51 protein-coding genes and 1 pseudogene (2 of these 52 running past the window's edge) are annotated in these 56,663 nt (G+C 69.3%); 21 read left to right on the top strand and 31 right to left on the bottom strand.

What is annotated here, in order from left to right; genetic code table 11:
- Together ACQEU1_RS13155 and ACQEU1_RS13150 are read right to left on the bottom strand one after the other, a co-directional pair.
- Positions 1–1,253, bottom strand: the 5' portion of a protein-coding gene (locus tag ACQEU1_RS13155; RefSeq protein WP_433200016.1) for an O-antigen ligase family protein. It extends 76 nt beyond the left edge of the window; 1,253 of the gene's 1,329 nt are visible here — the first part of the coding sequence; its start codon is at positions 1,251–1,253; its stop codon lies off the left edge, out of view.
- Complete coding sequence (locus ACQEU1_RS13150) at positions 1,232–2,098, bottom strand: hypothetical protein (protein WP_433200013.1); 867 nt, start codon at positions 2,096–2,098, stop codon at positions 1,232–1,234. Before ACQEU1_RS13150 ends, ACQEU1_RS13155 begins: the two co-directional genes overlap by 22 nt.
- A gap of 137 nt (positions 2,099–2,235) precedes the next feature.
- Between ACQEU1_RS13150 and ACQEU1_RS13145 the strand changes: the two genes are divergently transcribed.
- Entirely contained in the window at positions 2,236–3,201 is a 966-nt protein-coding gene (locus ACQEU1_RS13145) for a hypothetical protein (protein ID WP_433200010.1), read from the top strand.
- 16 nt (positions 3,202–3,217) lie between these two features.
- Here the strand turns inward: ACQEU1_RS13145 and ACQEU1_RS13140 are convergent, their stop codons facing one another.
- From ACQEU1_RS13140 to ACQEU1_RS13130, 3 genes are read right to left on the bottom strand one after another with little or no spacing between them, the layout of a single operon-like run.
- Positions 3,218–4,411, bottom strand: coding sequence for a rhamnosyltransferase WsaF family glycosyltransferase (locus ACQEU1_RS13140; RefSeq protein WP_433200007.1), 1,194 nt, complete (start codon positions 4,409–4,411; stop codon positions 3,218–3,220).
- Entirely contained in the window at positions 4,408–5,859 is a 1,452-nt protein-coding gene (locus tag ACQEU1_RS13135) for a lipopolysaccharide biosynthesis protein (RefSeq protein WP_433200004.1), read from the bottom strand. Before ACQEU1_RS13135 ends, ACQEU1_RS13140 begins: the two co-directional genes overlap by 4 nt.
- Entirely contained in the window at positions 5,856–6,881 is a 1,026-nt protein-coding gene (locus ACQEU1_RS13130) for a glycosyltransferase (RefSeq protein WP_433200001.1), read from the bottom strand. The genes ACQEU1_RS13135 and ACQEU1_RS13130 overlap by 4 nt, the downstream gene beginning before the upstream one ends.
- Before the next feature lie 109 nt (positions 6,882–6,990).
- Between ACQEU1_RS13130 and ACQEU1_RS13125 the strand changes: the two genes are divergently transcribed.
- A complete protein-coding gene (locus ACQEU1_RS13125) occupies positions 6,991–7,836 on the top strand; it encodes a glycosyltransferase (RefSeq protein ID WP_433199998.1) in 846 nt (281 codons plus the stop codon).
- 47 nt (positions 7,837–7,883) lie between these two features.
- On the opposite strand, the gene ACQEU1_RS13120 is transcribed toward ACQEU1_RS13125, so the two are convergent.
- From ACQEU1_RS13120 to ACQEU1_RS13110, 3 genes are read right to left on the bottom strand one after another with little or no spacing between them, the layout of a single operon-like run.
- On the bottom strand, positions 7,884–9,098 hold the full coding sequence (locus ACQEU1_RS13120) for an MFS transporter (RefSeq protein ID WP_433199995.1): 1,215 nt from the start codon (positions 9,096–9,098) through the stop codon (positions 7,884–7,886).
- 6 nt (positions 9,099–9,104) lie between these two features.
- Entirely contained in the window at positions 9,105–10,928 is a 1,824-nt protein-coding gene (gene asnB / locus ACQEU1_RS13115; RefSeq protein ID WP_433199992.1) for an asparagine synthase (glutamine-hydrolyzing), read from the bottom strand.
- A 1-nt stretch (position 10,929) separates the two neighbouring features.
- The gene (locus ACQEU1_RS13110; protein ID WP_433199989.1) at positions 10,930–12,909 is read right to left on the bottom strand and encodes a glycosyltransferase; all 1,980 of its coding nucleotides are present in this window, start codon (positions 12,907–12,909) and stop codon (positions 10,930–10,932) included.
- Positions 12,910–13,040: 131 nt separating this feature from the next.
- Here ACQEU1_RS13110 and ACQEU1_RS13105 point away from each other — a divergent pair, with 131 nt between their 5' ends.
- Both ACQEU1_RS13105 and ACQEU1_RS13100 read left to right on the top strand, forming a co-directional pair.
- On the top strand, positions 13,041–14,372 hold the full coding sequence (locus tag ACQEU1_RS13105) for a glycosyltransferase family 4 protein (protein WP_433199986.1): 1,332 nt from the start codon (positions 13,041–13,043) through the stop codon (positions 14,370–14,372).
- Positions 14,372–15,667, top strand: coding sequence for a UDP-glucose dehydrogenase family protein (locus ACQEU1_RS13100; RefSeq protein ID WP_433199983.1), 1,296 nt, complete (start codon positions 14,372–14,374; stop codon positions 15,665–15,667). Before ACQEU1_RS13105 ends, ACQEU1_RS13100 begins: the two co-directional genes overlap by 1 nt.
- 229 nt (positions 15,668–15,896) lie before the next feature.
- Here the strand turns inward: ACQEU1_RS13100 and ACQEU1_RS13095 are convergent, their stop codons facing one another.
- Together ACQEU1_RS13095 and ACQEU1_RS13090 are read right to left on the bottom strand one after the other, a co-directional pair.
- Positions 15,897–16,307 carry a hypothetical protein gene (locus tag ACQEU1_RS13095; protein WP_433199980.1) on the bottom strand — a complete coding sequence of 137 codons (411 nt, stop codon included), beginning with the start codon at positions 16,305–16,307 and terminating at the stop codon, positions 15,897–15,899.
- Positions 16,304–17,032, bottom strand: coding sequence for a PIG-L deacetylase family protein (locus ACQEU1_RS13090; RefSeq protein ID WP_433199977.1), 729 nt, complete (start codon positions 17,030–17,032; stop codon positions 16,304–16,306). The genes ACQEU1_RS13095 and ACQEU1_RS13090 overlap by 4 nt, the downstream gene beginning before the upstream one ends.
- 35 nt (positions 17,033–17,067) lie before the next feature.
- Between ACQEU1_RS13090 and ACQEU1_RS13085 the strand changes: the two genes are divergently transcribed.
- Both ACQEU1_RS13085 and ACQEU1_RS13080 read left to right on the top strand, forming a co-directional pair.
- Positions 17,068–17,583, top strand: a complete 516-nt coding sequence (locus ACQEU1_RS13085) for an SLATT domain-containing protein (RefSeq protein ID WP_433199974.1) — start codon at positions 17,068–17,070, stop codon at positions 17,581–17,583.
- Between the two features lie 530 nt (positions 17,584–18,113).
- A complete protein-coding gene (locus ACQEU1_RS13080; protein WP_433199971.1) occupies positions 18,114–18,932 on the top strand; it encodes an SCO6745 family protein in 819 nt (272 codons plus the stop codon).
- Positions 18,933–18,980: 48 nt separating this feature from the next.
- On the opposite strand, the gene ACQEU1_RS13075 is transcribed toward ACQEU1_RS13080, so the two are convergent.
- The 3 genes from ACQEU1_RS13075 to ACQEU1_RS13065 form a co-directional block, all read right to left on the bottom strand.
- Positions 18,981–20,084: a hypothetical protein gene (locus tag ACQEU1_RS13075; protein WP_433199968.1), complete on the bottom strand. Its 1,104-nt coding sequence runs from the start codon at positions 20,082–20,084 to the stop codon at positions 18,981–18,983.
- Between the two features lie 271 nt (positions 20,085–20,355).
- Positions 20,356–21,129: an enoyl-CoA hydratase/isomerase family protein gene (locus ACQEU1_RS13070; RefSeq protein ID WP_433199965.1), complete on the bottom strand. Its 774-nt coding sequence runs from the start codon at positions 21,127–21,129 to the stop codon at positions 20,356–20,358.
- Positions 21,126–22,082, bottom strand: coding sequence for a magnesium transporter CorA family protein (locus ACQEU1_RS13065; protein ID WP_433199962.1), 957 nt, complete (start codon positions 22,080–22,082; stop codon positions 21,126–21,128). The genes ACQEU1_RS13070 and ACQEU1_RS13065 overlap by 4 nt, the downstream gene beginning before the upstream one ends.
- 69 nt (positions 22,083–22,151) lie before the next feature.
- Between ACQEU1_RS13065 and ACQEU1_RS13060 the strand changes: the two genes are divergently transcribed.
- Entirely contained in the window at positions 22,152–23,477 is a 1,326-nt protein-coding gene (locus tag ACQEU1_RS13060) for a serine/threonine-protein kinase (protein WP_433199959.1), read from the top strand.
- Here the strand turns inward: ACQEU1_RS13060 and ACQEU1_RS13055 are convergent.
- Positions 23,462–24,307, bottom strand: a complete 846-nt coding sequence (locus ACQEU1_RS13055) for a hypothetical protein (RefSeq protein ID WP_433199956.1) — start codon at positions 24,305–24,307, stop codon at positions 23,462–23,464. The two genes, ACQEU1_RS13060 and ACQEU1_RS13055, sit on opposite strands and share 16 nt — an antisense overlap.
- Complete coding sequence (locus ACQEU1_RS13050) at positions 24,300–24,791, bottom strand: RNA polymerase sigma factor (RefSeq protein ID WP_433199953.1); 492 nt, start codon at positions 24,789–24,791, stop codon at positions 24,300–24,302. The genes ACQEU1_RS13055 and ACQEU1_RS13050 overlap by 8 nt, the downstream gene beginning before the upstream one ends.
- Before the next feature lie 79 nt (positions 24,792–24,870).
- Between ACQEU1_RS13050 and ACQEU1_RS13045 the strand changes: the two genes are divergently transcribed.
- From ACQEU1_RS13045 to ACQEU1_RS13035, 3 genes are all read left to right on the top strand, one after another.
- Entirely contained in the window at positions 24,871–25,353 is a 483-nt protein-coding gene (locus ACQEU1_RS13045) for a GNAT family N-acetyltransferase (RefSeq protein ID WP_433199950.1), read from the top strand.
- Between the two features lie 37 nt (positions 25,354–25,390).
- A complete protein-coding gene (locus ACQEU1_RS13040) occupies positions 25,391–26,683 on the top strand; it encodes a YncE family protein (protein ID WP_433199947.1) in 1,293 nt (430 codons plus the stop codon).
- Between the two features lie 121 nt (positions 26,684–26,804).
- The gene (locus tag ACQEU1_RS13035) at positions 26,805–29,309 is read left to right on the top strand and encodes a glycoside hydrolase family 97 catalytic domain-containing protein (protein WP_433199944.1); all 2,505 of its coding nucleotides are present in this window, start codon (positions 26,805–26,807) and stop codon (positions 29,307–29,309) included.
- On the opposite strand, the gene ACQEU1_RS13030 is transcribed toward ACQEU1_RS13035, so the two are convergent.
- Entirely contained in the window at positions 29,306–29,494 is a 189-nt protein-coding gene (locus ACQEU1_RS13030; protein WP_382443273.1) for an MbtH family NRPS accessory protein, read from the bottom strand. The two genes, ACQEU1_RS13035 and ACQEU1_RS13030, sit on opposite strands and share 4 nt — an antisense overlap.
- A gap of 111 nt (positions 29,495–29,605) precedes the next feature.
- Here ACQEU1_RS13030 and idi point away from each other — a divergent pair, with 111 nt between their 5' ends.
- Positions 29,606–30,205 (top strand): isopentenyl-diphosphate Delta-isomerase, encoded by a 600-nt coding sequence (idi, locus tag ACQEU1_RS13025; protein ID WP_433211473.1) that lies wholly within the window; start codon positions 29,606–29,608, stop codon positions 30,203–30,205.
- Here idi and ACQEU1_RS13020 read toward each other — a convergent pair.
- Positions 30,171–30,722, bottom strand: a complete 552-nt coding sequence (locus ACQEU1_RS13020; RefSeq protein ID WP_433211470.1) for a LysE/ArgO family amino acid transporter — start codon at positions 30,720–30,722, stop codon at positions 30,171–30,173. The two genes, idi and ACQEU1_RS13020, sit on opposite strands and share 35 nt — an antisense overlap.
- Positions 30,723–30,821: 99 nt before the next feature.
- On the opposite strand from ACQEU1_RS13020, the gene ACQEU1_RS13015 reads away from it, so the two are divergent.
- The 6 genes from ACQEU1_RS13015 to ACQEU1_RS12990 all read left to right on the top strand — a co-directional run bounded on the left by ACQEU1_RS13015 (position 30,822) and on the right by ACQEU1_RS12990 (position 34,476).
- On the top strand, positions 30,822–31,679 hold the full coding sequence (locus tag ACQEU1_RS13015; protein ID WP_433211467.1) for a LysR family transcriptional regulator ArgP: 858 nt from the start codon (positions 30,822–30,824) through the stop codon (positions 31,677–31,679).
- 17 nt (positions 31,680–31,696) lie between these two features.
- The gene (locus ACQEU1_RS13010) at positions 31,697–32,437 is read left to right on the top strand and encodes an SDR family NAD(P)-dependent oxidoreductase (RefSeq protein WP_433199940.1); all 741 of its coding nucleotides are present in this window, start codon (positions 31,697–31,699) and stop codon (positions 32,435–32,437) included.
- An 80-nt stretch (positions 32,438–32,517) separates the two neighbouring features.
- Positions 32,518–33,225 carry a DUF998 domain-containing protein gene (locus ACQEU1_RS13005; protein WP_433199937.1) on the top strand — a complete coding sequence of 236 codons (708 nt, stop codon included), beginning with the start codon at positions 32,518–32,520 and terminating at the stop codon, positions 33,223–33,225.
- Entirely contained in the window at positions 33,150–33,560 is a 411-nt protein-coding gene (locus ACQEU1_RS13000) for a hypothetical protein (RefSeq protein ID WP_433199934.1), read from the top strand. Before ACQEU1_RS13005 ends, ACQEU1_RS13000 begins: the two co-directional genes overlap by 76 nt.
- A complete protein-coding gene (locus ACQEU1_RS12995; RefSeq protein WP_433199931.1) occupies positions 33,560–34,126 on the top strand; it encodes a TIGR03086 family metal-binding protein in 567 nt (188 codons plus the stop codon). Before ACQEU1_RS13000 ends, ACQEU1_RS12995 begins: the two co-directional genes overlap by 1 nt.
- 20 nt (positions 34,127–34,146) lie before the next feature.
- A complete protein-coding gene (locus ACQEU1_RS12990; RefSeq protein ID WP_433199928.1) occupies positions 34,147–34,476 on the top strand; it encodes a hypothetical protein in 330 nt (109 codons plus the stop codon).
- Here ACQEU1_RS12990 and ACQEU1_RS12985 read toward each other — a convergent pair.
- The 4 genes from ACQEU1_RS12985 to ACQEU1_RS12970 are packed head-to-tail and all read right to left on the bottom strand — an operon-like array spanning position 34,469 to position 38,499.
- Complete coding sequence (locus ACQEU1_RS12985) at positions 34,469–35,167, bottom strand: class I SAM-dependent DNA methyltransferase (protein ID WP_433199925.1); 699 nt, start codon at positions 35,165–35,167, stop codon at positions 34,469–34,471. The two genes, ACQEU1_RS12990 and ACQEU1_RS12985, sit on opposite strands and share 8 nt — an antisense overlap.
- Positions 35,160–35,828 (bottom strand): DUF3800 domain-containing protein, encoded by a 669-nt coding sequence (locus ACQEU1_RS12980; RefSeq protein ID WP_433199922.1) that lies wholly within the window; start codon positions 35,826–35,828, stop codon positions 35,160–35,162. Before ACQEU1_RS12980 ends, ACQEU1_RS12985 begins: the two co-directional genes overlap by 8 nt.
- Positions 35,828–37,441, bottom strand: a complete 1,614-nt coding sequence (locus ACQEU1_RS12975) for a vWA domain-containing protein (RefSeq protein ID WP_433199919.1) — start codon at positions 37,439–37,441, stop codon at positions 35,828–35,830. Before ACQEU1_RS12975 ends, ACQEU1_RS12980 begins: the two co-directional genes overlap by 1 nt.
- Positions 37,438–38,499 (bottom strand): AAA family ATPase, encoded by a 1,062-nt coding sequence (locus tag ACQEU1_RS12970; protein WP_433199916.1) that lies wholly within the window; start codon positions 38,497–38,499, stop codon positions 37,438–37,440. The genes ACQEU1_RS12975 and ACQEU1_RS12970 overlap by 4 nt, the downstream gene beginning before the upstream one ends.
- A gap of 157 nt (positions 38,500–38,656) precedes the next feature.
- On the opposite strand from ACQEU1_RS12970, the gene ACQEU1_RS12965 reads away from it, so the two are divergent.
- Positions 38,657–40,636, top strand: a complete 1,980-nt coding sequence (locus ACQEU1_RS12965) for a cellulase family glycosylhydrolase (RefSeq protein WP_433199913.1) — start codon at positions 38,657–38,659, stop codon at positions 40,634–40,636.
- A gap of 704 nt (positions 40,637–41,340) precedes the next feature.
- Here ACQEU1_RS12965 and ACQEU1_RS12960 read toward each other — a convergent pair.
- The 3 genes from ACQEU1_RS12960 to ACQEU1_RS12950 all read right to left on the bottom strand — a co-directional run bounded on the left by ACQEU1_RS12960 (position 41,341) and on the right by ACQEU1_RS12950 (position 44,387).
- Positions 41,341–42,819: a glutamate--cysteine ligase gene (locus ACQEU1_RS12960; protein WP_433199910.1), complete on the bottom strand. Its 1,479-nt coding sequence runs from the start codon at positions 42,817–42,819 to the stop codon at positions 41,341–41,343.
- Positions 42,820–42,922: 103 nt separating this feature from the next.
- Entirely contained in the window at positions 42,923–43,567 is a 645-nt protein-coding gene (locus ACQEU1_RS12955; RefSeq protein ID WP_433199907.1) for a 4'-phosphopantetheinyl transferase family protein, read from the bottom strand.
- A gap of 1 nt (position 43,568) precedes the next feature.
- On the bottom strand, positions 43,569–44,387 hold the full coding sequence (locus ACQEU1_RS12950; RefSeq protein WP_433199904.1) for a metallophosphoesterase family protein: 819 nt from the start codon (positions 44,385–44,387) through the stop codon (positions 43,569–43,571).
- Between the two features lie 752 nt (positions 44,388–45,139).
- Here ACQEU1_RS12950 and ACQEU1_RS12945 point away from each other — a divergent pair.
- Positions 45,140–45,496, top strand: a pseudogene (locus tag ACQEU1_RS12945) (transposase); the annotation flags it as partial.
- Between the two features lie 879 nt (positions 45,497–46,375).
- On the opposite strand, the gene ACQEU1_RS12940 reads toward ACQEU1_RS12945, so the two are convergent.
- The 5 genes from ACQEU1_RS12940 to ACQEU1_RS12920 form a co-directional block, all read right to left on the bottom strand.
- On the bottom strand, positions 46,376–47,551 hold the full coding sequence (locus ACQEU1_RS12940; protein ID WP_433199901.1) for a sensor histidine kinase: 1,176 nt from the start codon (positions 47,549–47,551) through the stop codon (positions 46,376–46,378).
- 14 nt (positions 47,552–47,565) lie between these two features.
- Positions 47,566–49,308 (bottom strand): cation acetate symporter, encoded by a 1,743-nt coding sequence (locus tag ACQEU1_RS12935; RefSeq protein ID WP_433199898.1) that lies wholly within the window; start codon positions 49,306–49,308, stop codon positions 47,566–47,568.
- Complete coding sequence (locus ACQEU1_RS12930) at positions 49,305–49,706, bottom strand: hypothetical protein (protein WP_433199895.1); 402 nt, start codon at positions 49,704–49,706, stop codon at positions 49,305–49,307. Before ACQEU1_RS12930 ends, ACQEU1_RS12935 begins: the two co-directional genes overlap by 4 nt.
- Entirely contained in the window at positions 49,703–50,620 is a 918-nt protein-coding gene (locus ACQEU1_RS12925; protein ID WP_433199892.1) for a LytR/AlgR family response regulator transcription factor, read from the bottom strand. The genes ACQEU1_RS12930 and ACQEU1_RS12925 overlap by 4 nt, the downstream gene beginning before the upstream one ends.
- A gap of 363 nt (positions 50,621–50,983) precedes the next feature.
- Positions 50,984–51,271: a hypothetical protein gene (locus ACQEU1_RS12920; RefSeq protein WP_433199889.1), complete on the bottom strand. Its 288-nt coding sequence runs from the start codon at positions 51,269–51,271 to the stop codon at positions 50,984–50,986.
- Between the two features lie 337 nt (positions 51,272–51,608).
- Here ACQEU1_RS12920 and ACQEU1_RS12915 point away from each other — a divergent pair, with 337 nt between their 5' ends.
- Entirely contained in the window at positions 51,609–52,310 is a 702-nt protein-coding gene (locus ACQEU1_RS12915) for a hypothetical protein (RefSeq protein ID WP_433199886.1), read from the top strand.
- Here the strand turns inward: ACQEU1_RS12915 and ACQEU1_RS12910 are convergent.
- Both ACQEU1_RS12910 and ACQEU1_RS12905 read right to left on the bottom strand, forming a co-directional pair.
- Positions 52,288–54,777 (bottom strand): DEAD/DEAH box helicase, encoded by a 2,490-nt coding sequence (locus ACQEU1_RS12910; protein ID WP_433199883.1) that lies wholly within the window; start codon positions 54,775–54,777, stop codon positions 52,288–52,290. The genes ACQEU1_RS12915 and ACQEU1_RS12910 overlap by 23 nt on opposite strands.
- A gap of 10 nt (positions 54,778–54,787) precedes the next feature.
- Positions 54,788–56,122, bottom strand: coding sequence for a glutamine synthetase family protein (locus tag ACQEU1_RS12905; RefSeq protein WP_433199880.1), 1,335 nt, complete (start codon positions 56,120–56,122; stop codon positions 54,788–54,790).
- Between the two features lie 305 nt (positions 56,123–56,427).
- Between ACQEU1_RS12905 and ACQEU1_RS12900 the strand changes: the two genes are divergently transcribed.
- Positions 56,428–56,663: the 5' portion of a MarR family winged helix-turn-helix transcriptional regulator gene (locus tag ACQEU1_RS12900; RefSeq protein WP_030474059.1), read on the top strand. 340 nt of this gene lie beyond the right edge of the window; only the first 236 of its 576 coding nucleotides appear in the window; the start codon lies at positions 56,428–56,430; its stop codon lies off the right edge, out of view.

Raw genomic sequence — 56,663 nt, 5'->3', positions numbered from 1 at the left:
ACACCTATCAGCATGAACGTCATGCCCGTAGCGACACTGAACGCGAGCTCGTCGAACGTCGCCGCCCCCAGCGCGGACGTCAGCAGCGACGCCACCAGGCACATGGCGATGCCGCGGATGTCCTCGTCGCGGGAGAGGGCGCGTGCCCTCAAAGCAGCGAAGATGCCGCCCAGGAACAGCAGTACGAAGGCGATCAGGCCCAGGTAGCCGTTCTCGATCATCGTCAGCAGGTACTGGTTGTCGAGGATCGTGTACTTCGACGGCAGGAACGTGCCGAAGCCTCTGCCCAGCCACGGGTGTTTGGCGATCTCCAGCCACGCGCCGTCGTAGTCCTTGGTGCGGCCCTGGAACGACGGGTCGTCCTCGATGTTCGAGAACATCGACGTGACCGTGCCGAACAGGCCCGGCACGACGACCGAGGCGCCGCCGAGGAACACCGCGCCGACGCCCAGCAGCGGCAGGCCTCGTTCGCGGGGGAGCAGGATCGCCATCACGATGCCCGTGATCACCAGGCCGAGGATGGCGGTGCGGGACAGCGACAGGATCGACATCAGGGCCAGCAGCGACAACGCGAGCCACCAGCGGCCTACCGGTTCGCCCTTGTCCTTCGCGCGGAAGACCATGTGCGCGGCGAACGGCACGCCGAGGACGCAGACCAGGCCGAACTCGATCGGGTGGTTCACCGTGCCGGCCGGTCTGAAGAAGATGGAGCGCGACTCCAGCGCCGAGTAGCCGTTGTCCTGCACGCGCAGGCCCGGCAGCGTGATGTACGAGGCGAGGTCGAGGCCCAGGCCGAACTGGAACAGGCCCACGAACGCGCTGACCGTCAGGCACGCCACCATGACCCGCAGGGCGCGGCTCAGGCGCTCGCCGTTGCGGACGCCGTCGCAGATGAACACCGCCAGCGCCGACATCGACACGATTCTGATCAGCGCCGAGTCCGACACCGACAGCTCGTCGATCGGCAGGTAGCGCCGCGTCGCGAGCGCGTACGTCATCAGGTGGAGGATCACGTAGATCGCGAGGATCGTGCGGACGGCGTTGCGGCCCTTGGCCATGCCGAGGTGGTCGACCAGGTGCGCGGCGAACCACACGACCATGAGGCACATCGCCATGAACAACGCCGGGGGCAGCGTGATCGGGACGAACGCGATCGTGAACCTGGCCGGGACGACCAGCAGCGCCACCATGTAGAAGATGAGGAGGGTGGCGCCGTCGGCTCGCTGGGCGGTCAGTCGTCTTTCGTCGGCCATGCCGGGTCAGGTTTGGGAGCGGCGATGATGACGGTCTTCTGGTGCGCGTTCGGCACGCCCTGCGGAACGGGACGTTGCGGGGGGCCGCCGTTGCCGTTGCTCTGGGGCTGGGGACGGACCGGGGCGACGGGGGCCGGCGTGGTGTCCTTCTCGGACGGTGCCGGGCCGGTGTCGTCCTTGCTGTCCTTCCCGTCCTTGTCCTTGCCTTCCTTGCGGCGCTTCGACTTCAGCATGATCGAGTCGGCGGCGAACGTCGAGGCGAGCGTCAGCAGGAGCAGCACGACCGTGGCCGCGCCGACGTAGCGGACCTTGCCGCCGATCTTGGCCGAGGCCGTCGTCGGCTTCACCAGGACCTGCGCGGTGATGAACGTCTGCTCGGGTGCGCTCAGCGCCTTCTGCTGCGCCGCGAGCTCTGCGACGGTCTTGTCGAGCACCTTGCCGACGAGCGCCTCCGCCGACTCGGCCGAGTCGGACTCGGTCGTGATGAACAGCAGCGGGCCGCCGACCGGGCCGGTGTTGGCGGTGTAGACGGACGTGGAGCCCTTGCCCGCCAGCTCTTCCGCGGTCTTCGGGTCGCCCAGGATCTGGGTGAGGATCTGCGCGGTGGTCGTGAGGCTGCCGTCGAACTGCAGCAGCGGGTTGACCTTGACGACGTCCTCTGGCTTGGTGTTGGCCGTGTAGCGGCCGCCCGCCGCGGGGGAGGTGAGGACCAGCACGCCGCTCGACTCGTACCGCGTGGGCACGGTGATGTAGACGTACAGCGCGAGGATCCCCGTGAGCAGCACTGCGGGCAGGGCGATGTACCACCGCCGCCGCAGCACTCGTACGGTTCCCCAGAAGTCCATCAAAATCCCCGATCCGCGGCTCGGTCTTGCGAACGCAATGTCCGTAGGGTATCGCCTGCTTTGAAAATCGGGGTGAGCTGCCAACTGTTACAGGCCGTAGCTGACGAGCGATGAAGGAAGGGAATCCAGGAGGCAGCATGCGTGCAGGACGTCTGACCGTGACCGTCGCGGCCATTCTCGTGGTCATCGGTGGCACAACGGCTTACGTCGTGACAGCGGCCACCGACGCGAAGCAGCCGGCGGGCGCCGAACAGGTGTCGCAGGCCAGGACCGGCGATCTTCTCTTCGTCGATCTCGCGGGTGGCCAGAACCGGGTCGAGAAGCTCGCCGACAGCGGCTCCCGCACCCCGACGGAGCTGGTCTGCCAGCGGTTTTACGCCGCCGGTGGCACGAGCGTGTGCCTCAAGCTCTCCGGTCCGGGACCGACCTACTCGGCCGAGGTGAGCCGCGACGGCAAGGTCGTGAAGACCGTCGGGCTGCCGGGCATCCCGAGCCGGGCGAAGGTCTCGCAGTCCGGGAACGTGGTGTCGTGGACCAGTTTCGTCACGGGCGACTCGTACTCGGTCCCCGGAGGCTTTTCCACCCGAACGGGATTTTACGACCTGCGCACCGGCGAGACGGCCGAGTCGCTGGAGCACTTCGCCGCCACTGTGGAGGGTGCTCCGCTCACGGCCAGTGACGCCAACTACTGGGGTCTGACCGTCGGTGCGGACGACAGGACCTTCTACGCCACCCTGGCGAGTGGTGGGTTCACCTGGTTGGTGAAGGGCGATCTCACGACGAAGTCCGTGACGTCGTTGCGCCGTGACGCGGAATGCCCGTCGCTGTCGCCGGACGGCACGAAGGTCGCCTACAAGAAGCGCATCGGCCGTCTCGGGCCGTGGGACCTCGCGGTGCTCGACCTCGCCACCAACGAGGAGAAGCGCCTGCCCGGCACCGCGGGCATCGACGACCAGACCACGTGGCTGAACGAGAACGAGGTCGCGTTCGCCGCCGTGCCGAAGGACGCCAAGCTGCCCGCGGTTCACGTCGCGCCCGCGGACGGGTCGCAGCCCGCGCGGGTGCTGATCCCCGAGGCGACGTCGCCTTCGCCCGTCATGTGAGGAACGTCCGCGCGCGTCACGTGGCGAGTTCGCGGCGGAGCACCTTCTCGAGCTCATGGCCTGCCGCATCCCAGGAACGTCCCTCCACACTGGACGCGGCCGCGCGTGCGGTCGCGTCGAAGTCCGGCGTTGTGACCACTTCGGACAAAGCACGCGCCAGTGAGTGCGGGGTGGGTGCCGCGTACCGGACGTGGTCGTTGTCCAGGACCACGCGGTTGAAGTGCGCGTCGTTCACGACGGGGATGCAGCCCGCCGCGAGCATCTCGTGCGGCACGAGGGACACGTTGGTCATCGACAGCGACAACCCGGCGAAGCAGCGGTTGTAGATGGCGTTGAGGTCGTCCGGCGTGACCAGGCCGTGGTCGACGAACTGCGGGCCGAGGTCGCCGATCTTCTCGCCGTAGACGTGGATCTTGAGATCGGGGTGCTTCGCCGCGAAGACCTCCAACGCCAGCACACCGAGCTCGTACGCCCGGCGCGGGGCCTTCTTGCGGGCGTAGAAGACGATGCCGTCACGCTTCTCGCCGCCGAGCTTGTACCTGTCGGCGTCGCAACCGAAGTCGAAGTGGTCGGCGGGCATGCCGTGCTCGTCGCGGACCTTGTCGGCGAGGAACCGCCCGGCCGTGAAGCCGTGCATGCCCATCCGGTAGGTGTTCTCCGCCAGCGCGTACAGGCCGCCCTGCGGGTAGAACCACGGTTCGTAGTCCTGCACGAGGTAGAACCTCTTGCCGGCGCACGGGTCGTTGAACGCCGGGTACGCGGTGATCCACGCCGTGGCGAACACCGCGTGGGCGTCCGCCATGCCGTCCGTGACGTCGCGGATGCGGCCCTTGAAGAACGGGAACGCGGCGCGGATGCCGGGTTCGAGGTCGGCGACGGTGTTGCCGAACGTGTCGTACAGGTAGAGGTCGCAGCGGTGCCCCAGGTCCTCGAGGTGCCGGATGAGCCGGAACATCGTGGTGTGGCCGCCGGACCCCTTGGACGGGGGAGTGGTGACCCAGTTGACCGTGAGCTTGCCGTCCTGCGGGATCGGCGGGATGACGACCGGCTTGCGCTGCTCGACGTCCGCCGCGCGCACGTCCTCCAGCCGGACGGGCAGGTCCTCGCCCTCGACCCCGAGCCGGCGCGACGCGGCCGTGAGCAACCGGGCGCCGAGCTGTTTCGCGCCCTGCTCGCGGACGATCTTCGTGACCTGCCTCAGCCGTCTCACGCGCCTGCCCTCTTCTTCAGCACCGCAATGACCTCATGCCGCATCGGGAACACGACGACCGCGTACGCGAGGCACGCCGCCGCCCCGCCGACGAGGATCTGCAACAACTGGCTGTCGATCACGTTCCTGATCGCCAGCACCACCGCGACCATGAGCACACCGCCGAGGAACGGCCGCAGCAGCCGGACGCCGAGCGCCCCCGCCCTGATGCCGTACGGCTTGAACGTGATCAGGTACGCGGGCGTGATGATCAGCACCGCCACGACGACGTGCGCCGCCGCCACGCCCCGGATGCCGTCGAGGTGCGCGCCCAGCGCCAGCAACGGCACGAGCGCCCCGAGCCACACCAGGTGGATCACCAGGATCGCCTTGGACCGCCCGGCGGACGCGAGGAAGTCGTACCCGAGCTCCAAAGCGACCCTGACCGCTCCCAGTAGCACCAGCAACGCCAGCGCGGCCGCGGCGGGCGCCCACCGTTCGCCGTACACCACGCGGATCAGCGGATCGGCCAACGCCGCCAGCAACACGCACGCCGGCACCGTGACGAGAGCCAGCAGCCCGAGTGCGCGCCCGAACGCCTTCTGGAACAGCTCGGGGTCCTCGCGCACCTTGGAGAACGCGGCCAGCGACACGCTGCGCACCGGGGCGCTGAACGCCGCCACCGGCCAGCTCGCGAGGTTGAACGCCAGCAGGTAGAAGCCGAGCGGCACCGTTCCCAGGACGGCGCCGACCACGATGTAGTCGACGTTCATCACGCCGAAGATCAGCAGGCTCGACCCGGCGAGCGGCAGGCCGAACGCGAGGAGTTCCTTGGCCTGCGCGGAGTTCCAGCCGGGCCGGAACCGGTCCTTGGTGAGCCAGAACATGATGACGGCCGCGGAGAGGTTCTGCGCGATCCGCTGCCACGCGAGGCTCCACGCCCCGAAACCCATCAGCGCCAGCACGACGGCCACCGCCGTGCCGCAGACGAACGCGGCGGTGTCGGCGTAGAACTTGTGGTCCTGCCGGAAGTTGCGCTGCATCATCGCGCCCGGCACCGCCGTCGCGCCCGCGATCACGAGCGCCACGGACATGAGCTGGATGACGCCGGTCGCCTCGGGGGCGTCCATGGCGCCGGAGAACCAGGGTGCGCCGACCACGCAGATCAACGCGAGAAGACCGCCCGAAGCGAGGGACAGCGTCGTGACGGTCGGGGCCATCTCGTCGATGGGGCCGTTGTGGCGGACGAGGGCCGCGCTGACGCCCAGTTCGGAGACGCTGAGGACGATGTTGAGGACGACCAGCGCGACCGCGAAGACGCCGAACTGCTCGGGGGCGATCAGGCGGGCCAGCAGGATGCTGATGCCGACCGCGGCGAGACGTTGCAGCAGCGAGTTGATCGCGCTCCAGCGGATGGCCGACGAGACGCGGCCTTCGAGCTGACCCTTGTCCTGCTCGACCGTGCTCACCGCTCGCCCCGCCACTTCCACTTTTGCGTGCCGATCCACAGCTTCGCCCTCTTCACCGCGTGCGGGGCGAGGAAGAGCTGAGTCCTGCTCAGGAACTCCGGGCTGAACTTCTTGCGCCGCTGCAGAGCCCTGTACTCGGGCAGCGTCTCCAGCTCCGGGTAGGTCTCGCGGGCGAAGTCCAGCAGCTCCTGCTCGGTGCCGTCGAGCTGGTTGCGGTCGTGCAGCCGCACCGCGCGCCACAACGCGTCCGCGGCGATCGCCTTGCGCGCCATCGAGCGCAGCCGGCCGGGCAGCCCGGGGTTCTCCGCGAGCACCAGGTCGAACACGTCGCGGCGCTGCTCCAGGTCGGCGAACACGGACTTGAACGTCGTGCGCATCATCGAGTTCTCGTGCACCCGGTAGTACGCGCCGGGCTTGCCGGACACGTACCCGATGTCCGACACGGCCGCGATCCGCAGCCACATCTCCAGGTCGCCCGCGTGGGGGAGGTCGGCGCGGTAGCCGCCCACTTTCTGCTGGACCTTGGTGCGCACCACGACCTCGGGCGAGGAGATCACGTTGCGGCTGCTGCGGAAGCGGTTCTCGATCCAGTCCTCGCCGCGCCACACCTTGGACGTGACCGGCAGCTGGGTGATCTTCGGCAACGCGTCGTGGTCGCTGTAGTAGACGACCCGGCCGTAGACCATGCCCACCGAGGGGTTCTGCTCGAAGACGGCGGCGGCGCGCTGCAACGCTCCCGGCGCCAGCAGGTCGTCCGCGGACAGCAGGACCGTGTAGTCGGCGGTCGCCCAGTCCAGCAGGCCCTCGTTGTAGGTGGCGATGTGCCCCTTGTTCACCTCGTGCCGGTAGCCCTCGACGCGCTTGTCGGCGGCCATCAGCTCGGCCATCACCTCGGGCGTGTTGTCCGAGGACGTGTCGTCGATCACCAGCACCCGCACGTCCACGCCTGGCTGGTCCAGGACGCTGCGGACGCACGTCGGCAGGAAGTGGGCGTAGTTGTAACAGGGGATCACGACGTCCACTGTGGGAAGCGTTGGCACAACCTAGCTATCGGTATCCCCGCGCATTCGTTAGCGCCGCAACGTTTTGGGTCCGGCACACGATGTACGGGTGACCGGAGTAAGGGGAGTCATGGCCGACCACGTCATCCTGACGCGCTTCAACCTGCCGTCAAAGGGCGCCGAAAGTTACGTCCGGGCAAAGGAAGGATGGCTGACCGAACGCGTTGCGCTGTTCGAGCGCTACTGCCTGCCATCGGTGCTCGCGCAGACGGACAAACGGACGCGGTGGCTCATCTACTTCGACCCCGAATCACCGCAATGGCTCAAGGACAAAATCGCCTCCCACGGTGACGCGTACACGCCCGTTTACCGTCCGGAAGTGTCGCGGGAAGAGCTCAGATCGGACATCCGGTCGCTTTTCGGTCAGGTCGGCGAGGAACTCATCACCACCAACCTCGACAACGACGACGGCCTCGCGGTCGACTTCGTGGAACGCCTCTGCGCCGCCCCGCGCCCGACCACGACCGCGGCGTACTACCTGGTCAACGGCCTGATCAAGTCGCCGGGCGGCCTCTACCACCGGGTCGACCGGCACAACGCGTTCGTCAGCGTCCGCGAGTCCTGGGACGAGCCGGTGACCTGCTGGGCGCACTGGCACAACCACATGCACCTGCACTTCCCGGTGGTCGAGCTCGAGGGCGCGCCCGGCTGGCTGCAGGTCGTGCACGGCGGCAACGTGTCGAACCGCACACGCGGCCGGCTCGTCTCGCCCGAGCCGTACAGGACCTCGTTCGGCGACTCGCTCGACGACGTCCAGGCGCCCAGGACGCTCGCCGTCGCGCAGGACCGGCTGGTCGACCAGCCGATCCGGTTCGTGCGCGACTCGGGCCGCGTGGCCGCGAAGAACGCGGCCATGAAGGTCCTCGGCAAGGGCGGCTTCGAGAAGATCAAGCAGAAGCTGGCGTCTCGCGGTTGAGGCCTCCGCTCTCGCTCACGAGCGCTTTCTCGTGAGCGAGAGCGGACTCACTTCTGTTCTTGAATCAACGCAGCAGCGATCAGCGTCACGGTGAGTGCGCACAGCGCCACCGTGACGCTGAGTGAAAAGTTCGAGAACTGCAGAAGAAGTCCAAAAGCGACGGACGAAACGAGACGCCCGAGCGCCTGGCCCGTCTGCACGACCGAGAGCCCCGAGGCGCGCAACGACTCCGGCGCCGACTCGCTCACCTTGGCCGACAGCACGCCGTCCGTCGCCGCGTAGAACAGCCCGTGCAGCAGCAGTGCGACGATCGCCACACCCATCCCGCCCTCGGGGATGAACAGCAGCGCGTACACGCCCAGCAGCAGCCCGTGCCCGGCGAGGAACATCCGCCAGCGCCCTGCGCGGTCCGCGAGCTTCCCGAGCGGCGCGGCGGCCGCGAGGAAGACGACCGCCGTGCCGAGCGGGAGCAGGGGCAGGTAGCTCAGCGAGATGTTCGTGGCCTTCTGCACCAGCACGTAGACGAACGCGTCCGACACCGTCGCGAGCCCCAGCAGGCCGGCCGAGATCGTGGTCCGCCGGAACGCCCGGTCGGTCAGCAGGTCGAGGCCCGCGCGGAACGACGGCCGCGGCCCCTTCGGCTTCCTGTCCGCCGGCGTGTCCCGCACGAACGCGATCAGCACGATCAGCCCGATGACCGCGAACGCCGCCGACACCGCGAAGATCGGCCCCGGCACCGTCCCGATCTGGAAGAGCAGCACGAACGTGATCAGCGGCCCGACCAGCGCGCCGAACGTGTCCATCGTGCGGTGCACGCCGAACGCCGCCCCGAGCCGGTCCTCCGGCGTGGCCAGCGAGATCATCGCGTCGCGCGGCGCCGTCCGGATGCCCTTGCCCGCCCGGTCCGCCGCCATCAGCGCGCCGATCCCGAACGGCGAGGCGCCGACCAGCGGGAAGAACACCTTGGTGACGGCCGACAGCCCGTAGCCGGCGGCCGCGACGGCCTTCGGCTTGCGGAACTTGTCCGAGATGCCGCCTCCGACCAGCCGCAGCACGGCCGTGGCGCCGGTGTAGATGCCGTCCAACAGGCCGAACTGCGCGTAGCCCAGGTTCAGCGTGAACAGCAGGTACACCGGCAGGAACGCGGTGATCATCTCGGCGGAGACGTCGGTCAGCAGGCTGACCGTGCCGAGCGCGAACACCGTGCCGGGCAACCGCTTGCGGAAGTCCGTCTTGGACGGTCGGGAGGACGCGACGTACATGGGCACCTACCAGCTGAGCGTTTGGTGCCACACCTCAAGGGACAGCAGCGTCCAGATGCGCGGCTGCTCGTTGCGGTCACCCGAGTCGTGGTCGTCGAGCAGCGATCGCACCGCGGCCCGGTCGAAGGTCTTGCCCACGAACGACGTGGGCCCGGTGAGCAGGTCGTAGGCCATGTCCCGCAGGCCGTCGCGGAACCAGGCGTCGAGCGGCACCTTGAAGCCGGACTTCGGCCGGTCGACGATGTCGGCCGGCAGGTGCTGGCGCGCGACCTCCTTCACGACCCACTTGGTCGTGCCGCCGCGCACCTTCACGTTGCTGGGCAGCGAGAACGCCAGCTCCGCGACCCGGTGGTCGAGGAACGGCGGGCGCAGCTCCAGCGACGCGGCCATCGACATGCGGTCGCCGCGCTCGAGCAGGTTGTCGGCGAGCCAGGTGTGCGAGTCGGCGTAGAGCATGCGCCGCAACGCGTCCCCGCGGCCGTTCTCGTACGGCGCGAGCACCGAGCGGGTCGCCGGGCCGCCGAGCAGCGCCGCCCGTTCGGCCACCGTGAACGGGGCGAACCAGCCGCGCATGCGTTCGGCGTAGGACGGCTCGGCGATGGCCCGCAGCGCGATGCCCAGCCGTGCCTTGGACGCCGGCAGCGCCTTCTCGATGCGCTTCAACGCCGCGGACGGCGCGAACCCGGCGAGGCGGGTGGCCTGGGCGAAGCGGTACTTGGGGTAGCCGCCGAACAGCTCGTCGCTGCCCTCGCCGGACAGCACGACCTTGACGTCGCGGCGCGCCAGTTCGGCGAGGCGGAACACGGCCACGTCGGCGGGTTCGGACAGCGGCGCGTCGCGGTGCCAGGAGAGCTTCGCCCAGCTGTCGCGGAAGTCGTCGGCCGTCACGATCACGTTGTGGTGGTTGCTGCCGACGAGCTTCGCGACCTTCTCGGCGTGGTGGATCTCGTCCACGCGCGGGTCGCCGAAGCCCGCGGAGAACGTGTGCAGCTCCGCGTCACCCCGTTCCCGCGCCACCAGAGCCGTGATGAGCGACGAGTCGACCCCGCCGGACAGGTAGGCGCCGACCGGCACGTCCGCGACCAGAGCGTCGCGCACAGAGGCCGTCAGGGCCTCGTCCACGAGCCGCACGGCCTCCTCGGGCGTGACGGACCGGATCTCCGACTCGCGCGGCAGCTCCCAGTACGGCGCGGTGCGCACCTCGCCCACGGTCGTGACGACCAGGTGGTGGCCCTGCGGCACCTTCCGCACGCCCCGGACCAGCGTGTGCGGAGCAGGCACGGAGCGGTGCGCCAGGTAGTCGTGCAACGACTCGTGGTCGACCTCGGCCGCGCCGATCGCGGGCAGCAGCGCCTTGATCTCGGACGCGAACGCGAACATCTTCGCGTCGGCGTAGTAGTAGAGCGGCAGGATGCCGAGCCGGTCGCGGAAGAGGTGCGTCTCGTTCGTCTTCGAGTCGTGGACCGCGTAGGCGAACTGGCCGCGCAGCTTCTCGACGGCTTGGGGCCCGTGCTGCTCGAAGAGCGCCAGCAGGACCTCGGTGTCGCCGTTCGTGCGGAACGGGTAGCTGAGCTCCTCGCGCAGCTGCCGGTAGTTCAGGATCTCGCCGTTGAACGCGATCTGCGTCGTGCCGGACGCGCCCGCCATCGGCTGCGGCGACCCGGCCAGGTCGATGATCGACAGCCGGGTGTGCGCGAAGCCGACCGAGCCCTCGCTCCAGAAGCCGCTGTCGTCGGGGCCGCGGTGGTGCAGCCGCTTCGCCATCTCGGCGAGCACCTCGCGCGAGACGGGCTTGCCGTCGAACCGTCTGATTCCTGCGATGCCGCACATGTCAGCGGTCCTCCGCGATCTGCATGAGCTCACGGGCCCGGGAGTCCCACGACGACGTGAGCACGGCCGCGCGGCGTTCGGCCGGGGTCTTCAGGCCGCCGTCCTTGAGCGTGAGGCGGATCTGGTCGATGAAGTCGGCCTCGCCCTTGGCGATCCGGATGACGTCGCCGTACCGCTCGACCTCGGGGAAGTCCGTCGACACGACGGCCAGGCCCAGGGCCAGGTACTCCTTCATCTTGATCGGGTTGGCGTGCTTGATCCAGTCGTTGTCGAGCCACGGCATCAGCGCCACGTCGAACCCGCTGCCGTAGCCCGGGATCGTGTCGTAGCTGCGGAAGTCGAGCCAGTGCACGTTGGGGTACTTCTCGTAGCGCTCCATCGAGCAGGTGGCGTCGCCGATCAGCACGACCGACGCCTCGGGGAACTCCTGCGCGACCTTCTCGATCAGGTCGAAGTCGACGAGGTAGTCGTCGAGGCTGCCGAAGAACCCGATGCGCGGGCCGGGGACGCTCGCGATGTCCGCCGGCAGCTCGGTGCGGCGGGTGAAGTGGTCGACGTCCACGCCGTGGTCGAGGAAGTGCGCGCGGTCGCCGGTGAGCCTCGACTCCTCTTCCTGGAGCGCGCGGGAGACGTAGAGCACGGTGTCCGAATTGGACAGCAGCTGGTTCTCCAGCGCGGCGATCGTGCCCTGGTCGGCCTCGGGGAACGCGGAGTGCCGGTCGGAGCGGTTGAAGATCAGGCCCTTGGTCTTCATCGGCTCCACGACGTCCCACGCGGTGGGGATGGTGGCGACGACGACGGGCGTGCCCATGCGCAGGAAGAAGCACACGGCCTTGACCTGGGTGCGGACCAGCACGGAGTTCAGCTTGCGCAGCCACGGCTTGCCGTAGAACGGCAGGGGAGCGGGCGTCATCACGTAGAAGTTCGGCGTGTCCTCGATGGGACGGCGGACGAGCTTCGCGACGCTCGCCGCCTTGCGGAGGATGCGGCGCAGGAACTGCGTGCTCTTGCCGGGCGACGGCATCCGCAGGCCGATGCTGTTGACCAGCAGCACCTTGCGGTGCTTGGCGACCCGGCGCAGCAGCTGGAAGTCGGAGTGGGCCCGGTTGTGGTACCACCAGTCCTGCGCCGAGAAGCACAGGTAGCTCGGTCCCTCCGAGGCCACTTCCTCCGGCCAGCGGCGCATGCTGAACAGCCCCTTCAACGCGGTGCGGTGCTTCGGCGACCGTGCGCGAAGCCCTTCGTTCACGACCATGGCGACCCACATGAGCGCGGCGGCGAACCGGCCGTGCAGCTCGCGGTGCAGGCGGACCTTGTTCGAGGTGAGCATCGACCAGAGGCGGGCGTTCGTGGAGACCTCGCCACCGATGTGCGTGACCACGGCGCGCGGCTCGAACCAGACGCCGCCGGCCCTGATCATGTACTCGGTCTCCTCCGAATAGAGGAAGTACCGTTCGTCCAAAAGGCCGTGTCGCTCGATGACCTCGCGCTTGACCAGCCACGCGCAGCCCGTCGCCCAGTCGGCCCGGTGCGCGCCCTGGTAGGCCTTCGTGTCCGTGACGGTCTCGCCGAGGCCGATCGCGCCGGCCCGTCCGCCGCCGATGGCCGCCTCCGCGAAGGCACCCAGCGCGGTCGGGTCGCGGCGGAGCGAGAGGGAGAGCGCGCCGCTTTCGTCGACGAGCTTGGGCGCGACGATCGGTTTGTCAGCGGCGCGGAGTGATTCCACGGCTCCTGGGTGCAACCGGATGTCGGCGTTCAAGATGAGAACGTCGTGTCCTTCTGCCGCTTTGATGCCCAAATTCACACCCGCGGCGTATCCACCGTTGACGGGACTGCGCACGATTTCCACGCCGGGGCGAGTGGCGGCCGCCACAGTTCCGTCGGTGGAGGCGTTGTCTACGACGATCACTTTCACGTCATCCGGCAGGGAGTCAAGACATCCGCCGATGACCTGTTCGCTCTGGTAAGTGACGATGACCACCGCGACAGGTGACCGCTCCACAACCGCTCCTCGCTTTGGGGCCTCTGCGCGTACATCGAGCCTTTTGCAACCTCCGTTACGAGATTGAGGTCGCCTGTAACCGTTTGGCCTTCCAGAACGAGAACCAGAGCGTGACGTCATCACCTCACGTGCTGATCATCGTGCAGAACCTCCCCGTCCCGTTGGACCGCCGGGTGTGGCTGGAATGCCGCGCCCTGACCAACGCCGGGTACGAGGTTTCGGTGATCTGCCCCAAGGGTCCGGGTGATCCCGCCTACCAACTCCTCGACGGAGTGCACATCTACAAGTACGCTCCGCCGCCCCAGGCCGAAGGCGCGCTGGGCTACGCCTGGGAGTTCCTGTACTGCTGGGTGCGCACGGCGTTGCTGAGCGTGAAGGTCCGCTCCCGCAGGCGATTCCACGTCATGCAGGCGTGCAACCCGCCGGACACCTACTGGGCGCTGGCCCTGCTGTGGCGGCTGGGTGGCGTGAAGTTCGTCTTCGACCACCACGACCTCAACCCCGAGGTGTTCCTCTCGCGCTTCGGGGAGCCCACCGGGTTCGCGGGCAAGCTGCAGTACCGGATCTTGAAGTGGCTGGAGCGCCGGACGTTCCGCACGGCCGACCGGGTGACGTCGACCAACACCTCGTACCAGAAGATCGCGTGGACTCGGGGCGATGTGCCGCCCGAGCACACGACGGTCGTGCGCTCCGGTCCCGACACGACCGTGATGCGGCCTGTCGAGGGCGTGGACGAACTCCGACGCGGCGGCAAACACTTGGTGGCCTATCTCGGAATCATGGGACCGCAGGACGGCGTCGACGGGGTCCTCGAAGTCGCACGGAGAGTGGTCTTCGACCGCGGCAGGACCGACGTGCGGTTCGCGCTGCTGGGCTTCGGCGACTGCCTCGAAGACCTGAAGAAGCAGGCCACGGCCTGGGGGCTTGATCCTTACGTCGAGTTCACCGGAAGGGTTGGGCCCGAACAGATCACCCGTTACCTGTCGACCTCGTCGGCCGGACTGGGCCCGGATCCGTTGTCGCCTTTGAACGACGTGTCCACTATGAACAAGACCATGGAGTACATGGCCTACGCGCTGCCGGTCGTCACGTACCGGTTGCAGGAGACCGTGGTGTCCGCTGGCGAGTGCGCCGTGCTGGTCGAACCGGGTGACGTCGAGGGCTTCACGACGGCGTTGCTCGACCTGCTCGACGACGCGGAACGCCGCGCGCGGCTGGGCTTCGAGGGCCGCCGCCGGTGCGAGTCCGTGCTCGACTGGCGCCCGCAGGCCGAGAACTACGTGGGCGTGTTCGACGGGCTCACCGGCTTCGTCTCGCGCGGCCCGTTCCCCGACGGCCGGCCAGAGCTCGTGGCCGGCGTCGACCAGTGGGGCAACAAGATGATCGACGTGAGCGACGACGCCGTGCTCCGCGCGTTCGCCGTGAACCGAACGGGAGAATGATGTTCGTCAGAAGGATCGCTGTCGTCGGCACCGGCTACGTCGGTCTGACCACCGGTGCCTGCCTCGCCTCGCTGGGCCACCGGGTGGTGTGCGCGGACGTCGACGCCTCGAAGGTCGAGCGGCTGTCGCGCGGTGAGGTCGACATCCTCGAACCGCGGCTCGCCGAGCTCGTCGCCGAAGGTTTGGCGTCCGGTCGCCTTTCGTTCGTGTTGGGCGCCTCCGCGGCCGTCTCCGACGCCGAGGTCGTGTTCCTGTGCGTGCCGACGCCGATGGGTGTCGGCGGCATCGCGGACCTCCAGGCCGTCGAGTCCGTTGTGGACGAGACGCGTGACCTGCTGCCGTCCGGCTGCGTGATCGTCAACAAGTCCACCGTGCCCGTCGGCACGTCGATCCGCACCGCCGAGCTGCTGCGCCGCGACGACGTGGCCGTCGTGTCGAACCCCGAGTTCCTGCGCGAGGGCTCGGCCGTGCACGACTTCCTGAACCCCGACCGCATCGTCGTCGGCTGCGACCAGCAGGACGCCGCCGAGCGCGTGGCGGCGCTGTACGCCCGCCTGGGCGCGCCGACGGTGCTGACCGACGCGGCCTCGGCCGAGATGGTCAAGTACGCGGCCAACTGCTTCCTGGCGATGAAGCTCTCGTACGTCAACGCGGTCGCCGAGCTGTGCGAGCGCCTCGGTGCGAACATCACCGACGTCACCGAGGGCATGGGCTACGACAAGCGCATCGGCCAGGCGTTCCTGAATCCCGGCCCCGGCTGGGGCGGCTCGTGCCTGCCCAAGGACACGCACGCGATGCTCCAGGTCGCGGACGCGGCCGACTTCGAGTTCCGCCTGCTGCGCGCCACGATCGACACCAACGAGCGGCAGCGCCAGCGGATGGTCGAGAAGGTGCGCCTCGCGGTCACCGGCAAGCGCGGCGGCTCGCTGTCGCACGTGCGCCTCGGGTTGCTGGGCCTGACGTTCAAGGCCGGCACGGACGACCTGCGCGACTCGCCGGCCCTGGCCGTGGCGGCGCTGCTGAAGCAGGCGGGCGCCGAGCTCGTCGGCTACGACCCGGCGTTGTCCGGTGGCTCCGACCTCGGCGCGGTGTCCGTTGTGGACGATCCGTACGTGGCGGCGAAGGACGTCGACGCGCTGGTCGTGCTGACGGAGTGGCCGGAGTTCCGCTCGCTCGACTGGGCGCGCCTCGCGGAGACCGTGCGGCAGCCGGTCGTCGTTGACACGCGCAACCTCTTGGACCCGGACGTGCTGCGCCGCGCGGGCCTCACCTGCACCTCGCTCGGGCGCGGCTGAGTCCTTTTGAGACTGTCCATTTAGCTCAATGGTGTGACAGGGCGCGCGCGGTTGTCGGGCTGGCGCTTTGATTCCCGGCATCACCCGGTGGGACTCGCCCGCCGGGTCTTGTCGGGGAGGTTCCCGTGGCTGGACTCATGGACATGGTTCAAGGTCTCGTGCACCAGGCATCCGGTCTGCTGGCTCAGGCTTCCGAGCTCGCCTCCGGCCTGATGTCCGCGCTGCCGCTCTAGAGACCCGCGAACAGGTCTGTCTCCGGCAACGGGGCGTTCGTCCGGTCCAGGTCTCGGAAGTAGTGGTCGTGCTGCTTCTGGACCGCGAACGCCCCCACGCTGATCACCGTGGCACCCTCGCTCGCCGTCAGGTAGAGCTTCTGGGGGATCCCCGTCCGGTAGACCGCCAGCTTGGTCTGCCGCAGCGGTCCTCTGTGGTCGGCCACCACCACCTGCGGTTCGTACCGCTCGATCAGGTCGTACGGGTCGGCCGTCTCCACGTGCGTGACGCCCAGTTCTCGTGCCTGGTCCCTGACGTCCTCGTTCTCGCTGCACACCACGGTCCTGACGCCCTCGGCCGTGTAGCGCGCGAGCGTTCCGGCCACCGGCGCGAGGTCGTCCGCGAGCACGACCAGCAGGGTCCTCACCACCGCGGCAGATCCGGCCCGTGATGGGTGATGCCGGCGAAGAGGTCGGTCTCCGGCACGGTCGCGCCGGTGGTGTCGAACGCGCGGATGTACGACTCGGCCGCGAACCGCTGCTGCGCCGTCAGCTTCCCGATGAGCGACTGGCTCTCGTAGCAGTGCAACGCCTTGCGCTTGACGTCGGCCACCTGCGACGTGTCCACCGTGGTCGTGGCGAGGCTGTCGTGCGCCTCCAGGTACAGCTTGGCCGGGATGCCGGTCTCCTTGACCGCGTGGTGCGCCACCCGCGCCGCGTGGACGTGGTCGCGGTGCTGGTGCGGGTTGTGGTGGTCGTGCGTGACGACGATCTGCGGCCGGTAGTGCTCGATCAACGCCGCCACCCGCCCCGCCGCGGTCTCCACCGGAATGGAGCAGAACGCGCCCGGCAGCAGCTGACCGGTCTCCCCGGAGTCGTGGTACCCCAACAGTTCCAGGTCCGTCACCCCCAGCACGTCGCACGCGGCGTTCAGCTGGGCCCGCCGCCGCGCAGCCACCGCCTGCGGGTGGTGGTTGAGCTCGCCGGGCTTGGCACCGTCCGGCATGTCTCCCAACTCGCCGCCGGTGCACGTGACGAGCACGATCCGGACGCCTTGGCGGGCGTAGTGGGCCAGGATTCCTCCGGTCGACCGCGACTCGTCGTCGGGGTGAGCGTGGACGGCCAGCAAGGTTCTCGGTCCATCGAACTGCACGCGGGGGAAGGTACCTCGAAACTATTGTCTTGCGGGTGACCGACTTGCCGTCCAACCGCCCGCCCGTTCCAGCTTCCTCGCCGTCTGGCGCACCGGATGCCGCGCTGCCCTCCGGGTTGAAGCCCGTGGAGCTCGCCCTGCACCTGCGCGGGCAGATCGAGCGCGGGCACGCGTACGCGCGATCGCGCAAGCAGCGGTTCAGGTGGAAGTCCGTAACTGTCCGACTGACCACTTTGGTGCTTTCGGCGGTGTCGACGATCATCCTGGGACTCCAGAACCTCGACCCGTGGACGGGAACCGCGTTCTCGCTGGTGGCCGTCGTGACCGTGGTGTCCGCTTTGGAGCCGTTCTTCGCCTGGCGGTCCCTGTGGGTGCTGATGGAGGAGGCCAGCTACAAGTTCCACCGGCTGGAGGACGACCTCGGGTACTACATCGCGTCCACTCCGGCCGATCAGGTGGATCCGGCGAGGGTGGGGGAGATGTTCGAGCAGTACCAGGAGATCTGGGACTCGTTGAGCGGGCGGTGGCTGAAGTTCCGCGACAACGCGTGAGGTGTGGTGGGTAGGCCGCGTCGCTAGCGCGGTGGTTGAGTTGGGGTGCAAAGACTCTGACGGGCGTGGTCGAGTCATCGCCGCTGGCGCGTCGATAGAGATCGGGGCTTGACTTCGGGGCCCTTGCGAGGTGCTTGTCGGACCGGAAAAGCCCCAATCACTTCGCGTGCGCGGCTGAGTTGCGTTGGCACGTCACCGATACCGCTTGGACGGCGGTGTTAGGGAAGGACGCCTCGCCTTCGGCATTGCGTTGGGTCTTGGCCGGGCTCGGCTGCGCCATCGCGAAGCTTGCGCTCGGTCGGGCTCGCCTTCGGCTTCGCCAGGCCCTAAAGCCATCCTCGACCCGTCTCGCCTCGACCCGTCTCGCCTCGACCTGTCTTGCCTTGCCGCTCGCCCGGTCGGACTGTCAGACCTGCTGAGTACGTTGGGTCGCGGGGGGTCCTGAGTGCGAGGGGACGCCTACGCCAGCCTGCCCGGCCGCGCGGTGCCCCCAGCCGCGCGGCGCCGCCTGCCGGGGCAGGATGGGGGACATGACCCGTACCGCGCGGCGCATGTTCGAGCTGCTGGAACCCATCTGCCTGGTCACCTTCTTCGCCGACGAGTGCGGCGAGGAGCTGGCCGCACTGGGGCACCCCAACTACTGGTCCGGCTACTTCGCCAGCCGCGCGGCGCCGTTGGGGCGGGTTCCGGCGGAGGTGGTGCACGCCGCGTTCTACAACTTCGGGCCCGGCGAGGCCGCCCGGCACATCCCCAAGGCGTGGGAGAAGATCCCGCCCGAGGAGTCGCTGGCCGCCAGGGAACGGGGGAGTGCGGCCTCGGTGCGGCGCATCCTGGGCGACCTGGCCGAGACCGGAGGACTGGTGCGCGCCGCTGATCTCACCACCAAGGCGGCGGTGAGTGCCTCGACCGCCGGCAGGGTGATGTACGCGGGGATGCGCACGGTGCCGGTGCCGGCGGACCCGGTGGCCCGGCTGTGGCATTCGGCGACCATGTTGCGCGAGCACCGCGGGGACGGGCACATCGCCGCGCTCGTCGGTGCGCGGATCGGCGGGATCGAGGCGCACGTGCTGTCGGCGTTGGCGATGGGGGTGTATCCCGCCGAGTCGTTCGGGCGGATCCACCACCTGCCGAAGGAGTTGCTCGTGGCGGTGATGGACGGGCTGCGGGCGCGCGGGATCGTGGACGCCGAGGGGCGGTTCACGGACGCGGGCCGGGAGCTGCAGCGGCGGATCGAGGAGCTGACGGACGAGCTGGCCGAGGAGCCCTACGAGGCGCTCTCGGCGGAAGAGCTGGACGAGCTGGTGGCGGTGCTGGAGCCGCTGTCCGCCAAGGTGCGGGCGACGCAGTGATCGCCTTCACCGCCGGGCGTGCCGGCGGTGAAGGCGAACAAGGGGGTGTTACGGGGTGCCGGCGGGCTTGCCCTTGCCGTCGGCCGCGTTCGGGTCGTGCAGGAAGTTGTCCTGCCACACCGCCCACTTGCCGGTGGCGCCCTTCTGGCTCACGTAGGCCGCGCCCCAGCCGGTGCCGGTGAAGCGGTTGTTGATCGACTTCATGTTCCGGCCGTAGGTGTTGCCGAAGCCCGACTCGAGGCCGAGCTGGTAGCCGCCGCCTTCGAGCAGGTTGCCCTCGACGGTGACGTTGTCGATGTCGCCGCCGTAGGTCTGGATGAAGAGGGCGCCGGTGTCGTTGCCGGTCGAGCAGTCGATGCGGTTGTTGCGGAACGTGAGGGTGCGGCCCGCGTTCTTGTCCAGCGGGAAGTCGCGGACGGTGGCGCCGTCGTTGTGGCTCTCACCCTCGGAGCGCAGGCCGCGGACGTAGTTGCCCTCGGCGAGGCCGCTCAGGGAGCTGCCGGTGTTGTAGAAGCAGATGCCGGAGCCCATGCCGCTGATGTAGTTGCGCTGCAGGGTGCCGACGCCGAGGAACGCGCAGGAGCCCGCGATGGTCTTGGCCGAGAGGGCCGAGCCGTCGATGTTCGAGTCGCGGATCGTCACGGGGGCGCCGGTGACCTGGCAGGAGTTGCTGCCGCACGGGCCGTTCGTGGTGATCAGAGGCTGCGTCTCGCCCGCGCGGGTGGGGCGGATGCAGGACTTCTCGATGGTGATGTTGCCGGCGAAGAGGGTGAGGGTCTGCTCGATGCGCTTGCCGGAGATCACGGTGCCGGAGGCGGGGGAACCCGAGCCCGTGTAGAGCGGCAGGGAGTCGCAGTTGAGGCCGTGCGCGGCGAGGCCGGTGTTGGCCTGGGTGAGCTTCCAGCCGGGCGAGCCCGCGGGGGCGGGGCTGTTGGGCGGCGGCTTCACGGGGCCGTTCGTGGCGGTCTTGGTGGCGGAGCTGCTGGGGGCCGCCGAGCTGCTCGGGGCGGCGGAGGAACTGCTGGTCTCGGTGCTGGTCGAGGTGGCGCTGGTGCTCTCCGGCGCGGATGTCGGCTGGGCCGCCTTGGTCGGGGTGCAGGCGGCCAACGCGATGACACCACCGGTCAGCAGTACGGCCAATCTCAGTCTCACGGCTGGTTCTACCTCCACGCGCGCTCACGACGGGGGACCGTGAACTCGCTAATTGTGTCGTCGGCCGTTGCGGAATGTGTACAAAACTCGTGCGACGGAGTTCGTACGGGGGCCTTTGAACGACCAGCACGATGCACGGGACGAACGGAGGAGTCAAGCCGAACCCGTTGGGGTGCAACATCATCTTCCGTCCGGCGGGGAATGCTCCATCCGTGTGAGCAGGTAGATCACGGTTTTATCACCGAGCCATATGATTCTTTGATGTGTGAGATCAGCGACCTGTGAAAGCCGCCCGTCCGGGACCCTCCGTGAGGAAGCTGTGCACAGCGCGTGGCAGGTCCTCTGTCTCGTACAACGCCGCCGCGATGGTCGTGACGTGAGCGTCGGCCTCTGGGACGCCTCCGTTCTCGAAATGCGCGAGCACCTGTTTGGTCGCAAAGTGTGCCTGCGTCGGGCCGGTCGCCAGAGACAAAGCGAACTGCTCCGCCGCCAACGCGAAGCCTTCGTCGGGGAACACCCGGTTAACGACATTCCAACGTTCGAGGGTCGCCGCGTCGTAAAGGTCGCCGGTCATCACGAACTCCTTCGCGCGACCCACGCCCGCCCGCGCCGCCAAACGCTGCGTGCCGCCCATCGTCGGCGTCAGGCCCACGACCTTCTCCACGAGCCCGAACCGTGCCGAAGTGGAGGCCACGATCAGGTCGCACGCCACCGCCAGCTCGAAAGCCCAGGTCAGGCACAACGCGTGCGCGGCGAACACGGTCGGCATCGGCAGCGCGGCGAGCCGCTGCGGCAGCACCAGCATCCGGTCGAACAGCCGCTGGGCCTCGTCGCGGTACTCCTGCTGCGCGAACAACGACACGTCGACGCCACCCGACACGACCTTGCCCGTGGCGTTGACCAGCAACGCCCGCGCGTCGCCCAGGTCGTCCAGGGCCTCGTGGAACTCCGCGTCAAGGTCCAGGGAGTACAGGTTGAGCGGCGGCGCGTCGATCGTGATGATCGCGAGCTCGTCCCGGCGGGTCAGGTGGATCTTCAAAGTCACAACCAATCGCGGCGCTTGAACATCAGGTACAGGACGTACGAGAGGGCGAAGATACCCAGCGTGGACACCCGAAACCCCCATTTCTGCTCGAAACCGGGGTAAGGGACGTTCATGCCGTAGTACCCGGAGATCGCCGTCGGCACCGCGATGATCGCGGCCCAGCTGGTGACCTTCTTCATGATCGAGTTCAGCCGGTTGCCCTGCACGGCCACCTCGGCCTCGCGCAGGTTCGTCACGAGCTCCCGCATCGACTCGGTCAGCTCCGCCGTGAACAGCGCGTGGTCCTTCACGTCCAGGTAGTACGGCATCATCGCGTCGTCCACGAGGTCGTGCTCGCGGTGCAGCAACGACCCGAGCACCTCCCGCATCGGCAACGCGACCCGCCGCAGCTGCACCAGCGCCCGCCGCAGCTGCAACGCCTTGCGCCCGACGTGCGGCTTCTCCTCGTAGATGCGGTCTTCCAGCGCTTCGATGTCGTCGTCGAGCTTCTGCGCGGCCGCGTACTGGCCGTCCACCACGTCGTCGAGCACCCCGTGCAGCAGGAACCCGACGCCGGACGACGCGAGCCGCGGCGCGCTGTCCCACCGCCGCACCACGCCGTCGAGCTGGTAGTCCTCGCTCTCGCGCACCGTCACCAGGGCGTTCTTCGCCACGAAGACGTCGACCTCGCACGTCCTGATCTCGTGCTGCTCGTACCGGACGGCGTAGACGCTGAGGAACAGGTGGGTGGGGTAGCGGTCGACCTTCGGGCGCTGCCGTTCGGAGAACGCGTCCTCGATCGCGAGCTCGTGCAACCCCAGTTCGTCGCGCAGCAGACCTATCTCGTCTTCGGACGGCGCGCACAGGTCGAACCACACCACGGCGGAGTGATCTTGGAGATGCTTCCGGACCTCGCTGACCGGGAAGTCCCTGTCCACGAGTTCGCCGTTGCGGTACAAGCGGGTCCGACCCATGGGTGACAACGATACGTAGATCTACTCAGATGTGAGGTTTGAGCCCGAGTTCCCGCTACCCTCGATCCGGTGAAGGTGGACCAACCACAACGCATAGGCGACTACCTGCTTCTCGGCAGGCTCGGTCGTGGTGCCATGGGAACGGTCTACCTGGGACAAGGCAGCGACGGACGCCAGGTGGCGGTCAAGGTCGCCCGTGCCGAGCTGGCCGACGACCCGCGCTTCCGGGAGCGGTTCCGCCGCGAAGTGCAGATGGCCCGCGCGGTCGGCAGCGCCGGCACGGCGGCGGTCGTCGACGCCGACACGCGCGCGCCCCGGCCGTGGATGGCCACCGAGTACGTGCCCGGCCCGACGCTGCAGGAGGCGATCGAACGGCACGGGCCGTTGCCGGAGCACCATTTGAGACGACTCGCCGAAGGTCTGGCCGAGGCGCTCACCGCGATCCACCGCGCCGGACTCGTCCACCGCGACCTCAAGCCGTCGAACGTCCTGCTGGGCGCGGACGGCCCGCGCGTCATCGACTTCGGCATCTCGCGCGCGATGGAGCACACGGCGCTGACCGAGACCGGCATGGTCTTCGGCACGCCCGGTTTCCTCTCTCCCGAGCAGATCACCGGCCAGGAGGTGGCGTCCCCGTCGGACGTGTTCGCCCTGGGCGCCGTGCTGGTCTACGCGGCGACGGGCAAGGGCCCGTTCGGTGAGGGCCCCACGGCGACGTTGCTCTACAAGGCGGCGCACGGCGAGCCGGACATCGACGGCGTGCCGAAGGGGCTGCGGCCGTTGGTGCAGAAGTGCATGCACCGCGACCCGGCCAAGCGCCCGGAACCGGCCGAGGTGACCCGCCTGCTCGCGCAGGTCGTGACGCCGAAGCCACCGGCGTCCAAGCTGCCCGCGCCGATGACGCCCGCCGCCGCGACGTTCTCGACGTCGCGGTTCGTGCCGATGGCGTGGGGCGCCCTGAACCTCGCCGCGGCGTTGCTGGCGGCCGCGATCGCCGACCCGGCCGCACGGGCCAACGGCGCCACGCAGCTGCTGGCGCTGGCCGCGTTCTGCGTGCTCGTCGTACGCGCCGTGCGGTACTTCTCCGCCGCCGCACGCCGCAAGGTCGTCATCGAGATCAGCCGCGAGGGCATCGCCACGACCCGCAACGGCAAGTTCCACCAGTACTGGTGGTACGAGCTCGCACGGGTCCGTGTGGTGCCGCACAAGAAACGGCCGTGGGTCGTCGTCTGGCTGAAGGACCCGGCGCCGCGCCGCTTCTTCGGCGCGCACCACGGCGGTGTGCGGGTGTTCCCGATCGCGCACGAACGGACCAGGAGGCGGCGCGAACGCGACGTCGCCGAGCTGCGCGCCGCCCTGGCCTGGTACCTGCCGAGGTCCTACGACGGGCGCTGATCGGTCCAGTCGGTCGTGACCTTCACCGACTGCACCACCGTGCCGACCGGCAGGTAGCCGCCGTAGGTCCCGCGTTCCTCGTACCCGCTGACGTCGCCGGTGGTGGGATCGATGCTGATCGTGCCCGTGCCGCCCTCGATGAACACCGACCCGTCCACCCACCGCACAGCGTCGAGCGTGGCGAGGTCGCGGTAGATCTCCGCCTTGCGGTTGTTCGAGGCGAACGGCGCGAGCAGCGGCGATGACGCGGACTTGATCGCCTCGCCCCACAGGCGGCTCGCCGGGATGATCGGGTCCGGGACGCTGCACGGTGTCAGCGAGCAGGGAGGACCGACAAAACTGATCATCGTGGATGAGGCCTGCGCCTGCACGGCCTCTCTCGACATCTCCGGGAAGCCCGGCAGCGCGCGCCGCCGCCCGGTCGGCTCGAAGTCGACGCGCGGCTTCTGGCCGTCCTCGACGGGCAACCAGACCTCGAGGCGGTACTCCACCTGCTCCGCACCGGGGTCACCGGTCAGGCTGACAGCCGTCCGCCAGATCTCGTAGCGGAGGTGCTTCACCGCGCCTTGCGGTGTCGCCCGGGTGAGCAGTTCCGCCGCCTCGGTGAGGGAGGTGGCGGGCGAGGCCATGTCGGCAGGCCGGGCCGGGCGCAGGTACACCACGAGACCGGTGATCAGCATTACCGCCACGAACACCGCGGCGGCGCCGACCCAACGCCGGGAGCGGGGCCGCTCGGCGAACAGCTGCTCGCGCAGGCGGGCCAGGCGCAGGTCGTCCGCCTCGCGCAGCGGGTAGAGCTCGGCGAGGTCGTTGTCCAGGACGTCACGCATGTTCCACTTCCTTCAGCTTGGCGCGCAGGCGGTGCAGCCGCGACCGGGCGGTACCGGGGTTCAGGTCCAGGGCCTCCGCCGCCTCCTGCACGGTCAGCCCGGCGAGCGAGGTGAGCAGCAGCAGGTCGCGGTCGGCCTGGTCCATCCGCGCCAGCTCGCGGGCGATCCGCCGCAGGTGCGCACGGGCGTCGACGCGGGTCACCACGGTGTGCTCGAGCGACTCGGCGACGTCGAGGCCGACGCCGTAGCGTTCGGCGGTGCGCAGCAGGCGGACCTCGCGCTTGGCGTGGCCGCGCAACAGGTTCGTCGCGATGCCGTAGAGCCAGCCGACGACGCTGCCGCGGCCGGGGTCGTAGTTCTCCTCGCCGCGCATGGCCGCGAGGAACGTCTCGCTCACCAGGTCGTCGGCCACGTCGACGCCCACCCGCCGCGCCAGGTACCGGTGCAGCGGATGGGCGTGCTCGTCGAAAAGCTCCGCGAACATCACGTCTGCACTTGGCTCCCCGCGACACCAGTGTTGCAGTGACCTGAATCACAGTGGACGTGCTTCCGATGATGGTCGCATGACCTGGATCGTGACCGCCGCCGACGCCGCGCTCTCGCCGCTCAACCGCGAGTACAACGCGGAGATGATCAGCCGCTACTGGGGACGGCCGGCGAACGACGCCGAGATCGACGCGTACGAGCGCGACGAGCAAGATCACAACGTCCCCGTGTTCCTCGTCGTTTCCCTGGATGGCAACGATGTCGGCTGTCTGGGCATGCGCTTCCTGGACAACGGTGTCGGCGAGCTGACGCGGATGTTCGTGCGCACGCCGTTCCGCGGGCGGGGCGCGGCGTCGGCGTTGATCGTCGCGATGGAGGCCGAGGCGCTGCGGCTCGGGCTCTCCGCGCTGAGGCTCGACACGCGCAAAGACCTCGTGGAGGCACGAGGTCTGTACGCCAAGCGCGGGTTCGTGGAGATCGCCGACTACAACCAGGCCGAATACTCCGACCACTGGTTCGAGAAGAGGCTAACGTCCTCTCATCCTGCCGCGATGTCCTGAAAAGGTCGGGATGAATCGCGCCAGGAGGCACTTGAACATGCGGTTACGTCCACTGGTGATGGCCGCGGCCGTCACCACGGCACTGGTGGTGACCCCGGCCCACGCGGCGCCCGCCGGCCGGGTTCTGGGCTATGTCGCCAACAACGGCGGCGGGGTGTCGGTCATCGACACGGCCACGAACGCGGTGTCCACGACGATCGCCGACGGCGGCGGCAACTCGCCGTACATGGCGGCGGTCGCGTTCGACGGCACCCGCGGCTACGTCACCAACACAGTGCAGAACACGCTCACGGTCATCGACACTCCGACCAACACGGTCGACAGGTCCATTCCCGTCGGATCGCATCCGGCCGGCGTGGCGGTGGCACCCGGTGGCGGCTTCGCCTACGTCACCAACTACCTCGACGGCACGGTGTCCGTCGTCGACACGGCCACGCTCACGGTCACCGCGACCATCGCGGTCGGCTCCAACGCCGACGGCGTCGTCGTGACCAAGGACGGTTCGGCCGTCTACGTCACGCACGACCAGCCCGGCCCGAGCAAGGTCTCGGTCATCGACACGGCGACCAACGCCGTCGCCGGCACCATCCCCGTCGGCAACGCCGCGACGGCCATCGCGGCATCCCCCGACGGCACGCGGATGTACGTCGTCAACAAGGGTTCGGACAGCGTCTCCGCCATCGACGTCGCCACGCGCACCGTCGTCGGCACCGCCGCTGTCGGCTTCACGCCGCACGGCATCGCGGTCATGCCGGACGGCGGCCGCGCGTACGTGACGAACAGCGAGTTCGACCGGGTCTCCGTCGTGGACCTCGCGTCCATGACCGAGACCCAGAAGATCCTCGTCGGCGACCGCCCGATCAGCGTGGCCCTCACGCCGGACGGTGCGTCGGCGTACGTCACGAACTACAACAGCAACTCGGTGTCGATCATCGACACGGCGACCAACACGGTCACCGGCACGCTCGCCGTGGGTGAGCGCCCGGTGGGCATCGCGATCAACTTCGTGCCGCCCGCCGCGTCGAAGCTCGTCGCCGGCACGGCACAGCTCCAGGTGCGGCTGCTCGGGTTCACGGTCCGCGGGCTCAACGCCACGCTGACCGACAAGCACACCGGGGCGCCGATCGCCGGTCAGCAGGTCGTCTTCCGCACGGTGAAGGGCAACCCGCTCTGCACCGCGACGACCAACGCCTCCGGCAAGGCCAACTGCGACGCCAACGTGTCGTTGTTGGTGGGCCTGGCAACGCTGCTGCAGGGCTTCACGGCCTCGTACGCGGGCAACAACGAGCACGGCGGCGCCACGTCGCACGGGTACATCCGCCTGCTCTAGGCAACTCTTGTCATGGTTGTTACATCTCTTGACTCGGGCGAAACGCACGTCATAGCGTCCGGGTCGAGGGATGTACCTCCGGTGACCGCCGCCCCGGTTCACGAGGGGAGTGTCCGTGGCGGTGAGAGCACTCGCTGTGCTTCTGCTGGTGCTGGGGCTGGTGCAGCCCGCGCAGGCTTCCGATGCAGGTCCACGGGCCGAGGTCCGTGTCGGCGGCGGAGCCGTTTCGTTCGCGGTGACGCATCGGGGCAAGACCGTCGTCCAGCCCTCGCCGGTCGGGATCAGGACCGAGCGCGCCGACTTCACCGCCGGGCTCTCGTTGACCGGCAGGTCACGCCGGGCGATCTTCGAGCGCTACCGCACGACGTCCGGCAAGAAGCGGGACCGGGTCGTGCGGGCCGTCGAGACCACCTACCGGTTCGCTGCCGCCGGTGGCCGGCTCGATCTCGTCGTGCGGGAGTCCGCTGACGGCGTCGCGTACCGGTACGAGCTGCCGCAGAACACCGGTGCCGTGGTCGGGGAAGCGTCCGCGTTCGTCCTGCCCGCCGACGCCGTCGCGTGGCTGGCGAAGTTCCGCCGCGACTACGAGAACCCGTTCCTGCGGTCGACGGCTTCCGGTGCCGAACTGGCCGAGTACATGCACCCGGCGTTGTTCGAGGTCGGCGGGACCTACGCGCTGATCACCGAGTCCGATGTGGACGGACGGTACTCCGGTGGGCACCTCGTGCACGCCGGCGGTGGACGGTACGACGTCAAGCTGTGGGACGAGAAGGTCGCGGTGTCCGGCGCCCTGAAGACGCCGTGGCGCACGATGATCGTCGGGTCGCTGGCCACCGTGGTCGAGTCGACGCTGGTGGACGACCTGGCGCCGGCGTCGAAGGTGCGGGACACGTCGTGGATCGAGCCGGGCCCCGCCGTGTGGTCGTGGCTCGCCGGCGGCCGTCCCGTGCAGCAGGACCTGGTGCGGCAGAAGGAGTTCGTCGACTACGCGGCGGCGCGCGGCTGGCCGTACGTCGTGGTCGACGCCGGGTGGTACGACGACCCGGACTGGCGGCGGACGAGCTTCATCCCCGAGCTGGTCAGGTACGCGTCGGCACGGGGCGTCGGCATCCACACGTGGGTGCGGTTCAGCAGCGTCGACACGGCCGAGAAGCGCGCGGACTACCTGCCGTGGTTGCAGAAGTGGGGCGTGCGAGGCCTGAAGATCGACTTCATGGACTCCGACGGGCAGGAGCGCTACCGCTGGTACGACGAGATCCTGCCGGAGACCGCGCGGATGCACTTCCTGGTCAACTTCCACGGCGCCACGCTGCCGCACGGCGTCCACCGCACCTGGCCGCACGTCATGACCACCGAGGCCGTGCACGGCGCCGAGAAGTCCAGCGGCCTCACCACCTCGCACCTGACCGCGTTGCCGTTCACCCGCAACGTGGTGGGAGGCATGGACTACACGCCGGGCGGGTTCCACCGCGCGCGGGCGAACACCGACGGCGGCGAACTGGCGTTGACCGTGCTGTACGAGTCCGGGGTGCAGAACCTGGCCGGGCGGCCCGACTCGTACGACGCCCGGCCGTTCGCGCGCTGGTTCCTGGAGCAGGCGCCGGCCGCGTGGGACGAGACCCGGCTGCTGTCCGGACGTCCCGGCGAGAGCGTCGTGATGGCACGGCGTTCGGGTGACCGGTGGTTCGTCGGCGGCGCGGTCGCCGGTGCCGCGCGGACGCTCGACCTGCCGGCTCTGGGCAGTGGGAAGTGGCTGGTCGAGGTCGTCCGGGACGGCGCGGCCGGGCTGGTCCGCGAGACCCGCGTGACGTCCGGGACGCTGACCGTGCCGGTCGCGGCGGAGGGCGGGTTCGTGGCGCTGGTCTGCCGCCCGGAGCGTTCGACCTGTGCGCGTCCGACCGGTGGCGTGCCGTCCACGTCCGTCGTCGTTTCACCTGAACAGGTGGATCTGCGGCCCGGGCAGGCGTTCGAGCTGACCGGCACCTTCACCAACACCTCGGACCGGCCGCTGCACGGCGTGACGTTCGCGCCGCGCGTGCCGTCCGGGTGGAGCTCGACGGCGGCCGTGTGGTCCTGGCGGGTCGCGCCCGGCGAGTCGGTGACCGGCCGCTGGACCGTCCGCGCCGGCCCGAACCCCGTCGTGGGGCTGGCAGAAGTGCCCGCCGTGGCACGGTTCGCCGGGGTCGAGGCCGAGCGGGCGACGCGTGTGCACGTGTGGAGACCGTTGCCGGCCGGGCAGGTCTACGTGCCCGGCAACGACCTGTCCGTCGAGGGCAGGACGCTGACGACCGGCGGGGTGCGGTTCGGCAAGGGCATCGGCACGACGCCGGGAGACCGGACCGTCGAGCTCGGCACGTGCACCCGGTTCGAGGCGACGGCCGGCGTGGACGACGAGGTGGACGGCCGCGTGGACCGGGCGGCCGGTGTCGGTGGGTCAGTCGTGTTCGAGGTGCTGGGCGACGGCCGTGTGCTGCACACGAGTCCGTTGCGCCGGTCCGTGGACCCGGCGCTGCCCATGTCCGTCGACGTCAGCGGCGTCCGGGTGCTGACGTTGCGGGTGTCGGACGGCGGGGACGGGACGAGTCTCGACCACGCCGTGTGGGGTGACGCGCGACTGAGCTGTTAGGCGGCCATCGGGAGGTCGGTGCGGAGAGCCTGGATCCGGTCCTCGCACGACTGGCGGCAGGCGACTCCGTGGACGACCTGCCAGCCTGCGGGCACCTGCAGCACCGCGGGCCAGATCGAGTACTGGCCCGTTGGGCTGACCAGCACCAGGAACATGGTGTGAGCCTGAGCGAACGGGGAAGTCATGGCTCCAGAGTGACGGGGGACACCTATGGTGCGGCTATCTCTACGCTCAAGCTCACGTGAACAGCTGGTTCCCGATCTTGGTCCGCATGTGATTACGTGGTGTGCGTGACTGTGGAACAGGTGGTCCTGCTGGCCGAGGACGGAACGGCAGCCGGCGTCGAGGACAAGGCAGTGGTGCATCACGCGGACACCCCGCTGCACCTGGCGTTCTCCAGCTACGTCTTCGACTCCGCCGGCAACACGGTCCTGACGCGCCGGGCGTTGCACAAGAAGACCTTCCCGGGCCTGTGGACCAACACCTGCTGCGGCCACCCGCTGCCGGGGGAGGACATGGCCCAGTCGGTGCTGCGGCGGCTGCGCGACGAGCTGGGCATGACGACGCCCGCCCCTGAGCTGCTGCTGCCCGCGTTCCGGTACCGCGCGGTGATGGACGGCGTGGTGGAGAACGAGATGTGCCCGGTGTTCCGCGTGCTGTCCGACGCCGAGCCCGTGCCGAACCCGGACGAGGTCGACTCGACCGAACGGGTGCCGTGGAGCGAGTACGCGTCGAGCGTGCTGGACGGCACGCGGGCGGTGTCGCCGTGGTCGCGGTTGCAGGTGGCCGAGCTGGTGGAGCTCGGGCCCGACCCGCTGGCGTGGCCGGTGGCGGGGCCGGAGACGCTGCCCGCCGCGGTGCTCACGAACTGGCGATCAGCGTCACGCCCAGCGTGATCATGACGGCCGCGATCAGGCCGTCCAGCACCCGCCAGGAGCGGGGTTTCGCGAACAACGGGCTGAGCAGCCGCGCGCCGAACCCGAGCGCCACGAACCACGTGATGCTCGCGGTCACGGCGCCGACGCCGAACAACCACCGCCCGGCCGCGATCGAGCCGAGCAGCAGCACGGTGTCGAGGTAGACGTGCGGGTTCAGCCACGTCAGCGCGAGGGCCGTCAGCACCGGCCTGCCCGCCGGCTCGGGTCCGGCGGCCATCGCTGACGGGCCGCCGAACGCGCGGCGCGCGGCCAGGAACCCGTAGCCCAGCAGGAACACGCCACCGACGATGGCCGCGACCGTGATGGCTTTTGGGAAGGCGTTGACGAGCGCGCCGAAACCCGCGACGCCCACCGCGACCAGAATCGCGTCCGAGATCGCGCACACGGCGACGACCTGCGCGACCGCCTGCCGCCGAAGTCCTTGGCGCAGAACGAAAGCGTTCTGCGCGCCGATCGCGACGATCAGGGTCATCATGGTGCCGAAGCCGAGGAACAGGTCTGTCACGCGGTCCACGGTATTGACGCGTTCCTGATGAGACCAGCTACAGGTTCTTACGTACCATTAGCGCCCGTGATGGACCTCGACCTGGTGCGGACGCTGCTCGCGGTCGTCGACGCGGGCACGTTCGACGCGGCGGCCACGGCTCTGCACGTCACGCCTTCCGCTGTCTCGCAACGCATCAAGGCGTTGGAACAACGAACCGGCCGGGTGCTGCTGGTGCGCGCCCGGCCGGTTCGGCTCACCCCGTCCGGTGAGGTGCTGGTCCGCTACGGTCGGCAACTCGTGGCGCTGGACCAGGACCTGGACGCGGCGCTGGGGGAGTCCGCCGTGGTCCGGGTGCCGATCGCGGTCAACGCCGACTCGCTCGCCACCTGGTTCCTGCCCGCGCTGCAACGGGTTCCGCTGCCGGCGCGGATCTCGTTCGACCTGCACCGCGAGGACCAGGACCACACGACGGCGTTGCTGCGGCAGGGGCTGGTGATGGCCGCCGTCACGTCGTCGCGCGAACCGGTGGCGGGCTGCTCGGTGACCAAGCTGGGCGAGATCCGTTACGCGGCCATGGCTTCGGAGTCCTACGTGGAGTCGTTCGCGGGCGGTCAGCTCAAGTCGTGGCTGCCGGACGCGCCCGTGGTCGTGTTCGACCGCAACGACGACCTCCAGGACCGGTTCGTGCGCACGCTGACCCGTGGCCGGGGAGCGTCCGAACACCGCCACTACGTGCCGTCGTCGGAGGTGTACGTGCGGGCGATCGTGGCGGGCCTCGGCTGGGGAATGGTGCCGCCGCAACAGCTCCAGGCCGGTCTGGTCGATCTCGCGCCCGGCCGGACCATCTCCGTTCCGCTGTACTGGCAGCAGTGGAAGCTGGACTCGCCGGCGCTCACCGCCGTCGCCGACGCTGTCATGGAGGAAGCGCGCGTGGCGTTGCGCTAGGGGTTAGCCTCGTCGCCATGACCGGCGAACCGATGAACCTCAACGGGAAGACCGCAGTCATCTACGGCGCGGGCACGATCGGCGGCGCGATCGCCGAGGCGTTCGTCGCCGCGGGTGCGGACGTGCACCTGGCCGCGCGCACCGAGGCGGCGCTGAAGGAGAAGGCCGCCGCGATCGGCGCCCGGTACGCCGTGGTCGACGCGCTGGACGAACGCGCGGTGGACGAGCACGCCGCCACGTTCGACCGCATCGACATCTCGGTCAACGTCATCTCCGACAACGACGTCCAGGGCACCCCGCTGCACGAGATGAGCGTCGAGGACTACCTGGCCCCGGTCGTCACGAACGTCCGCTCGAAGTTCCTCACCGCGCGTGCCGCCGCCCGGCACATGATTCGGCAGGAGGACGGCGTCATCCTGTTCTTCGGCGGCACCAGCGACGGCCAGGTGCACCGGCGGTGGAACCTCGGCGGCCTGGTCACGGCGTTCGACGCGGTCGAGGCGATGCGCCGCCAACTCGCCGCCGAACTCGGACCGCACGGCGTGCGCACGGTGACTTTGCAGACCGGCGGCGTCCCCGAGTCGATCCCGGCGGAGTTCCGCGACCAGGTCGAACCCGACATCGTCGGCCAGACCGCGCTCGGGCGGGCCGCGACGCTGCGGGACGTCGGCAGGGCGGCGGTGTTCGCGGCCTCGGACTGGGGTCGCACGATCACGGGTGCGCAGGTCAACGTCACGTGCGGGGCGATCCTGAGCTGAACCTGTCGGAACGCTGGGGCGAACCTGTCGGGTTGCTGAACCCAGGAACCCCGCGCGTTCACCCAGGCGTTGTCCGTTATGTGCTGATACCTCGTCTAGCCGCCGCCGGCGGTTCACTCGCCGTCGTGGCGACGATCGCCATGGTCGGGATGCTCGACCTGACCGTGGGCCCGTTGCGCCGCACGATCAGCGAGTACGCGCTGGGCGACTACCGCCCCGTCTTCGACGTCGCCGTGCTGCTGCTGGCGGCGGGCTCGATGGCGATCCTGTACGTGCTGGTCCACAAGGGGCTGACGCGCTGGCGTTCGGTGGGCGGGGTCGCGCTGACGCTCTGGTCGCTCGGACTGTTCCTCGTGGTGCTGTTCCCCAAGACCAACTGGGCGATGGGCACCAACGAGCTCAGCGGCAGCATCCACCGGTTCGGCAGCATGATCGCGTTCGTGAGCCTGCCGGTCGCGATCATCGCGCTCGCGCTGCCGTGGCTGAGGCACGAAGTCTGGTCGCGACACGCCAGGTGGGTTCTCGCGTCCGGTTTGTTGAGCGTTGTCGCATTCATGCCGCTGCTCTACGCCGTTGTGCTGGGCGTGGTCTCCGACGTTCGGTGGTGGCGCGTGTTCCCGTTGGGGTACATCGAGAGGATCTTGCTCGCGGCCGAGGTGCTCGCCGTGCTCGTCGTCGGGCTGTGGGCCGTCGCGGCCAGTAGGGTTGCGCCATGGCGAGTTGGGGAGACCTCGCGGATTACGTCCGCGCCGAGTACGACGTCGTCCACGACGACGGTGAGGAACTGAGGATCCTCTTCACCTTCGGGGACGAGGACGAGGGTGACGACGAGCGCACGCAGGTCGTGATCATCGTCCGCGAAGTCCTCGACAAGATGCACGAGTGGGTCCAGATCGCCTCCCCGTGCGGGCTGGCGTCCCAGGTGAACCTCCACGACGTGCTCGTGGAGGTGGGCAACTCCACCGTGGCGTGCGGTCTCGCGATCATGGGGGAGCACGTGGTGGTGCGGCACTCGCTGCCGTTGTCCGATCTCGACATCCACGAGTTCACCGACCCCCTCCAGTTGCTCGCCGGTACCGCGGACACGTTGGAAGAGCAGTTCTGGGGAGGAGACGGCTACTGATGTTCGACTTGACGCCTGCGACCGGTCAGCTGGCGGGCCTGGTGCGGGGAGTGACGGACGGCGACCTGAAGGCGCCGACCCCGTGCCCCGACTACACGGTCGGCGACCTGCTGGACCACGTGAACGGCCTGTCGGTCGCGTTCACGATGGCGGCGCTGAAGACCCCGAAGGAAGGCCAGGCCTCCGGCGACGCGTCCCGGCTGCCGCTGGACTTCCGCGAGTCGATGCCGGCTCGGCTGGACTCGTTGGCCGAGGCGTGGCGCTCTGCCGACGCCTGGGAGGGGATGACCCGCGCCGGTGGCGTCGACCTGCCCGGCGAGGTGGCGGGAGCCGTCGCGCTGGACGAGATCGTGCTGCACGGCTGGGACCTCGCCAAGGCCACCGGCCAGCCGTTCGAGGTGGATCCCGAGCTGCTCCAGGTCGTCTACGGCTTCGTGTCGTCGATCGGCCCGGACGACCGGGACGGCTCTCTGTTCGGAGCGGCAGTCGAGGTCGACTCGAATGCGCCCCTGCTGGACCGTGTCCTGGGACTCAGTGGGCGGAATCCCACCTGGAGCCTAGGTTAGGCTCTCCTAATGTGAGGACGATGACGGTGCAGGTTCGGGCAGGGCTGGGCGTGGGACGCCTCGCCGCCGCCATGGATTCGCTGGTGGAACTGCATCCGGAACTGTGTCGCAGCGGCTTCGCACACCACGAGGTCGAGGATCCCGCCGCCGCCACCCCCGCGGCCCTCGCGGAGGCGGAGGCGGGGCTCGACCTGCAGTCCGGCGTGCTGATGCACGTCGTGTGGCTCGACGCGGGTCCCGACCGGACCGGCCGGATCGTGCTGGTGCTGCACGACATCGTGGCCGACCGGCTGCCGCGGATCCTGCCGTGGCTGGTGCAGGCGTGGAAGCAGCCCGCGCTGGTCAGCTGAGCTTCCGCGCCACGAACACGTGCTCGAGGCCCGGACGGTCCGGTGCGTCCCGCACGTCGGTGACCTCGAACCCGGCCGCTGTCAGGCTTTCCTCGATCTCGGCGCGGGAGCGGAACCGTAGCGTCGAGTCCGAGGCGATCTCCGTGCCGTCCGGGAAGCGGTAGGTGTGCCGGAAGGACACCAGCGGCAGGTCGACGGCGAGCAGGTCACGACGTTTGCTCACGCCGTTCTTCACGCGCTGCACGGGGACGCGCCAGCCCTCCCAGGCCTTCGCCTCCAGCCGCCGTGACTCGAACACCAGGTGCCCGCCGGGTTTCAGGGCGGCGTGGACGCCGCGCAGGGTGGCGTCCCAGTCGTCGCCGAGGAAGACCTGCGCGACGTTCGCGGTCATCGTGGCGAGGTCGGCCTGCAGCGGCGGCAGCGTCGTGGCGTCGCCGTGCAGCCAGGTGACGCGGGAGTCCTTGGCGCGTGCCAGTTCCAGTGACGCCAGCGCCGGGTCGACACCGATGACGGTCAGCCCCGCGTCGGCCAGCAGCGTGCCGAAGCACCCCGTGCCGCAGCCGACGTCGAGCACCGTGCGCGCCTCCAGTTCGGCGACGATCTCCAGGTAGGGGACGAGATCGGCGCGCCTGCCGTCGAAGAGGTCGTAGACCGCGGCCAGTCTCGGGTCGGCGAAGAGCGCGTCAGGCATGCCACATCCTCGGTCCCACGACGAACGGCATCAACAACTCGATCACCTCTCGGTCCGGTCTTCCGTTCAGCTCTTCCTCGGCGACCCGCCGGGCGATCCCGGCGAGGAAGTCCGCCACCTGCACCCGTGCGTCGTACTGCGAGTCGACCAGCGTCAGGCTCTTCAGCCGCGGCGCGAGCTTCTTGAGCTGCCGGATCCGCCCGGCCGTCAGCGACAGCTGCTGGTCGTGCACGATCGACACCGGCCCGCCCCACTGCGCGACCGCCCGCAGGATGGCCGGGAACAACGGGTCCAGCGTGCCGCGCGGCCCTCGGGCGCGCAGCAGGTCGTTGTAGAGCTCCAGCGGCCCGGTCACCGCCCCGAACTCGGCCCGCACCCGCGACGCCAGGAACCGCCGCTTGTCCAGCAGCTGCACGCGGGCGCGCCCGGCGAGCGGGCCGTCCGCGCCGAGGAACCACAGCAGCACCCAGCGGTTCTTCTCGCGCAGCAGGTGGTTCGCCTTGTACTCCTGCGCCGGCGACTTGATCATCTCGCGCAGTTCCTCGACGCAGCCGTTCGCCTCGTTTTCGGTGAGCGCGACACCCGCGTGCGCGAAGACCGCCGTGACGCCGCCGACGAGCTTCTCGCCCTCGGATCCCGACTCGTCGCAGGCGATCTCCATCAGGACATCCGGAACACGGGGCCGCGCGCGCGGAACGGCAGGTGCGCGCCCGCCGGGATGAGGAAGGCGTGTTCGCGCCGGATCCGCAGCACGTCGCACCAGCCGTCGGTGATGACGAGGACCGGCCCGGCGGCGGGGAAGTCGCCGGCGCGTTCGAGCAGGTCGATGCCGGGCTGCAGCACCGTGCCGCCGCGCCCGCGCACCGTCACCCTGCCCGCGATGTCCTCGACGGGCAGATATCCCGCGTCATACGCCATCGCGTCACAGAAAACCACGCGCGCGGCGGGTACGTCACGTGCCGCCGAGTAGGAGGCGATCGCGCCGAGCGCCTTGCCCAGCAGCCTGGGGTCCATCGAGCCGGACGTGTCCAGCACGACGCCGAACGTCGGCCGCGCGTCGAGGGTCTCCGGACGGATCCAGCCGGGCCGCGGGATGTCCGGAGTGGACGCTTGACGCCGTGAGGCCCGCGCGTAGGAACGCCGTTTCTCCGGCGCCGGCACGAACTCCTCGAACCACCGCGCCAGCTGGGCGTCCCACGACAGCGGTGGGTGCTCCAGCGCGCGGATCTCCTCGACGAGCCCGGAGGGCAGGAGGCCCCGTGCCGTCGTGTGGTGGCTCAGGCCGGTCAGCAGTGCTCGGCGGTAGAAGTCGTCGAGGTCGGCGAAGTCGGCAGGGCCGCGCAGGGGTTCCCCGAGCAGGTCGCCCTTGTGGTTGCCGCGCAACGTGTGCAGCTTCCGGTACCGGCGCAGGTCCGTCGTGATGCGGTCGTAGACGGACTCGACCGACAGCCCGCGCAGCTCTGGGTCGTGCAGGAGCCCTTCCGGTGCCGTGCCGACGCCCATCTCGACCAGCCAGCCGTTCACGACGAAGTCCGCCGCGATGTTCCACAGGTACGCGTCCCGGCCGCCGACCCGGTCGCAGTGGCGCAGCGCGGCGTGCAGCATCTCGTGCGCGAGCACGAACCGCCATTCGAGCTTCGTCAAGCCCGCCAACGGGTTCACGTAGATCTCGGCCGACGCCGCCGACACCGCCGCGATCGAGATGTCCCAGCCGCGCGCCAGCTCCGCGTCCGCCACGATCTTCATCGTCGTCGCGAGCGCGCCCAGCAGCGGGTAGTTCGACACGAACCAGCCGAGCGCGAGCTCCCACTGCGTCTTGACCGGCCGTGCGTCCGTCAGCGACGACCGCGCGCCGCCCGCCACGTCGATCGCGGCCACGGCGGCGTTCGAGAGCCCGGCGGCGAACCGGTTGGTCCACTTGTCCGGGTCCTTCGAGGCCTCACCGCGCACGCACCGGTCCGGGTCCCAGCTGTCGGGCATGCGGCCGAACTTCAACGCGGGCTGGAACTCCAGCACCGGCTTGCAGTCGTGCGTCTGGAAACCCAGGTGCAGCAGGCAATGCGCGAACACCCACGCCCACTCGTCCTCGGTCGCCTTGCGCGTCGGGTGAGCGAACAGCATGCCGTCGAGAGAGATGTCCGCCCACGGGTGGTCTGAGTCGCGGCGCACGTACGTGCTGAGGGCGGCGAACAGCGGATGCGCGTCGATCCGCCGGTCCGCCGCCTGGAACGCCAGCACCGCCGGGTCGACGTGCGCCTTGCCACGCTTGCTCATCCGCGTGCGGCGACCAGCCGCGGCAGGTCACGGGTGACCTCGACGAGGAACCACGCGGGCAGCACGGGGTTGCCGTCGTCGTCGGCCGCGATCACCATCTGCGCGACCTCCAGCGACAGCTCTGCCAGTTCGAGCAGCAACGCCTTTCCCCGGTGCGCCAGCTGCTTCCCCGCCGCCGACGCGTGCGCCTTGTCGTGCGGCAGCTCCTTGACCAGCCGCGCCCGGAACGCCTCGCCCAGGAAGTACAGCAGGTCGCGGTCCTGCGGAGCCGACGGCCAGCGGGTGTCGCCGCGCAGCACGGCGTCCAGCCCGTAGGCGTTGCGCACGGTCTTGACGTACGCCTTGAACATCGACGCGTGGTTCGCGGTGACCGTGCCGAACGCGAGCACGCCCAGCAGGTCCTCGGAGATGTCGTCGCCGAACGAGTGCAGCGCGTCGGAGAGCATGTGCCAGCCGCGGGGCGTGGAGAACGTCTCCTCGACCTTCGGCGCGGCGCTCCAGAGGTGGTCCGGGCGCTGGGTCAGGTACTCCAGCACCCAAGGGTGGATGTCGTTCTCGCGCGCCCACGAGAGCCAGTCGCGCGACGACGCCGTGAGGTGCACGTGGATCATGCGGTTCACGAGCGCGGACGCCATGGGACGCGCCAGGGCGTTGTCGACCGCCCTGTTGCCGGCGCCGATCACGATCGAGCCCTTCGGCAGCTCGTAGGAGCCGATGCGCCGGTCGAGGATCAGCGAGTAGAACGCCTTCTGCACCTCGGGGGCGCTCGCGTTCAGCTCGTCGAGGAAGAGGCAGTAGGGGTCGTGCCGCGCGATGGACTCCGGTGGGGCGAAACGGCTTCGGCCACCGACGAGTTCCGGAACTCCGATGAGGTCCTCCGGCGCGAGCTGGGTGCCCAGCAGCGTGACGCACTCCAGGCCGAGCTCGGCGGCGAACTTGCGGACGAGTGAGGACTTGCCGATACCCGGTGCTCCCCAGAGGAAGACCGGTCGGACGACGGCGACGTGCAGCAGCACCTCCGGAAGCTGTGCTGGTGTCACGGTGACTGTGGATCGCATCAGGGCAGGAGCATCCCAAATCCGACTTGTTCCGGTCGCCCGAATTTATTGACACGGGCAGTGGTCTAGTGCTGTGATTCAAGCCACCACTGATAGGAAACCTTCTTAACTAAATCGCCGCCGCGCCCTGCTGTCCCCCTTACACAGGAGGCACCCTGTGGCCAGACCCTTGTTGTTGGCTCTGCCGGCAGCACTAGCAGTCTCCGTCGTATCGGCCGTCGTCGTTCCGACCGTCGCCAACGCCGCCGTGATCGAGTACCAGGCGGAGAACGCGACCATCACGAACGGTGTCGTCGAGTCGAACCACGCCGGCTTCACCGGCACGGGCTTCGTCAACTACGACAACGCGTCAGGCAGCGCGGTCGAGTTCACCGTCAACTCGCCCACCTCCGCGGCAGCCAAGATCACGTTCAGGTACGCGAACGGGACGTCGACGAACCGTCCCATGAACATCTACCTGAACGACACCCTGAAGCAGAGCGGCTGGTCCTTCCCCGGCACGGGTGCGTGGACGACGTGGAACACGAAGACCATCACGCTCGGCCTCAAGGCGGGTAGCAACACCATCAGGACGGTGTCGTCCTCGGCGAACGGTGGTCCGAACCTGGACCGCATCGACGTCGACACCCCCGGCGGCGGCACGCCGGACACCCAGGCGCCCTCGGTGCCGGGCAACCTGCGTTCGACCGGGGCCACCTCCTCGTCGGTCTCGTTGGCGTGGGACGCCTCCACGGACAACGTGGGCGTGACGGGGTACGTGCTGTCCAACGGCCAGACGGTCTCGGGCACCTCGCACACCGTCACCGGCCTCTCGCCGGACACGGAGTACACCTTCTCCGTGCAGGCGCGTGACGCGGCGGGCAACACGTCCGGTGCGTCGGAGTCCGTCACGGTGCGCACGGAACCCGGCGGCGGCGGTGGCGACACCGAAGCCCCCTCGGTCCCCGGCAACCTGCGCTCCACCGGTTCCACGTCGTCCTCGGTCTCGTTGGCGTGGAACGCTTCCACGGACAACGTGGGCGTCACGGGGTACGCGCTGTCCAACGGCCAGACGGTCACCGGCACCACGCACACCGTCACCGGTCTGACGGCGAACACCGACTACACCTTCACCGTGCGGGCGCGGGACGCGGCGGGCAACCAGTCCGGCGCCTCGAACTCCGTCACGGTGCGCACGCAGCCCGGTGGCGGCGGCGGCACCAGGCCGCACGACATCAACGGCCTGCTGCGGGTGTGCGGCGTGCAGCTGTGCAACCAGTACGGCAAGCCGATCCAGCTCCGCGGCGCCAGCACGCACGGCATCCAGTGGTACCACCAGTGTTCCAAGCCCCAGTGGTGGGACGCGCTGACGACCGACTGGAACGCGGACTTCATCCGCGTCGCCATGTACATCCAGGAAGACGGCTACGAGACCGACCCCCGCAAGTTCACGGACCTGATGCACGGCTACATCGAGGAAGCCACCCGCCGCGGCATCTACGTCCTGGTCGACTGGCACCAGCTCTCGCCGGGCGACCCGAACTACAACCTGGCGCGCGCCAAGACGTTCTTCACGGAGATCGCCCAGCGCCACAAGGACAAGACCAACATCATCTACGACATCGCCAACGAGCCGAACGGCACGTCGTGGGCGCGGGTCAAGTCCTACGCCGAGCAGATGATCCCGGTCATCCGCAACATCGACCCGGACAGCCTCATCGTCTCGGGCACCAACGGCTGGTCCACCTTCGGCCACTCCGACGGCGACAGCCCGTCCGAGGTGCTCAACAACCGGGTCAACGCCACGAACTTCATGTACTCGTTCCACTTCTACGCCCAGGCACACCGGGACGCGTACCTCCAGGTGCTCGACCAGGTCTCGTCCCAGGTGCCGGTCTTCGTGACCGAGTTCGGCACCCAGGCGGCCTCCGGCGGCGGCTCGAACGACTTCACCATGTCGCAGAAGTACATCGACCTGATGGAGCGCAAGAAGATCTCGTGGGCCAACTGGAACTTCTCCGACGACGGCCTCACCGGCGCCGTCTTCAAGACCGGCACCTGCGCGGGCACCACCTTCGCGGGCACCAACGTCCTGAAGCCGGCCGGCGTCTGGGTGCGCGAACGCATGCGCACCCCGGACAACTTCCCGACGTCCTGACGTTCCACCCCGGCTAGACCGAGCGCAGAGCGGTGCGGCGAGAACTCGCCGCACCGCTCTCGTCTTTGGCGCCGCGGGTCGCAGCTTGTGGACAGCCGTCATTTCTTGTCAGTGCGGGCTGCTAGCTTGGGTCTTGCCGGTGGTCGAGGCGCTCTTCGCTGGAAGCGCCCCGCCGCCCCTGATCCTGAGCAGTGAGCCTGCCCGGTGCCGCGTCAGCGGGCCGAGTTCGCCTGCTCGAACACCACCGCCGCGGCACGCCGCCTGTTCTCGCGTGCGCGCCGGTGCAGCCTGCGCCGATCAAGCGACCACCAGCACCCGGGGCAGTCCACTGCGGCCGCCCCGAAACCTGGAGCCACCCCACCGCACACGCCCGGAGTCCACTCGACACGGCTCCCAGACCCCACCCGACAACAGCTCGCAGAACTCTAGAACCCACCTGCCCCGACCGCTGCCCCCGTGACCGCTGCCCCAACGACACCTGGCCACCGGCCGGCGTCGCAACCACCACCCGCCAACGCGCCACCGAAAGCCGGAACCGCCCACAACCGCGGTCCCGCCACCGACAGCCAGAGCCCGGCCCCGCGACCACCGCCCCGACAGCCCACCTGCACCGGCAGTCCACCCATCACCGACAGCCGGGAGCCCAACCACCGCCCCTGCAGCCCCGCTGGCCGGCGCGGCCCACCCCACCTGTCAGCTCTGCCTCACGTGAGTGGCCAGGCGTGCACGGGCTCGTTGGCGTGCATCAGGTCCACATAGGTCCGCAGCATGGTCCGCAACGCATCCGCGCGGTCCAGGTGCGTGTGGTCGTAGTGCCGGTGGAACTCCCGCGCCTGCCACGTGGCGCCGTTCACGCCGGTCAGGCACCGCTGCTCGATCACGCCGAGCAGCCGGTCACGCTCGGCCGAGTCCACGCCCCACCTGATCAACCCCTCGTGCGCGAGAGGAAGGAGTCGCCGCAGGACCAGTTCGACCACCGGCACGGTGCCGACGCCCGGCCAGTACATCTGGGCGTCCATGCCGTTGCGGGAGGCCGCGTTGAAGTTCTCCTCGGCCGCCTGGAAGCTCATCTGCGACCACAGTGGACGTTCGTCCTCCGCCAGCGCTCGTACGAGGCCGAAGTACAGGGCCGCGTTGGCGAGGGTGTCCACGATGGTCGGTCCGGCGGGCAGGACGCGATTCTCCACGCGCAGGTGCGGGCGGTCGCGGACCACGTCGTAGACCGGGCGGTTCCAGCGGTAGATGGTGCCGTTGTGGAGCTTCAGCTCGTTCAGCGCCGGGGTGTCGCCCTTGTCCAGGACGGCCAGCGGGTCCTCGTCGTCGGTGATCGGCAGCAGTGCGGGGAAGTAGCGGACGTTCTCCTCGAACAGGTCGAAGATCGAGTTGATCCACCGCTCGCCGAACCACACGCGCGGGCGCACGCCCTGGGCCTTGAGCTCGTCGCCCCGGGTGTCGGTCGCCTGCTGGAACAGGGCGATGCGGGTCTCGCGCCAGAGTTCCTTGCCGAGGAAGAACGGCGAGTTGGCGCCGACCGCGACCTGCACGCCGGCGATGGCCTGGGCCGCGTTCCAGTAGGCGGGGAACTGCTCGGGTGAGACCTGGAGGTGGAGCTGCGTGCTGGTGCAGGCCGCCTCGGGGACGATCGAGCTCGCGGTGAGGTGCAGGCGCTCCACGCCGTCGATCGAGATCTGCAGGTCCTCGCCGCGGGCGGCCAGGACCTGTTCGTTCAACAACGCGTAGCGCGGGTTGCTGGAGAGCAGGTCAGGGGCGATGTGCCGGGAGCGCAACGTCGGCAGGATGCCGTTGATGACCATGTGCGCGCCGACCGCGCGCGCCTTCTCCTCGGCGGAGTTCAGGCTGCGCCGGACCGTTTCCTCGAAGGAGGTGATGCCACCGCCCGCCAGGCGGCGCGGGGCCACGTTGATCTCGATGTTCCACTGGCCGAGCTCGGTCACGAAGTCCGGGTCGTCGATGACGTCCAGGGCCTCGTGGTTCTTCATCGCCGGGTCGCAGTTCTCGTCGATGAGGTTGATCTCGATCTCGAGGCCGGTCATCGGCCGTTCGAAGTCGAACCTCGCCTCACGGAGCATCCGCGCGAACACGTCGAGGCACCGGCGCACCTTCGTGCGGTACCGCGTGCGGTCCTCGCGCGTGAACTCGTGCTTCGCGACGTCCTCGCCCATGGTGGCCTCCCGGCGGTCGAGGGTTCACAACACCACTGTGCACCATGGTTGATCAATCCGACACCCGTGTGTCTTGTTCCCCCGAACAGGACAGGCCGAAACCTCAGTTTCGCGCGGGCACGGCGATCGTGGTGAGCAGGAGCTCGCCCTGCACGAGCCAGCGGCCGTCGAACCCGGCGATCGGGGTGTCGGGCAGCAGGATGCGCGAGTGGAACGTGCCGTCGGCGTTGAGCGTGATGTCGGCGTCCTCGAACCCGAGCCAGCGCTTCGTGACCGGGAACCACGCCTTGTAGGTGGACTCCTTGGCGCTGAACAGCAGGCGGTCCCAGCAGATCTTCGGGTCGTCCGCCTTCAGCCCGGGCATCCTGCGCAGCTCCGCGGGGATCGCGATCGCGCCGAGCACACCGTCCGGCGCCGGCTGGTGCGGTTCGGCGTCGATGCCGATCGTCTCGTAGTCGCTGGACCGCGCGAGCGCCGCGGCCCGGTACCCGGCGCAGTGGGTGAGGCTGCCGACGACACCTGCCGGCCACAGCGGCTCGCGCTTCGGGCCCGGCAGGATCGCGGCCGGTTCGACGTCGAGCGACGCCATCGCCTCGCGGGCGCACGCGCGCACCGTGCTGAACTCGAACCGGCGCTTCGGCACGGAGTTGCCGAGGAGCTCCTCCTCGGCGGGGAAGAGCTCGACGGGGATGTCGTCGTTGTACCGCTCCACCGCCGCGATGGGCGGGGGAAGAAGCTGCTCCAGCACGTCAGGACTCCCGCAGTACGTCGTGCAGCTTCACCCTGGTGGTGCCGCGTGGTTTCCACTCGCGCGGGTAGCCGAGCGAGACCTCGTCGAAGCGCACGCCGTCGTAGCGCGTCGTCCGGGGGATGTGCAGGTGGCCGTAGACCATCTCGACGGCGTTGAACCTGCGGTGCCAGTCCGCCGTGAGAGCGGTCCCGCACCAGAGCGCGAACTCGGGGTAGCGCAGCACGAACGTGGGGTCGCGCACGAGCGGGTAGTGGTTGATCAGCACCGTCGGACCGCTGATCGCGCTGAGCCGCTCCTCGGTCTCGGCCACGCGCGCCTGGCACCAGGCCTCCCGCGACGGGTACGGGTCGGGGTGCAGGAAGTACTCGTCCGTGCACACCACGCCCGCCTCGTGCGCGATGGCGAGCGCCGACTTCACGTCCGTGGCGCCTTGTGGCCTGAAGGAGTAGTCGTAGCCGAGAAACAGTGGACAGACAGTGACGGGTCCCTGGGGACCGTCGAACGTCACGTACGGGTCCTCGGGAGTGATCACGTCCAGGCTGCGGCACAGCTCGACGAGCTGCTTGTAGCGCATCTCGCCACGCGCCTGGTTGGGGTCGTCCTTGGTGGTCCAGAGCTCGTGGTTGCCCGGTGACCAGATCAACTTCGCGAACCTGGGGCGGAGTGTCCGCAGCACCCACTCGATGTCGGCGAACTTCTCGCCGATGTCCCCGGCGATGATCAGCCAGTCGTTCTCGTCAGACGAAGAGAGCGCTTCCACGACATCGCGGTTGTCCTGGTACGAGACGTGCAGGTCGCTGGTGGCCAAGAGCTTCACATGTCGAAGGTAACCGGGTCGTCAACGACTGGATCATTACCGCCCGATTCAGACAGAGAGGTGTCACCCGGTCGTGTCACCAGCCACACGACCGGTTATCCGTTCGTCGCAGACCGTGCGCCACTCGTCTCAACAGGGCGGGCCGCGCATCGCCACCGCACGCCCGTTCATCGCCTTTGATGGCCTACGTACTTACCTGTTTTCTGGCCGCCTTCTTACTGTGAGTGCCATCACCTGACGGAAAAGTCCTGGCGGAGGACCACACCATGACCGACTCACAGTTCGCTCGCACCCCGGACCCGCGACTCGCGCGCCAGGTCCCGCCCCGTCAGGTGCCAGGGCGCCCGGTGCCGGCACGTCAGCCCGCGCCCGGCCAGATGACCGGCCAGGTCCCGGTCACCGCGCGCCAGCCGGTGGGCCAGATGCCGGCCGCCGCACGTCAGCCCGTCGGCCAGGTGCCGGTGCGCTACGGCCAGCCGGTGGACCCGCGCCTCGCGGGCAACCCGTCGTTCCGCCGCACGGTCGGCGCCGAGATCGCCCGGCACGCCCAGCAGCACCAGGCGTACGCCGTGCCGCAGCGCCGCACGACGGCCGAGGACACCGCCCTCGCCACCCTGCTCCGCTCCCGCCAGCGCGCCGAGTCCGCCCGCCAGGACCCGCGGCCCGCCGACGTGGCCCCGCGGACCGACTCCTGGATGCGCTCCACCTCGTGGCCGTCCGGTGAGCACGGCGTCGAGGCCGGACGCGGCGACGTGATCGAGCAGCTGTCGTCGCGGCTGGTCTCCGCGAACCTGTGGGCGCTGGTAGAGCCGCTGATCCCGCCGGCCAAGGTGCGGCGCCAGGGCGGCGGACGTGGCCGGGTGTGCAACCGGTCCGTGTTCACGGCGATCGTGTTCGTGCTGTCGTCCGGCTGCGCCTGGCGGCACCTGCCGGCGTCGTTCGGGGTCACCGTGCCCACCGTGCACCGGCGGTTCCAGGAGTGGACCGACCTGGGCCTGTGGGTCCGGCTCCGGCGGGCCGTGGCCGAGGGTGCCTGCGGGGCCGACGAGGTCGACTGGGTCAGGGCCGTGCTGGACGCCGCCGACCGCCGCGCGGCCAAGGCCGCCAGCTGAGTCTGGGTGCCGGCTGAGTTCGGGTAGTTCAGGGGAGCAAGACCCGCTCAGGGGGAGCAAGATCCGTTCAGGGGGAGCAAGATCCGTTCAGGGGGCAAGGCCCGCCGGAGTCACCTTGGGGGTGGCTCCGGCTTCTTGTTTGCCTGGCTAACGAATGACCGCTCATCGTGCCGGTGGACCGCTCGTCGCGGGTTCAGCGGGCGTTGGGCAGGGGCTGTGCGGGTGTGGGTTGTGCGGGTGCGGGTTGCGCTGGCTGGTTCCGGTTCCAGCGGGGTGGCCGGGTTGCTCGGGTTGGTCGCGTTGAGTTGGTGGTCGCTCAGGCATTGACGGGCGTGGTTGAGTCATCGCCGCTGGCGCGTCGATAGAGATTGGGGCTTGACTTCGGTGCCCTTGCGAGGCGCTGGACGGACCGGAAAAGGCCGGGAAGAACGCCCGGCCGAGCCACAAGTGGTAGCACCTCGCACCCAAAGTCAAGCCCCAATCTCTTCGCGTGCGTGGCTGAGTTGGGTGGGCGCGTCACCACACCGGTTTGACGGCGGTGAGAGGGACGGACGCCTCGCCTTCGGCATTGCGTTGGGTCCTGGCTGGGCTCGGCTGCGCCATTGCCCTGAGCGCGCGCTCGGTCGGGCTCGCCTTCGGCTTCGCCAGGCCCTAAAGCCATTGGTGACCTGGTCTTGCCCAGACCCGTCTTGCCCAGACCCGGTTTCCGCGCTCTGCTACCCGCTCGCTCGCCAGCCGCTCATCGCGCTCAGCCGGACTGTCAGACCCTCTGAGTACGTTGGGTCGCGGGGGAGCCAACATCGAAGGGGACCCCTGCGCAAGCCTGCGGTCTTGCCTGCGGTCGTGCGCGCTGCGGGGACGGCTGCCCCGCGCGGGTCACATGCCGTTGATGCCCGCGTGGTACTTGGGGACGCGGACCGTGATCTTCGTGCCCAGCCCGCAGGCCGTCTCGACCACCAGGCCGTACTCGTCGCCGTAGACGCGGCGCAGGCGTTCGTCGATGTTGCCCAGGCCGATGCCCGCCGACTCGTCCACCTGGCCCGCGAGGGTGCGGCGGAGCTTCTCGGGGTCCATGCCGATGCCGTCGTCCTCGATCGTGATGTGGGCTTCGGCGCCGCCGTCGTTGGCGTAGATCTGGATGTGGCCCGGTTCCACCTTGCCCTCCATGCCGTGCCGGACCGCGTTCTCCACCAGCGGCTGGAGGCAGAGGAACGGGACCGTCACCGGGAGGACTTCCGGGGCGACCTGGAGGGTGACCTTGAGGCGTTCGCCGAAGCGGGCTCGTTCCAGGGCCAGGTACTGGTCGATCGAGCGCAGCTCCTCGGCGAGTGTCGTGAAGTCGCCGTGGCGGCGGAACGAGTAGCGCGTGAAGTCGGCGAAGTCCAGCAGGAGGGTGCGGGCGCGCTCCGGGTTGGTGCGGACGTAGGAGGCGATGGCGGAGAGCGAGTTGTAGATGAAGTGCGGGGAGATCTGGGCCCGCAGGGCTCGCACCTCGGCTTCCACCAGGCGGGTCCGGGAGCGGTCGAGCTCGGCCAGTTCCAGCTGGCCCGCCGCCCAGCGGGCCACCTGGTTGGTGGCACGGACCAGGCCCGCCGAGGCCTCGCGGGAGTAGGCGGCGAGGGTGCCCACCACCCGGCCCTCGACGGTCAGGGGTGCCACGACGGCGCAGTTGATCGGGCAGTTCGGTTCCGAGCAGCCGATGTCGAACGCCTGGGTGCGGCCCGTGTGGAAGACGTCCTCCGCCTGTGCCATCGCGTCGGCCGCGTGGTGGTCGGAGACGCCCTCCCAGGCGACCACCTCGGTCTCGTCGGTCAAAGCCAGGGCCGGCGTGTCGAGCAAGGTGCGGAGGTGCCTGGCGGACTTCTTCGCCGCGTCCGGGACGAGGCCCGCGCGCAACGGCGGGGCCGCCGACCAGGCCGTGTGGAGGGTTTCGTAGGTGACGCGCTGGGCCTCGGTGGAGAGCTGCTGCTTGTTGCGCGTGCCTCGCCACAGGACGAGGACCGCTGCTCCGCCGACGATCAGGATCGCGGCCGCGGTGAGGAAGTCTTGCATCGGGGCGTCACCTTCTAGCTTCGCTCGTCGGCCTGGGAGTTGCCGGAGCCGTCGAGCCCGAGGTTCTCGGGCGCGTGGAGCTTGACCATCGTCTGCTGCACGCCCGGCGGTGTGTGGCGCTGGGTGAGCAGCGAGACGACGTACATCACGGTGAAGCCGAGGGGGACCGTCCACGCGGCGGGACGGGACAGCAGGATCTCGTACCAGGCGTCGCCGGTGTCGGCGAACATCGTGACCAGGCCCGCGGTCAGGGCGGGGACGCCGCCAGCGAGCATGCCGGCGATGGCGCCGATGGTGGTCGTCCTGGTCGACCAGATGCCGAGCATGAGCAACGGGCACAACGACGACGCGGCCACGGCGAACGCCAGGCCGACCATGTCCGCGACGGGCATCCCGGTCGACACGAACGTCATCGCGAGCGGAACGAGGCCCGCCAGGACCGTGGAGATGCGGAAGCCGCGCACACCGCCGAGACGCAGCACGTCCTGGGAGAGCACGCCCGCGAGCGACACCACCAGGCCCGACGAGGTGGAGAGGAACGCCGCGAACGCGCCGCCCGCCACCAGCGCGCCCAGGAGCTGGCCGCCGATGCCGTCGATCATCCGGGTGGGCAGGACGAGCACCACGGCGTCGGTCTGGCCCGTCATCAGCAGCTCGGGTGTGTAGAGGCGGCCGAGCGCGCCGTACATCGGCGGCATCAGGTAGAAGACCGACAGCAGGCCCAGCACGATCAACGTCGTGCGGCGCGCCGCCGTGCCGTTCGGGTTGGTGTAGAAGCGCACGATCACGTGCGGCAGGCCCATGGTGCCGAGGAACGTCGCGATGATCAGCGAGTACGCGCCGTACAACGGGAAGTCCTGGCCGCTCGACATCGGCAGCGACCACATCTCGTTGGTGTTGTGCTCCATCGTGGACAGGTGGGGGACCGGCGCGTCCTTCGGGAACGTGAACTCCGAGCCCTGCCCGATGCGGTGGTAGCCGTCGACGAGCGTGAACCCGGCGTTCTCGATCTTCACGTCGTCGATCTGGCCGGTGCCCTTCACGTAGATGGACTTCTCGGCGTGGATCATCGTCGTGCGCTGGAACGCGACCTCGGTGTCCTGCCGGAACGTCGGGTACTCGGGCCTCGTCAGCGAGTCGGCGCCCTGCACCTGCCACGCCACGATCAGGAACGCGATCGGCACGGTGATCGCGGTGAGCTTGAGCCAGTACTGGAACGCCTGCACGAACGTGATCGACCGCATCCCGCCGGACATCACGTTCGCGGTCACGACCGCCGTGACGATCAGCGCGCCCACCCAGTCCGGCGCGCCCGTCACCGTGTTCAGCGTCAGGCCCGCGCCTTCCAGCTGCGGCAGCAGGTACAGCCAGCCGATCGCCAGCGCCAGGATCGACGCCACCACGCGCACGCCCCGCGAGCGGAAGCGCGCCTCGGCGAAGTCGGGCAGCGTGTACGCGCCGGAACGGCGCAGCGGCGCCGCGACCATCGTCAGCAGCACCAGGTACCCGGCGGTGTAGCCGACCGGGAACCACAGCATGTCCGGCCCGTAGGCGAAGATCAGCCCGGCGATGCCGACGAAAGACGCCGCCGACAGGTACTCGCCGCCGATCGCGGAGGCGTTCCACCACGGCGACACCGTGCGCGAGGCGACGTAGAAGTCGGACGTGGTGCGGGAGACCCGCAGTCCGTAGGTGCCGACCAGGATCGTGCCGAGCGCGACGACCACCACGGCCACGATGGCGTAACCACTGGTCATGGACGTTCGACCAGCTCCGCGAACTCGCGCTCACTGCGTTCGGCCTGCCGCACGTAGAACCAGCCGGCCAGCAGCAGCATCGGGCACGTCGCCACGCACAGCAGGAACCACGGCAGCCCGAGCCCGAGGATCCGGAACCTGCCGAGCTCCGGTTCGATCGCGAACAGCAGCGGCAGCAGGCCCAGCGCGCCGCACGCCACCAGGCAGACCGACAGGCCCAGCTGCCGTTGCGCGCGGATCAGCGTGCGCATGTACACGGCGCCGAGCTCGCTCTGCTCGTTGATCTCCCGCGTGCCCGAGTAGGGGCGCCGCGCGCGGGGTGCCCGCGTGCGTGGACTCGTCACCACCACGCGCTGGGTCGGTTTCGGGTCCGGCCGCGGAGGTGGCGGCGTCGTCACGACCCCAGCCCGTTCCTCGGTTGCAGGACGCCGGCGGACGCGGCCTGACCCGCGACGGGCGTGGGCCGGGCGCGGCGCACGAGCAGCTGGCGCAGGTGCCGGGCGTGGCGGCGGCTGACCGGCAGCACCGCGCCGCCGATCGTGACGCTCAGGTGCCCGTCCTCCAGCCGCAGCTCGTCGATGTGGCCGAGCGAGACCAGGTGGCTGCGGTGGATGCGCACGAAACCCGCGCTGCGCCACCGTTCCTCGAGGCCGTTGAGCGCCGCGCGGACCAGGCCGCTGCCGGTCGCGGTGTGCAGGCGGGCGTAGTCGCCGTGCGCCTCCACGTACCGGATGTCGGCGAGGCGGATGAAGCGGGTGACACCGCCGAGCTCGACGGGGATGACCTCGTCACCCATCTCCGGCGGCGTGGCGTTGGCCTGCTGCTGCACCGGCGCGGGCGTGGCGGGTTCGGCGGCGGCCGCCTTGGAGTCCCAGACCTCGTGCACGATGCGGTGCACGGACTCCGCGAGCCGCTCCGGCCGCACGGGCTTGAGCAGGTAGTCGAGGGCCTTGAGCTCGAACGCCTCCACGGCGGGCTGCTGGTGCGCCGTCACGAACACGACGGGCGGCGGCTGCGCGAACCGCGACAGCACGCGGGCGAGATCGAGACCGTCGAGCCCCGGCATGCGGATGTCGAGGAACACCGCGTCCAACGGCTGCCCGGCGTCCATCGCGCGGTGCAGCACGCGAAGCGCCTTGGTGGCGTCGGTGACCGCCTCCACGTGGGCGATGCGCGGATCGGAGCGCAACAGGTACGTGAGGTCTTCCAGGGCGGGCGCCTCGTCGTCGACGGCGAGCACCCGCAGCGAGCGCTCGAGGCTGCCACGTCGATCCGGCCCCTCGCAGATGGGGCAGGGCAGACCTGAGGTCATTCGAGATCGAGTCCAAACTGTGTACGGCCGATCCTCACGTGGCGGCGATTAGACCACGCTCGGTCATCGCGCGCCTGGTGAGCCGAGGGCGTCGGATACGCGATCATGCCCCCTCACGGAGGGTGACCCACCGCGGGGGTCCGGTCGCACTGCGTGTGCACCGCGTGTGACCCCCTCCTGCGCGCGCAACCCCGAACGGCCGCATCATCCGCCAGGGGGAGGACGTGCGGAAACCCTCCGATCGGGTGTGTCTCGGATAGGAGACCGATGCCGCTATCACGCAGCGTGCAGTTGCCTGGTCAGGCACGTCGTCCGCTTTTGTCAGTCAACAAGGCGGCGACGGGGGAAGGGCGAACGCGGTGGCTAGGGCTGCCGGAGCGTCCGGGGCTGGGCGGCGAGGGCGTCACCGAGCGTGATCTCCAGCTCGATGAACGACTCCTCGGCGCGCCGGGCGGCCACGCTCACGGACGCGGCGGCGGCGGGACCGATCAACCTGCGGGTGGGGCCGCGCAACGCCTGGATCGCCTCGGACCACTGGTTCGAGAGCTTGGCGAGACCGCTCAGCGTGTCCACGAGCTGCTCGGTGTTGTCCGGCGGTGACGCGACGATCTCCGCCAGCCGGTCGCGCAAGGCGTCCAGTGCCGGGTCCACTTCACTCCTCCAGCCGGGCTGCGCCAGGAATTCCTCCCACTGGGCATCACCATATCCCGCCCTCAGTGGTGCAGCGCAATGATGTTGCCCCCAACGGCGTCGCGCGGTCAATCGATTGCGCATTCCGTCTCAATTGGTGCTTGTCTCAACTGGGAAATGTGTGTGCTTTCAACTATTCGGCGGGTTTCCCGACGTCACGTAGGGTACGCGGCTCCTAAACGCGGCATTGGTGTTACGTCGTCCGCTGTGCGGATGAACTCATTTGTCGTAGTACCTGGCCCGTTTGTGGCGGAGCGGAGGTGATAAGACTGGAGCTCGGGCCGATCTGGGGGATCGCATGAAGTACTTCGTCGTTGAGGACATCCGCTCGGAAGTACAGGCGGTGGTCCGCACCGGGGCGCGGGGTGAGCAGATCCACGTCGGGGCCGCCGGTTGGGTGCCGTCGAGCATGTTCCGGTACCTGAAGCACGTGGGCGCGCCCGACGCGGCCCGTCCCGTGGCGGAGGAGGAGGCCGAGGCGGTCATCGCCGCGAGGCCCGCCCGACGGTGCTTCCGCGTGCTGTCCGTGGAGGGGCGGAACCTGCCGTTCGCGGTGGTCAGCGTGGATGGCGACCGCGAGGAGGTCTTCACCCGCGAGTTGCGGTGGGAGCGGACGGCACTGCTGGCGAGCCTCGAGCACCGCCGCGGTCTCCGGGTCGAGGAGATCGCGCAGCCGCCCTCGGCGAGCTTCGAGGCCTACCGCCTCGCGCACGCGCAGCGGACGTTCCTGCAGAACCACCGCTGGGAGGCGGGCCGCTACCACGCGATCTTCCGCGGCTTCCGGGAGGCGCTCGACCTGACGAACGCGTTCGCGCTCGTCAGGGGCGACGCCTGGGTGGAGCACGCCTACCAGGGCGGCGAGTGGCAGCAGTGCTCGCTGCTGAGGGGCATCGGCAACGGCGGCAACACCTACGAGGAGCTGCCGATCAGCCCGGACGAGGCGCGCTTGCTGATGGCGCGCCTCGACGAACGCCGGCTCAGAGACGACCCACGTCGGTGATCGTCACGACCGCCTCGCCCAGCTCGTCCGACGCCGCCAGGTCGACCTCGGCGTTGAAGCCCCAGTCCTTGTCCCCGGCCGGGTCCTCGAAGATCTGCCGGCACACCCAGCGCTCGCGTTCCACGTTGATGATCAGGAACGCCGGGCCGCGCGCGTTCGGGCCCGCGCCGAGGTCCGCGTGCTCCTCGAAGTACGGCTCCAGCGCGTCCATCCACTCCTTGGCCGTCCAGCCCGACTCGTGGTCGAGCTCGCCGAGGGAGTACCAGTCGCGCTTGGCGGCCAGCTCCACGCGCCGGAACAGCGCGTTGCGGACCAGGACGCGGAACGCGCGGACGTTGCGGGTGACGGCCGGCGGCAGGTCGACGCGGACCTCCGGGGCGGCCTCGTCGCCGGGGTTGGTGAGCTTCTCCCACTCGTCGATCAGCGACGAGTCGACCTGGCGGACGAGCTCGCCGAGCCACGAGATCAGGTCCTGCAGCTCCTCGGTCTTCGCCTCGTCCGGGACGGTCTGCGACAACGCCTTGTAGGCGTCGGCGAGGTAGCGCAGCACCAGGCCCTCGGAGCGGGCCAGGCCGTAGAACGCCACGTACTCGCTGAACGTCATCGCGCGCTCGTACATGTCGCGCACGACGGCCTTGGGGGAGAGGTGGTAGTCGCCGACCCACGGGTGGCCGCGGCGGTAGGTGAAGAACGCGGCTTCCAGCAGGTCGTTCAGCGGCTTCGGGTACGTGACCTCCTCCAGCAGCTCCATCCGCTGGTCGTACTCGATGCCGTCGGCCTTCATCGCGCCGATCGCCTCGCCGCGCGCCTTGTGCTCCTGCGCGCCCAGGATCTGCCGCGGGTCGTCGAGGATGGACTCGATCACCGACAGGACGTCGAGCTCGTAGCCCGGCGCCTCGCGGTCGAGCAGCTCGATGGCGGCCAGCGCGAACGGCGACAGCGGCTGGTTCAGCGCGAAGTTGAACTGCAGGTCCATCGTGAGGCGGAAGTCGTCGCCGTCGCGTTCCACGACACCGGCCGCGACCAGCGCCTTGTACATCGCCAGCGCGCGCTTGATGTGCCTGAGCTGCTTCGGGCGGTCCTCGTGGTTGTCCTCCAGGAGGTGCCGCATCGCCTGGAACGCGCCACCGGCGGGCCGGCCGATCACGTTCAGCAGCATCGCGTGCGAGACCTGGAACGACGACGTCAGCGGCTCCGGTTCGGCGCCGACGAGCCGTTCGAACGTCGACTCGCTCCACGACACGAAGCCGTCCGGGGCCTTCTTGCGCACGACCTTGCGGCGCTTCTTCGGGTCGTCGCCCGCCTTGGCGAGCGCCTTGATGTTCTCGACCTCGTGCTCCGGCGCCTGCACGACGACGGTGCCGACGGTGTCGTAGCCCGCGCGGCCCGCCCGCCCGGCGATCTGGTGGAACTCACGGGCCTTGAGGATGCGTGTGCGCGTGCCGTCGTACTTCGAGAGAGCGGTGAACACGACCGTGCGGATCGGCACGTTGATGCCGACGCCGAGGGTGTCCGTGCCGCAGATGACCTTCAGCAGACCGGCCTGCGCGAGCTGCTCGACCAGGCGGCGGTACTTCGGCAGCATGCCGGCGTGGTGCACGCCGATGCCGTGCCGCACCAGTCGCGACAGCGTCTTGCCGAACCCGGACGAGAAGCGGAAGTTGCCGATCGTGGAGGCGATCTCCTCCTTCTCGGCCTTCGTCGCCACGTTGACGCTCATCAGCGACTGCGCGCGTTCCAGCGCGGCGGCCTGCGTGAAGTGCACGACGTAGATAGGCGCCTCACGGCCGTGCAGCAGGTCTTCGATCGTCTCGTGCAACGGCGTGGTGACGTACTGGAAGTTCAACGGCACCGGGCGTTGTGCCGAACGGACCACCGCCGTCGGGCGGCCGGTGCGGCGCGTCAGGTCCTTCTCGAAGAACGAGACGTCGCCCAGCGTCGCCGACATCAGCAGGAACTGCGCCTGCGGCAGCTCGATGATCGGGACCTGCCAGGCCCAGCCGCGGTCGGGCTCGCTGTAGAAGTGGAACTCGTCCATCACGACCTGGCCGACGTCGGCGTCGGTTCCGTCGCGCAGCGCGATGTTCGCGAGGATCTCGGCGGTGCAGCAGATGATGGGCGCCTGGTCGTTGACGCTGGCGTCGCCGGTCATCATGCCGACGTTCTCCGGCCCGAACACCTCGCAGAGCGCGAAGAACTTCTCCGAGACCAGCGCCTTGATGGGCGCGGTGTAGAAGCTGCGCTGGTTGCCCGCCATCGCGACCAGGTGGGCGCCGATGGCCACCAGGCTCTTGCCGGACCCCGTGGGGGTGCTGAGGATGACGTTCGCGCCCGAGACGAGCTCGATGACCGCTTCCTCCTGCGCCGGGTACAGCGCCAGGCCGCGCTCGGTCGCCCAGGTGGAGAAAGCGTCGAACAGTTCGTCTTCGTCGGCGATCGAGGTGAGCCGGTCCGTGAGTGCAGTCATCGCAGGTGAACTATAGGTGGTACGCGTATTCGGTGAACTCCCAGTCGGTCACGAACCGCTGGAACCGGGCCACCTCCTCCCACTTGAAGTCCACATAGGACCGCACGAAGTCCTTGCCCAGCACGTCGACCATCGCCGTGTCCTCCTCCAGGTAGGCGAGGGCGTCCGGCAGCGTCGCGGGCAGGGTGGGGGCCTTCGACGGGTCGTAGCCGTAGCCCGCGGACGGCCGCGGCGGCTCGATCTGGTCGCGAATCCCCAGGTAGGTGGCGGCGATCAGGCCGGCGATGCCGAGGTACGGGTTCGCGCTCGCGTCCCCGAGGCGCAGTTCGAGGCGGGTGGTCTCGCCCCGTTCGGCCGGCACCCGGAGCATCGCGCTGCGGTTGTCGAGACCCCAGTCGATCAGCCACGGCGCGAGCGAGTCCGGCCCGAACCGCTTGTAGGAGTTGACCGTGGGGTTGAGCAGCGCGGCCAGGGCCGGGGCGTGCTTGAGGATGCCGCCGATGGCCCAGCGCGCCTCGTCCGACAGGCCGCTGCTCGTGCCCGGCGCCTGGAACGCGTTGCGGCCGTCCTTCTCGTGGCACGACAGGTGCAGGTGGAACCCGCTGCCGCCGCCGTCGTTGAACGGCTTCGCCATGAACGTCGCGAGCCTGCCCTCCCTGCGCGCGAGTTCTTTCACGCTCGTCTTGAACCGGAACGCGCGATCGGCCGCGTCCATGGCGGGCGAATGGACGAGGTTGATTTCGAACTGCCCGCCGGCGTACTCGTGGTTGCCGCCGGTCGTCTGAAGGCCCGCGCTGGAGAGCGTCCGAAGAGTTCTCAACAGATGACCGTCTGAATCGCCGCGACGGCCGGTCGCGTAGACGTTGCCCGGCTCATCGCAGTACGGGCGCCACCCGTTCGGGCGATCTTCGTCCGGTTCGCACAGAAAATATTCCAGCTCGGGACCGACCACCGGGCTCAACCCAGTGGTCTCGAATATTTCCAGGGCCCTGCGCAGCACCTGCCGCGGCGATTCGTCCACGGGCCTTTCGTCCGCGGGGCTGACGGCGTCGCCGATGCACCACGCCACGCCCGGCTCCCACGGAATCGGGAGCAGCGTGTCGAGGTCCGGGACCACGATCACGTCGGGCAGCCCGGCGTCGAGCACACCCCCGTTCTCCGTGGTCTGACCACCGGGCGTGGTGCTGTACACGGCCCGGCAGAACGACAGCCCGCGCTGAATCACCGCAGGTAGATGCTCTACGAGGACGTCACGGCCCCGATCGGTGCCGAGCAGGTCTGGGAACACGACGCGCACGACGTCGATCCCTTCCTCGCCGAGTCTCGCCGCGAGTTCCCGTGTCACCTGTTCACCGACCACGTCGAACTACCTTTCCGGCACAGTGTGTCGCTGACGCGGAGGGGATAACGTTGAGGGGCAAACGCTATCGACCGCTCCGTGGAGCAAAGACCAGTCGGTGCTCCGCACTCATCGTCCACCACCGGGCAACAGTCCGTAACTGGACGGGTGACGACCGTCACGAGATCATGCACGATGTGGGATCGTGATCAAAGAGGTTGCGGATCGACTCGCACCACATCACAGACATAGTTCGGAACCGCAAGTATTGTGCCGGGAACACCTGAGGTCCGAGCACGGGAGACTTTGAGTTGTCTGGTCACCACACGATTGCCGAGACCGAGAAAGCCGTCCAGGCGAAGCTCGGTGCGGTGCCGCTGCATCGCGAGCAGATGGCGGCGGTGTCGAACATCCACCGCGCAGCCACCGCGATCCGGCAGCACCTGGAGAACTCGGTGCTGCGCACCAGCGATCTGACCTGGACCGGCTTCGTCGTGCTCTGGGTCGTGTGGATCTGGGGCGAGATGGAGACGCGGTACGTCGCCGA

Source organism: Lentzea sp. CA-135723 (assembly GCF_050936595.1).
Taxonomy (GTDB): Bacteria; Actinomycetota; Actinomycetes; order Mycobacteriales; family Pseudonocardiaceae; genus Lentzea.
Note: the sequence above shows the minus strand (reverse complement) of the source record. Positions and strands in the feature narration are given on the sequence as shown.

Bases quoted from the DNA above. Each gene is read 5' to 3' on its own strand.
- ACQEU1_RS13040 (WP_433199947.1), top strand. From the start codon at position 25,391: ATGCGGTTACGTCCACTGGTGATGGCCGCGGCCGTCACCACGGCACTG.
- ACQEU1_RS13120 (WP_433199995.1), bottom strand. From the start codon at position 9,098: ATGTACGTCGCGTCCTCCCGACCGTCCAAGACGGACTTCCGCAAGCGG.
- ACQEU1_RS12975 (WP_433199919.1), bottom strand. From the start codon at position 37,441: ATGAGCAAGCGTGGCAAGGCGCACGTCGACCCGGCGGTGCTGGCGTTC.
- ACQEU1_RS12910 (WP_433199883.1), bottom strand. From the start codon at position 54,777: ATGACTGCACTCACGGACCGGCTCACCTCGATCGCCGACGAAGACGAA.
- ACQEU1_RS13150 (WP_433200013.1), bottom strand. From the start codon at position 2,098: ATGGACTTCTGGGGAACCGTACGAGTGCTGCGGCGGCGGTGGTACATC.
- ACQEU1_RS13000 (WP_433199934.1), top strand. From the start codon at position 33,150: ATGGCGAGTTGGGGAGACCTCGCGGATTACGTCCGCGCCGAGTACGAC.
- ACQEU1_RS13045 (WP_433199950.1), top strand. From the start codon at position 24,871: ATGACCTGGATCGTGACCGCCGCCGACGCCGCGCTCTCGCCGCTCAAC.
- ACQEU1_RS12980 (WP_433199922.1), bottom strand. From the start codon at position 35,828: ATGGAGATCGCCTGCGACGAGTCGGGATCCGAGGGCGAGAAGCTCGTC.
- ACQEU1_RS12985 (WP_433199925.1), bottom strand. From the start codon at position 35,167: ATGCCTGACGCGCTCTTCGCCGACCCGAGACTGGCCGCGGTCTACGAC.
- ACQEU1_RS13050 (WP_433199953.1), bottom strand. From the start codon at position 24,791: ATGTTCGCGGAGCTTTTCGACGAGCACGCCCATCCGCTGCACCGGTAC.
- ACQEU1_RS12940 (WP_433199901.1), bottom strand. From the start codon at position 47,551: ATGCAAGACTTCCTCACCGCGGCCGCGATCCTGATCGTCGGCGGAGCA.
- ACQEU1_RS13020 (WP_433211470.1), bottom strand. From the start codon at position 30,722: ATGATGACCCTGATCGTCGCGATCGGCGCGCAGAACGCTTTCGTTCTG.
- ACQEU1_RS13055 (WP_433199956.1), bottom strand. From the start codon at position 24,307: ATGCGTGACGTCCTGGACAACGACCTCGCCGAGCTCTACCCGCTGCGC.
- ACQEU1_RS12960 (WP_433199910.1), bottom strand. From the start codon at position 42,819: ATGGGCGAGGACGTCGCGAAGCACGAGTTCACGCGCGAGGACCGCACG.
- ACQEU1_RS13015 (WP_433211467.1), top strand. From the start codon at position 30,822: ATGGACCTCGACCTGGTGCGGACGCTGCTCGCGGTCGTCGACGCGGGC.
- ACQEU1_RS13125 (WP_433199998.1), top strand. From the start codon at position 6,991: ATGGCCGACCACGTCATCCTGACGCGCTTCAACCTGCCGTCAAAGGGC.
- ACQEU1_RS13030 (WP_382443273.1), bottom strand. From the start codon at position 29,494: ATGACTTCCCCGTTCGCTCAGGCTCACACCATGTTCCTGGTGCTGGTC.
- ACQEU1_RS12970 (WP_433199916.1), bottom strand. From the start codon at position 38,499: ATGCGATCCACAGTCACCGTGACACCAGCACAGCTTCCGGAGGTGCTG.
- ACQEU1_RS13145 (WP_433200010.1), top strand. From the start codon at position 2,236: ATGCGTGCAGGACGTCTGACCGTGACCGTCGCGGCCATTCTCGTGGTC.
- ACQEU1_RS13065 (WP_433199962.1), bottom strand. From the start codon at position 22,082: ATGGGTCGGACCCGCTTGTACCGCAACGGCGAACTCGTGGACAGGGAC.
- ACQEU1_RS12935 (WP_433199898.1), bottom strand. From the start codon at position 49,308: ATGACCAGTGGTTACGCCATCGTGGCCGTGGTGGTCGTCGCGCTCGGC.
- ACQEU1_RS12925 (WP_433199892.1), bottom strand. From the start codon at position 50,620: ATGACCTCAGGTCTGCCCTGCCCCATCTGCGAGGGGCCGGATCGACGT.
- ACQEU1_RS13100 (WP_433199983.1), top strand. From the start codon at position 14,372: ATGTTCGTCAGAAGGATCGCTGTCGTCGGCACCGGCTACGTCGGTCTG.
- ACQEU1_RS12915 (WP_433199886.1), top strand. From the start codon at position 51,609: ATGAAGTACTTCGTCGTTGAGGACATCCGCTCGGAAGTACAGGCGGTG.
- asnB (WP_433199992.1), bottom strand. From the start codon at position 10,928: ATGTGCGGCATCGCAGGAATCAGACGGTTCGACGGCAAGCCCGTCTCG.
- ACQEU1_RS12995 (WP_433199931.1), top strand. From the start codon at position 33,560: ATGTTCGACTTGACGCCTGCGACCGGTCAGCTGGCGGGCCTGGTGCGG.
- ACQEU1_RS13080 (WP_433199971.1), top strand. From the start codon at position 18,114: ATGACCCGTACCGCGCGGCGCATGTTCGAGCTGCTGGAACCCATCTGC.
- ACQEU1_RS12990 (WP_433199928.1), top strand. From the start codon at position 34,147: ATGACGGTGCAGGTTCGGGCAGGGCTGGGCGTGGGACGCCTCGCCGCC.
- ACQEU1_RS13010 (WP_433199940.1), top strand. From the start codon at position 31,697: ATGACCGGCGAACCGATGAACCTCAACGGGAAGACCGCAGTCATCTAC.